The 57671-nt window shown below is 42.8% G+C and carries 60 protein-coding genes (2 of these 60 running past the window's edge); all 60 read left to right on the forward strand.

Features of this window, described 5'->3' with window-relative positions; genetic code table 11:
* Positions 1-328, forward strand: partial view of a ribosome maturation factor RimM gene (rimM, locus tag P9989_RS10300; protein WP_283078662.1) — the 3' portion only. Its footprint begins 200 nt before the window's first position; 328 of the gene's 528 nt are visible here — the last part of the coding sequence; the start codon falls outside the window, past its left edge; it ends in the stop codon at positions 326-328.
* Complete coding sequence (trmD, locus tag P9989_RS10305) at positions 328-1059, forward strand: tRNA (guanosine(37)-N1)-methyltransferase TrmD (RefSeq protein WP_283078663.1); 732 nt, start codon at positions 328-330, stop codon at positions 1057-1059. The genes rimM and trmD overlap by 1 nt, the downstream gene beginning before the upstream one ends.
* A 127-nt stretch (positions 1060-1186) precedes the next feature.
* Positions 1187-1531, forward strand: coding sequence for a 50S ribosomal protein L19 (rplS, locus tag P9989_RS10310; protein WP_079529826.1), 345 nt, complete (start codon positions 1187-1189; stop codon positions 1529-1531).
* Positions 1532-1597: 66 nt separating this feature from the next.
* A complete protein-coding gene (lepB, locus tag P9989_RS10315) occupies positions 1598-2143 on the forward strand; it encodes a signal peptidase I (protein WP_283078664.1) in 546 nt (181 codons plus the stop codon).
* A 16-nt stretch (positions 2144-2159) separates the two neighbouring features.
* Positions 2160-3002, forward strand: coding sequence for a ribosome biogenesis GTPase YlqF (ylqF, locus tag P9989_RS10320; RefSeq protein ID WP_283078665.1), 843 nt, complete (start codon positions 2160-2162; stop codon positions 3000-3002).
* A 136-nt stretch (positions 3003-3138) separates the two neighbouring features.
* The gene (locus tag P9989_RS10325; protein ID WP_283078666.1) at positions 3139-3909 is read left to right on the forward strand and encodes a ribonuclease HII; all 771 of its coding nucleotides are present in this window, start codon (positions 3139-3141) and stop codon (positions 3907-3909) included.
* A 15-nt stretch (positions 3910-3924) separates the two neighbouring features.
* A complete protein-coding gene (locus P9989_RS10330) occupies positions 3925-5799 on the forward strand; it encodes a hypothetical protein (protein WP_283078667.1) in 1875 nt (624 codons plus the stop codon).
* Entirely contained in the window at positions 5796-6068 is a 273-nt protein-coding gene (locus P9989_RS10335) for an EscU/YscU/HrcU family type III secretion system export apparatus switch protein (RefSeq protein ID WP_283078668.1), read from the forward strand. Before P9989_RS10330 ends, P9989_RS10335 begins: the two co-directional genes overlap by 4 nt.
* Before the next feature lie 125 nt (positions 6069-6193).
* Complete coding sequence (gene sucC / locus P9989_RS10340) at positions 6194-7354, forward strand: ADP-forming succinate--CoA ligase subunit beta (RefSeq protein WP_283078669.1); 1161 nt, start codon at positions 6194-6196, stop codon at positions 7352-7354.
* 17 nt (positions 7355-7371) lie between these two features.
* Positions 7372-8274, forward strand: a complete 903-nt coding sequence (gene sucD / locus P9989_RS10345; protein WP_283078670.1) for a succinate--CoA ligase subunit alpha — start codon at positions 7372-7374, stop codon at positions 8272-8274.
* Between the two features lie 77 nt (positions 8275-8351).
* Positions 8352-9233 (forward strand): DNA-processing protein DprA, encoded by an 882-nt coding sequence (dprA, locus tag P9989_RS10350; protein WP_283078671.1) that lies wholly within the window; start codon positions 8352-8354, stop codon positions 9231-9233.
* Positions 9234-9392: 159 nt separating this feature from the next.
* Entirely contained in the window at positions 9393-11468 is a 2076-nt protein-coding gene (topA, locus tag P9989_RS10355) for a type I DNA topoisomerase (protein ID WP_283078672.1), read from the forward strand.
* Positions 11469-11772: 304 nt separating this feature from the next.
* Positions 11773-12678, forward strand: a complete 906-nt coding sequence (gene xerC, locus P9989_RS10360; protein ID WP_283078673.1) for a tyrosine recombinase XerC — start codon at positions 11773-11775, stop codon at positions 12676-12678.
* Between the two features lie 13 nt (positions 12679-12691).
* A complete protein-coding gene (hslV, locus tag P9989_RS10365; RefSeq protein ID WP_283078674.1) occupies positions 12692-13237 on the forward strand; it encodes an ATP-dependent protease subunit HslV in 546 nt (181 codons plus the stop codon).
* Positions 13238-13249: 12 nt separating this feature from the next.
* Positions 13250-14647, forward strand: coding sequence for an ATP-dependent protease ATPase subunit HslU (gene hslU, locus P9989_RS10370; protein WP_283078675.1), 1398 nt, complete (start codon positions 13250-13252; stop codon positions 14645-14647).
* A 25-nt stretch (positions 14648-14672) separates the two neighbouring features.
* Complete coding sequence (codY, locus tag P9989_RS10375; RefSeq protein WP_283078676.1) at positions 14673-15452, forward strand: GTP-sensing pleiotropic transcriptional regulator CodY; 780 nt, start codon at positions 14673-14675, stop codon at positions 15450-15452.
* Positions 15453-15820: 368 nt separating this feature from the next.
* A complete protein-coding gene (gene flgB, locus P9989_RS10380; RefSeq protein WP_283078677.1) occupies positions 15821-16213 on the forward strand; it encodes a flagellar basal body rod protein FlgB in 393 nt (130 codons plus the stop codon).
* Between the two features lie 3 nt (positions 16214-16216).
* Complete coding sequence (gene flgC, locus P9989_RS10385; RefSeq protein ID WP_283078678.1) at positions 16217-16672, forward strand: flagellar basal body rod protein FlgC; 456 nt, start codon at positions 16217-16219, stop codon at positions 16670-16672.
* A 15-nt stretch (positions 16673-16687) separates the two neighbouring features.
* A complete protein-coding gene (fliE, locus tag P9989_RS10390; protein WP_283078679.1) occupies positions 16688-16996 on the forward strand; it encodes a flagellar hook-basal body complex protein FliE in 309 nt (102 codons plus the stop codon).
* A 63-nt stretch (positions 16997-17059) separates the two neighbouring features.
* Positions 17060-18658, forward strand: coding sequence for a flagellar basal-body MS-ring/collar protein FliF (gene fliF, locus P9989_RS10395; protein WP_283078680.1), 1599 nt, complete (start codon positions 17060-17062; stop codon positions 18656-18658).
* Positions 18659-18670: 12 nt separating this feature from the next.
* Positions 18671-19684, forward strand: coding sequence for a flagellar motor switch protein FliG (gene fliG, locus P9989_RS10400; protein WP_283078681.1), 1014 nt, complete (start codon positions 18671-18673; stop codon positions 19682-19684).
* The gene (gene fliH, locus P9989_RS10405; protein WP_283078682.1) at positions 19677-20429 is read left to right on the forward strand and encodes a flagellar assembly protein FliH; all 753 of its coding nucleotides are present in this window, start codon (positions 19677-19679) and stop codon (positions 20427-20429) included. The genes fliG and fliH overlap by 8 nt, the downstream gene beginning before the upstream one ends.
* Positions 20422-21729: a flagellar protein export ATPase FliI gene (fliI, locus tag P9989_RS10410; protein WP_283078887.1), complete on the forward strand. Its 1308-nt coding sequence runs from the start codon at positions 20422-20424 to the stop codon at positions 21727-21729. The genes fliH and fliI overlap by 8 nt, the downstream gene beginning before the upstream one ends.
* A gap of 12 nt (positions 21730-21741) precedes the next feature.
* The gene (gene fliJ, locus P9989_RS10415; protein ID WP_283078683.1) at positions 21742-22191 is read left to right on the forward strand and encodes a flagellar export protein FliJ; all 450 of its coding nucleotides are present in this window, start codon (positions 21742-21744) and stop codon (positions 22189-22191) included.
* Positions 22175-22804 (forward strand): MotE family protein, encoded by a 630-nt coding sequence (locus tag P9989_RS10420; RefSeq protein WP_283078684.1) that lies wholly within the window; start codon positions 22175-22177, stop codon positions 22802-22804. Before fliJ ends, P9989_RS10420 begins: the two co-directional genes overlap by 17 nt.
* 42 nt (positions 22805-22846) lie before the next feature.
* Positions 22847-24241 (forward strand): flagellar hook-length control protein FliK, encoded by a 1395-nt coding sequence (locus tag P9989_RS10425; protein ID WP_283078888.1) that lies wholly within the window; start codon positions 22847-22849, stop codon positions 24239-24241.
* An 8-nt stretch (positions 24242-24249) separates the two neighbouring features.
* Positions 24250-24699: a flagellar hook assembly protein FlgD gene (gene flgD, locus P9989_RS10430; protein ID WP_283078685.1), complete on the forward strand. Its 450-nt coding sequence runs from the start codon at positions 24250-24252 to the stop codon at positions 24697-24699.
* A gap of 15 nt (positions 24700-24714) precedes the next feature.
* Positions 24715-25080: a TIGR02530 family flagellar biosynthesis protein gene (locus P9989_RS10435; RefSeq protein ID WP_283078686.1), complete on the forward strand. Its 366-nt coding sequence runs from the start codon at positions 24715-24717 to the stop codon at positions 25078-25080.
* 88 nt (positions 25081-25168) lie between these two features.
* Positions 25169-26077: a flagellar basal body rod protein FlgG gene (flgG, locus tag P9989_RS10440; RefSeq protein ID WP_283078687.1), complete on the forward strand. Its 909-nt coding sequence runs from the start codon at positions 25169-25171 to the stop codon at positions 26075-26077.
* A gap of 53 nt (positions 26078-26130) precedes the next feature.
* Positions 26131-26352 carry a flagellar FlbD family protein gene (locus P9989_RS10445; RefSeq protein ID WP_283078688.1) on the forward strand — a complete coding sequence of 74 codons (222 nt, stop codon included), beginning with the start codon at positions 26131-26133 and terminating at the stop codon, positions 26350-26352.
* Entirely contained in the window at positions 26333-26761 is a 429-nt protein-coding gene (locus P9989_RS10450; protein ID WP_283078689.1) for a flagellar basal body-associated FliL family protein, read from the forward strand. The genes P9989_RS10445 and P9989_RS10450 overlap by 20 nt, the downstream gene beginning before the upstream one ends.
* A 53-nt stretch (positions 26762-26814) precedes the next feature.
* Positions 26815-27816, forward strand: coding sequence for a flagellar motor switch protein FliM (gene fliM, locus P9989_RS10455; protein ID WP_283078690.1), 1002 nt, complete (start codon positions 26815-26817; stop codon positions 27814-27816).
* Positions 27809-28990 (forward strand): flagellar motor switch phosphatase FliY, encoded by a 1182-nt coding sequence (fliY, locus tag P9989_RS10460; protein ID WP_283078691.1) that lies wholly within the window; start codon positions 27809-27811, stop codon positions 28988-28990. Before fliM ends, fliY begins: the two co-directional genes overlap by 8 nt.
* Before the next feature lie 19 nt (positions 28991-29009).
* On the forward strand, positions 29010-29372 hold the full coding sequence (locus tag P9989_RS10465) for a response regulator (RefSeq protein WP_283078692.1): 363 nt from the start codon (positions 29010-29012) through the stop codon (positions 29370-29372).
* A gap of 15 nt (positions 29373-29387) precedes the next feature.
* The gene (locus P9989_RS10470) at positions 29388-30050 is read left to right on the forward strand and encodes a flagellar biosynthetic protein FliO (RefSeq protein WP_283078693.1); all 663 of its coding nucleotides are present in this window, start codon (positions 29388-29390) and stop codon (positions 30048-30050) included.
* Complete coding sequence (gene fliP / locus P9989_RS10475) at positions 30043-30708, forward strand: flagellar type III secretion system pore protein FliP (protein ID WP_283078694.1); 666 nt, start codon at positions 30043-30045, stop codon at positions 30706-30708. Before P9989_RS10470 ends, fliP begins: the two co-directional genes overlap by 8 nt.
* Before the next feature lie 18 nt (positions 30709-30726).
* Complete coding sequence (gene fliQ, locus P9989_RS10480) at positions 30727-30996, forward strand: flagellar biosynthesis protein FliQ (protein ID WP_283078695.1); 270 nt, start codon at positions 30727-30729, stop codon at positions 30994-30996.
* A gap of 2 nt (positions 30997-30998) precedes the next feature.
* Positions 30999-31778 (forward strand): flagellar biosynthetic protein FliR, encoded by a 780-nt coding sequence (gene fliR / locus P9989_RS10485; protein WP_283078696.1) that lies wholly within the window; start codon positions 30999-31001, stop codon positions 31776-31778.
* Entirely contained in the window at positions 31775-32866 is a 1092-nt protein-coding gene (flhB, locus tag P9989_RS10490; protein WP_283078697.1) for a flagellar biosynthesis protein FlhB, read from the forward strand. The genes fliR and flhB overlap by 4 nt, the downstream gene beginning before the upstream one ends.
* A 65-nt stretch (positions 32867-32931) precedes the next feature.
* A complete protein-coding gene (gene flhA, locus P9989_RS10495; protein ID WP_283078698.1) occupies positions 32932-34965 on the forward strand; it encodes a flagellar biosynthesis protein FlhA in 2034 nt (677 codons plus the stop codon).
* Positions 34962-36059 carry a flagellar biosynthesis GTPase FlhF gene (flhF, locus tag P9989_RS10500; RefSeq protein ID WP_283078699.1) on the forward strand — a complete coding sequence of 366 codons (1098 nt, stop codon included), beginning with the start codon at positions 34962-34964 and terminating at the stop codon, positions 36057-36059. Before flhA ends, flhF begins: the two co-directional genes overlap by 4 nt.
* Entirely contained in the window at positions 36052-36912 is an 861-nt protein-coding gene (locus tag P9989_RS10505) for a MinD/ParA family protein (RefSeq protein ID WP_283078700.1), read from the forward strand. Before flhF ends, P9989_RS10505 begins: the two co-directional genes overlap by 8 nt.
* 95 nt (positions 36913-37007) lie before the next feature.
* The gene (locus P9989_RS10510; RefSeq protein ID WP_283078701.1) at positions 37008-38063 is read left to right on the forward strand and encodes a protein-glutamate methylesterase/protein-glutamine glutaminase; all 1056 of its coding nucleotides are present in this window, start codon (positions 37008-37010) and stop codon (positions 38061-38063) included.
* A 1-nt stretch (position 38064) separates the two neighbouring features.
* Positions 38065-40104, forward strand: a complete 2040-nt coding sequence (locus P9989_RS10515; RefSeq protein ID WP_283078702.1) for a chemotaxis protein CheA — start codon at positions 38065-38067, stop codon at positions 40102-40104.
* A 20-nt stretch (positions 40105-40124) separates the two neighbouring features.
* Positions 40125-40595 (forward strand): chemotaxis protein CheW, encoded by a 471-nt coding sequence (locus P9989_RS10520; protein WP_283078889.1) that lies wholly within the window; start codon positions 40125-40127, stop codon positions 40593-40595.
* Entirely contained in the window at positions 40579-41235 is a 657-nt protein-coding gene (locus tag P9989_RS10525) for a chemotaxis protein CheC (RefSeq protein WP_283078703.1), read from the forward strand. The genes P9989_RS10520 and P9989_RS10525 overlap by 17 nt, the downstream gene beginning before the upstream one ends.
* Entirely contained in the window at positions 41235-41732 is a 498-nt protein-coding gene (locus P9989_RS10530) for a chemotaxis protein CheD (protein ID WP_283078890.1), read from the forward strand. The genes P9989_RS10525 and P9989_RS10530 overlap by 1 nt, the downstream gene beginning before the upstream one ends.
* Positions 41733-41790: 58 nt before the next feature.
* Positions 41791-42564, forward strand: a complete 774-nt coding sequence (locus tag P9989_RS10535; RefSeq protein ID WP_283078704.1) for a FliA/WhiG family RNA polymerase sigma factor — start codon at positions 41791-41793, stop codon at positions 42562-42564.
* Positions 42565-42648: 84 nt separating this feature from the next.
* Entirely contained in the window at positions 42649-43098 is a 450-nt protein-coding gene (locus P9989_RS10540; protein ID WP_283078705.1) for a DUF6115 domain-containing protein, read from the forward strand.
* Between the two features lie 160 nt (positions 43099-43258).
* Positions 43259-43993, forward strand: a complete 735-nt coding sequence (rpsB, locus tag P9989_RS10545; protein WP_283078706.1) for a 30S ribosomal protein S2 — start codon at positions 43259-43261, stop codon at positions 43991-43993.
* 112 nt (positions 43994-44105) lie between these two features.
* Positions 44106-44990, forward strand: coding sequence for a translation elongation factor Ts (tsf, locus tag P9989_RS10550; RefSeq protein ID WP_283078707.1), 885 nt, complete (start codon positions 44106-44108; stop codon positions 44988-44990).
* A gap of 111 nt (positions 44991-45101) precedes the next feature.
* Positions 45102-45824 (forward strand): UMP kinase, encoded by a 723-nt coding sequence (pyrH, locus tag P9989_RS10555; RefSeq protein ID WP_283078708.1) that lies wholly within the window; start codon positions 45102-45104, stop codon positions 45822-45824.
* A 2-nt stretch (positions 45825-45826) separates the two neighbouring features.
* A complete protein-coding gene (frr, locus tag P9989_RS10560; protein ID WP_283078709.1) occupies positions 45827-46384 on the forward strand; it encodes a ribosome recycling factor in 558 nt (185 codons plus the stop codon).
* 246 nt (positions 46385-46630) lie between these two features.
* Complete coding sequence (uppS, locus tag P9989_RS10565) at positions 46631-47398, forward strand: undecaprenyl pyrophosphate synthase (RefSeq protein ID WP_283078710.1); 768 nt, start codon at positions 46631-46633, stop codon at positions 47396-47398.
* A 13-nt stretch (positions 47399-47411) separates the two neighbouring features.
* Positions 47412-48269, forward strand: a complete 858-nt coding sequence (locus tag P9989_RS10570; RefSeq protein WP_283078711.1) for a phosphatidate cytidylyltransferase — start codon at positions 47412-47414, stop codon at positions 48267-48269.
* A 31-nt stretch (positions 48270-48300) separates the two neighbouring features.
* Positions 48301-49446 (forward strand): 1-deoxy-D-xylulose-5-phosphate reductoisomerase, encoded by a 1146-nt coding sequence (dxr, locus tag P9989_RS10575; RefSeq protein WP_283078712.1) that lies wholly within the window; start codon positions 48301-48303, stop codon positions 49444-49446.
* A gap of 60 nt (positions 49447-49506) precedes the next feature.
* Positions 49507-50763, forward strand: a complete 1257-nt coding sequence (rseP, locus tag P9989_RS10580) for an RIP metalloprotease RseP (protein WP_283078713.1) — start codon at positions 49507-49509, stop codon at positions 50761-50763.
* Between the two features lie 84 nt (positions 50764-50847).
* Positions 50848-52551: a proline--tRNA ligase gene (locus P9989_RS10585; RefSeq protein ID WP_283078714.1), complete on the forward strand. Its 1704-nt coding sequence runs from the start codon at positions 50848-50850 to the stop codon at positions 52549-52551.
* A 79-nt stretch (positions 52552-52630) separates the two neighbouring features.
* Complete coding sequence (locus tag P9989_RS10590) at positions 52631-56923, forward strand: PolC-type DNA polymerase III (protein WP_283078715.1); 4293 nt, start codon at positions 52631-52633, stop codon at positions 56921-56923.
* Positions 56924-57521: 598 nt separating this feature from the next.
* Positions 57522-57671: the 5' end (the start) of a ribosome maturation factor RimP gene (gene rimP / locus P9989_RS10595; protein ID WP_283078716.1), read on the forward strand. It continues 324 nt past the right edge of the window; only the first 150 of its 474 coding nucleotides appear in the window; it begins with the start codon at positions 57522-57524; the stop codon falls past the right edge of the window.

Consider the following 57671-nt stretch of genomic DNA (forward strand, 5'->3'; position numbering starts at 1 on the left):
TTTAATTTCATTTGAAGATCATGCTTCCATAAACGAAGTGGAAAAATATCGTGATGGGTTTTTGAAGGTGACTGAAAGCGAACAGCGTCCACTAGCCGACCATGAATTTTATTTCCATGAAATTATTGGATGCAAGGTGTTACTGACTTCAGGTGAAGAACTGGGTGAAGTGAAAGAGATTCTTACGCCGGGAGCGAATGATGTGTGGGTAGTTAAACGTCCACAGCAAAAAGACGTACTGATCCCTTATATTGAAGACATTGTAAAGGATGTTAATGTAGAGGAGCAGTCGGTCATCATTGATCCAATAGAAGGGCTGCTAGACTAATGCATATTGATATTTTAACATTGTTTCCTGAAATGTTTGATGGAGTCCTAAATCATTCGATTATGAAACGGGCTCAGGATAAAGGGGCGTTCAGCTGTCAGACGATTAACTTCAGAGAATATACGACCAATAAACATAACAAAGTCGACGATTATCCATACGGGGGAGGGGCCGGGCTGGTGCTTACCCCACAACCGATTTTCGATGCAATCGAAGCTATCCGTCCGGAGGGGCATGAGAAAACGCGTGTGATTCTTATGTGTCCACAGGGTGAGCCTTATACCCAGGCTAAAGCTGAGGAATTGTCAAAAGAAGATCAGTTGATTTTCATTTGCGGCCATTACGAAGGGTACGACGAACGAATTCGTCAAGAACTCGTGACTGATGAAATATCGATTGGAGATTATGTGCTAACAGGGGGCGAGCTTGGCGCGATGGTCGTCATGGATTCTGTTGTCCGTCTGCTTCCGGATGTGCTAGGGAATGAACAGTCCGCCTCGGAAGACTCCTTTTCCAGCGGTTTGCTAGAACACCCTCATTATACGCGACCGGCAGAGTTTAGGGGCCAGCACGTGCCTGATGTGCTTCTGTCAGGAAATCATGCTAAAATCGCTGAATGGCGTCACTACGAATCTTTAAAAAGGACGTTCATGAGACGCCCGGATCTGCTGGAGCAGCGTGAGTTAACTGACCAGGAACAGAAATGGGTTCACAAGTGGAAAAAAAGCTAAGGACGCCTTGCGGAAATGCCAAGACTATGGTATATTATCAGTTGTGCTTAAACGTTCGGTTTAAGCGAAAACGATGTTCCGCTGTCTCTTAGAAGGCAAGAGCATTAGTTATGAAGGAGTGAAAAAAATGCAACAGCTAATTCAAGACATTACAAAAGAACAGCTTCGTACAGATCACCCTAACTTCCGCGCAGGTGACACAGTTAAAGTGCACGTGAAGGTTGTAGAGGGTAACCGTGAACGTATTCAGGTGTTCGAAGGTGTCGTTATTAAACGTCAAAATGGTGGCATCAGCGAAACATTTACTGTACGTAAGATCTCTTACGGCGTAGGTGTTGAGCGTACATTCCCGATGCACTCTCCACGAATTGCTAAAATAGAGCGTTCCCGTCGCGGTAAAGTTCGTCGCGCGAAACTTTATTATCTACGTAATCTGCGTGGTAAAGCAGCACGTATTAAAGAAATTATTTAATTACAGTGAGAAAGGAGCTTGCATTTGCCAAGCTCCTTTTTTTCTAACGACAAAGGGGACACTAGCATGAAAAAGCAGTGGGTAGAATGGATAAAGGCTTTTGCGATCGCAGCCGTATTAGCGATCGTTGTTCGGGTATTTCTTTTCGCACCTGTAGTTGTGGAAGGGCCATCCATGTTACCAACCTTACATAATGGGGATCATCTAATTGTCAGTAAAATCAACTATACGGTAGGCTCTCCTGAGCGATTTGATATTGTAGTGTTTCATGCAACGGAGAAGAAAGACTATATAAAACGTGTGATCGGCTTGCCAGGGGATAAAGTAGCGGTCAAAGATGACCAGTTGTATATCAATGGTGAGCCTGTTGATGAACCCTTCCTAAATGAGGAAGTTAGTCAGCTGACGGCTAGCGAAAAGCTGACGCAAGATTTTACGATCAGCCAGCTCCCAGGAGGTTTTGAAGAGGTGCCTGAAGGGTACTTGCTTGTCCTGGGAGATAATCGTGACAACTCCACAGACAGCCGCACGATAGGAATGGTGCCTAAAGATGAGCTCGTAGGAGAAGCGGTATTTATTTATTGGCCTTTTGATCGAATCGGCTTCATTTAGTAAGGGAGGATTCAAGATGACGATACAATGGTATCCTGGTCACATGGCGAAAGCGAAAAGGGAAGCGGAACAAAAGCTCAAATTAGTCGATTTTGTAATTGAATTAGTCGACGCAAGAGCTCCGATATCCTCGGAAAATCCAGTCCTCCATGGTTTATTACAAAATAAGCCTAAGATGGTTGTGCTTATGAAGAAGGATTTAGCGGATCCAGCCATTACGAAGGCTTGGCTTGATTACTATAAGGCTGAAGGTATTCATGCTCTGGCCATCGAGGCGAATCAGAAAAAGGATGTCCAACTGGTAGTTCAGATGGCGAAGGATCTTGCTCGAGATAAAATGGACAAGCTCCGTGCAAAGGGAGTCCGCCCCCGAGCTGCCCGTGCCATGATCCTGGGCATCCCAAATGTAGGAAAATCAACGCTTATCAATCGGCTTGCAAATAAAAAAGCAGCTCAAACCGGAGACCGCCCGGGAGTAACCCAGAAACAACAATGGATTAAAGTGAAGAAGGATTTTGAACTGCTTGATACCCCTGGGATTCTCTGGCCAAAATTTGAGGAAGAGGAAGTAGGTTATAAGCTAGCCGCAATTGGTACGATTAAAGATCAAATCCTGCCTAAGGAAGATGTGGCGGCCTACATTTTGGACTTTATGAAGACTAATTATCCAAGTTTCCTTAGAGAGCGTTTTGGATTTGAAGGATATGATGATATTATGGGAGCATTCGAGCAAATTGGTCAGAAGCGAGGCTGTCTCGAAAGTGGCGGCCATGTGAATTTTGATAAAACTTCTGATGTGATTCTGCAAGACTTGCGAAACGGAAAGCTTGGTAGTGTTAGCTTCGATCACCCAGAATAGAGACCCGAGTAGAGCGCAATGAGGAGCTTTTAGCTCCAGGTTGCGTTTTTTTCTTATAGCTGGAAAATGAATAGTTATTAAATTGTACATAATGGCAAGAAACGACCGATATACCAATTACAGAAGGATGTAACTCATGCGCGAATTAACGATAAAAGACATTAAGTATAAATTAGATACGAATCAATTCTCTAACTCTGAACGAGAATTATTAAGAAAAGATCACCGAAAAGGCGTACATAAACTCTTAAAGCAATATGATGTTCGGCAGGAAAGAAAGCTAGAATTAAAGAAACAATACGAACAAATGCTTTCGATAGAAAACGAGGCGCGAACTTCAGGGAAGAAGTGGATCGCCGGGATTGATGAAGCCGGGAGAGGCCCGCTCGCGGGCCCTGTAGTGGCAGCAGCTGTTATTTTACCAGCTTCGTTCTATTTAGAGGGGCTTAATGACTCCAAGCAATTGTCCCCTATCCAGCGAGAAGACTTTTTTGAAGTCATAAAAAAAGAAGCAGATTATGGAGTGGGCACGGTCAGCAATGAAGAAATCGATCAATGGAATATTTACCGCGCCGCAAAAATGGCGATGAAGCAAGCGGTAGAGCAATTACCGATTCCCCCTGATCATCTGTTAATTGATGCGATGACACTTGAAGGGATGACAGGTTCACAGCAATCGCTTGTGAAAGGCGACCAGCGAAGTGTGTCGATCGCAGCTGCAAGTATTATAGCCAAAGTAACGCGTGACCGTGTTATGAAGAGAATTGATGAACAGTACCCTGATTACGATTTTGCCTCTAATCAAGGGTATGGCACGCAGCAGCATTTACGTGCGTTAGCGACATATGGACCCACTCCATATCATCGCAAAAGTTTCGCACCAGTGAAGGATCTTATTCACTCTTAAAAGGAGGGCACCTCTATGAGCCTAAGTCCTTCCCCTTTATTTAAAGCATTTCATCAGACAGCTGCGTTAAAATCAGAGCAGCCGCCTAAAGTTGGACACATTGTAGCGGGAAGGATGGTTAAGCAACTTCCTGAACAGCGAGCGCTGGTGCAGGTGGGAAACCGTCAGTTTGCCGTTCAGCTCGAAGCTCCGTTACATCAGGGGAAAAGGTATTTGTTTCAAGTAACAGCGGTTGGTGATGTATTAACATGGAAAGTGCTTTCTGAACAGGCTGCAGTGATCAAGCCGAATGCGATTGGCAGTCTGTTAAAGCAATTAGGGGTAAGAGCGACGAAACGCAATACGGACTTTCTGCTGCAGCTGATGCAGCAGGGTGTTTCATTTACTAAAAAAGATCTTTCCTTTGCCTTCCATACATTGCAAAAGCATAAAGGCAGCAGCATGGCTACCGAAACATTGCTACACATGTTTCGGAGACAATTACCGATAAAACCAGGAGTATTTTCCGCCCTCATGACAAGGCAGAGTATGTCTTTGACAGATCAGCTTGGGCGAATTTATGAGCAACTCCTTCAATCAAAAGAAGCTTCTCAACAGCGTCTTCCTGACTTAATTGGATTACTTTCAGGAAAACAAACTGCACACAGCTTTAAGGAAGAAGCATTAACAAGACTATTATCTGACATGGAGAAAGGGAATAAGACTACCTTTCTCTTGTTTAAACAAGCCGGTATCGTTGGCAGACAAGTCAGTTTTGAACAATTTCATAAAAGTTTCCAGCGTTTAATTCAACCACACATGAAGGCTGGACAGGTTAGAGAGACGCACGTAAAAAACTTAATAAACTCCGGCATATCGATCCCGTATACAAGTTCCGGTCAACAGGCTGAAGCTGACTTACAAAAGCTGTTTGCCCAGCAGCTGTCATTGTCAACAAAAGAGTTGATGATGGTCAGAGAGTGGAGCAAGCAATTAGGAAGGGCATTTACCAAGGAACAACTAGCAGACAGTTCCGGTCAGAGCAGGTTACAAACACAATTTCAAGCGCTTTCTTTAGCCGGGGTACTAAAGAAACTAGCTCCTTACCTCGGGTCTCAAACGATGGAGGTCCTCTCAGACATCTCGCAAAATCCATCGACAAGTTCTGCTAAGACGTCGCATGCTTTAACAGCCTTAGAGAGTATGTTGTCCAGACAGGTTCCTGATTCAATGAAAGCCGCTTTAGTGGAGTGGATGGTCCGACTGCAAACACTGCAGGCTAATATGGGCGGGAAAGAGACATTTCTTGCCAAAATAAAGCTGATGCATCTGCTTTCCGGAATCAATCATGAATCCCATGTAAAAGCTGGTTTGCAAGGGCAAAATCACTCGACACAAGAGGAAACCGTGAAATCTATGCTGCTGCAGCATGTTCAGGAAAATCTGTCAAAAAGCTATGACACAGCCAGGCAGCTTATCCAGCTCCTGAGTGGTATTCAACTTGTCTCCCAGCAGGAAACTGGGCAAATGCTTCAACTTGCTTTTACTTTTCCGGGGGACTTGCTGAAACTGGACCAGGACATCCAAATGAACATGGAAGGAAAGAAGAATAAGGATGGCGAGATTGACCCAGACTCCTGCCATATTATGTTTTTCTTGCGATTAAAGAATTTAAAGGATACAGTCATTGATTTGTCTATTGTTGAACGTCGGGTAGCGGTTACGATTTATAATCAAATGGAAGCAGCTGAGCCGATTGCCAACGGCCATAAGACAATGGTAAAAGACGGGTTGGAGAAATTAGGTTATGAATTGTCATCGCTTAGAGTAAAGCAATCCAATGAACAGCACGATGTCCAGCAAAGTTCATCTCCACATCATGATTATAAGGGAGTCGATATTCGTATATGAAGTACAAACGTAAAGAAGCGATCGCGCTTGGTTATCAGGAAGTAAGGGATGATGCTCCACAAGTACTGGCCAAGGGGAAAGGTATTGTAGCGGATAACATTTTAGAAAAAGCAAGGAAAAACAATGTGCCCATCCAGGAGGATGCAACATTAGTTGAACTGCTGTCCGAATTAAATATTAACGAACACATTCCTGAAGAATTATATCATGTAGTCGCAGAAGTATTTGCATTTATTTACCGTACGGATCAGGAAATGGAAAAGAACTAAGTCTACATAACCTGATGAGGGTAAACTAATGAACGACTTTCGACATAAAGAGAGGTTACTGTGGACAATTGACAGCGTTTTTTTATACAATGGGAATGCAGTGAAATTTGATGGGAGGATGAAACATGAACATTCACGAGTATCAAGGAAAACAAATTATGCGCGATTTTGGCGTATCAGTGCCAAATGGCCATGTGGCTTATACCGTAGATGAAGCTGTTGATGCAGCTAAGAAGCTGGGGAGCGATGTCACAGTTGTAAAAGCACAGATCCACGCAGGCGGACGCGGAAAAGCCGGCGGTGTTAAGATTGCTAAAAATCTTGATGAAGTGCGTACATACGCAAATGAAATCTTAGGTAAGAATCTAGTAACCCATCAGACCGGACCAGAAGGGAAAGAAGTAAAGCGTTTACTGATCGAAGAAGGCTGCGACATTAAGAGCGAATACTATGTCGGACTTGTATTAGATCGTGCCACGAGTAAAGTAACGATGATGGCTTCTGAAGAAGGCGGAACTGAAATTGAAGAGGTAGCAGAGGAAACACCTGAGAAGATCTTTAAAGAGGTGATCGACCCTGTTACCGGATTGACACCATTCCAGGCGCGTCGTTTGGCGTTTAATATTAATATTCCTAAAGAATCATTAGGCAAAGCTGTGAAGTTTATGCTGGGTCTTTATGATGTTTTTGTGAAAAAAGATTGCTCGATTGCAGAAATTAACCCGCTTGTAACGACTGGCGACGGAGACGTATTGGCACTTGACTCTAAGCTGAACTTTGATGATAATGCCTTGTTCCGTCAGAAAGACGTTGCGGAACTACGCGACCTTGAAGAAGAAGATCCAAAAGAAGTAGAAGCGTCTAAATATGACCTCAGCTACATTGCTTTAGATGGTAATATCGGCTGTATGGTTAATGGTGCCGGACTTGCTATGGCGACAATGGATACGATTAAGCATTATAGTGGCGATCCTGCCAACTTCCTAGATGTAGGCGGCGGAGCTACTACTGAAAAAGTAACCGAAGCATTTAAGATTATTTTATCTGATGACAATGTGAAAGGTATTTTCGTTAACATTTTCGGTGGCATTATGAAGTGTGACATTATCGCTGAAGGTGTTGTCGAAGCCACGAAACAGATTGGATTAACACTTCCGCTTGTCGTGCGTCTTGAAGGCACGAACGTTGAAGCTGGTAAGAAGATCCTTGAAGAGTCTGGATTAAATATTACGTCTGCTGACTCCATGGCAGATGGCGCTCAAAAAATCGTAGAACTAGTTAAGTAGGAAAGGCGGGGAATCTGATGAGTGTATATATTAATAAAGATACAAAAGTTATTGTGCAAGGAATTACAGGCTCTACAGCTTTATTCCATACAAAACAGATGGTTGAATACGGTACACAAATCGTTGGTGGAGTAACGCCTGGTAAAGGCGGTACCGAAGTGGAAGGAATTCCAGTATTTAATACGGTTTCTGAAGCAGTTGAAAAAACAGGTGCCAATGCATCTGTCATTTACGTGCCTGCTCCATTTGCTGCTGACGCTATAATGGAAGCAACAGATGCAGACATGGATTTGGCGATTTGCATCACTGAACATATTCCAGTTATGGATATGGTAAAAGTTAAACGTTATATGGAAGGGAAGAGAACTCGCCTAGTTGGGCCAAACTGCCCAGGAGTGATTACCCCTGATGAATGTAAAATTGGTATTATGCCTGGATATATCCATAAAAAAGGTCATGTAGGAGTAGTCTCTCGTTCTGGTACCCTTACGTATGAAGCAGTTCATCAATTGTCTGAAGCCGGAGTAGGACAATCTACTGCTGTAGGAATCGGCGGAGACCCTGTAAATGGGACAGACTTCATTGACGTGCTAAAAGCCTTTAATGAAGATGCAGATACAGAAGCAGTGATTATGATTGGTGAAATCGGCGGTACAGCTGAAGAAGAAGCTGCAGAATGGGTGAAAGAAAACATGGATAAGCCGGTTGTCGGCTTTATCGGCGGACGTACAGCTCCTCCAGGAAAACGCATGGGCCACGCTGGTGCGATTATTTCCGGTGGTAAAGGGACTGCCGATGAAAAGATCCGGGTTATGAATGAGTGCGGAATCGAAGTTGCAGAAACACCATCTGTGATGGGTGAAACGCTGATCAATGTTTTGAAAAAAGAAAACTTGTATGAAAAATGTAAAACACATTAATCATTCAATGTAAGGGAGAACTGCGCTTATCCGGCGCAGTTCTCTTTATCCTATTAACAAAAGAAAGAGGCTGATAGATGAACACGTTCAGGCAACATTTAATCCGTTTACATGACTGTCCGTATGTGACACGTAAGTTACTAAGAACTTGGTTAAAGGAAGACCCCAGCTTATCTGATCTCCTGATAATTTCCCCTAAAGAGATAGCTTCTATCCTTCAAATAACACAAGAAAAAGCCCGGTCGATTTACATCTACCTTCATGATTCAACTATAATGAAGAAACTCGACATAAATGAACATAAATACAAATGTGTGACTTATTTTGACGAAGAGTATCCTGCTTTATTGAAAATCATTCCTGACCCTCCTCTCGTCCTTTATACACTTGGCGACATAGAGCTGTTGCAACATCCTTTAACACTTAGTGTAGTCGGAACACGGACACCATCGAAATATGCCTTTCCCGCTATGAAGCAAATTCTCCTCCCTCTCATTCAATCTAATTTCTGTCTTGTAAGCGGTATGGCTGTCGGGGTTGATCAGCACGCCCATCAATTAGCTGTGCAGCATAAAGGTACTACTATAGCTGTGATGGGATCAGGCTTTGAACAGCTTTATCCGAGAAACAATCTGCCATTATTTACACATTTGTGCGAACATCACCTGGTTATTAGCGAATATCCCCCTGACCGGCCGCCAAGAAAGTTTCATTTCCCGGAACGAAATCGGATTATCTCCGGACTATCTGAGGCTACACTTGTGATTGAGGCAAGACTAAAAAGTGGTTCACTCATTACTGTAGATCAGGCTCTTGAACAAGGACGGGAAGTTTTGTCATTGCCAGGATCGATTGGAAGCAGTACAAGTGAAGGATGCCATGCCATTATTCAGGAAGGAGCACGGCTGGTTCAGAGCCATCAGGATGTTCTGTCAGCCTATAGGGAAAAAATTAATTAATCTTCCTGAAAATTGCATTTTGACAAAGGTTCATTCCCCTTGAAAACGAAAAAAATAAACCGGTGAAGTTTGACAAACGGTTTCATTGTATTTAATAATAGGGAAGATTTATAAAACGAAAAGGCAAAACTGAAATACACCTCTATGGGAGGAACCTAAATGGCAGACTATCTTGTAATTGTTGAATCACCAGCAAAAGCAAAAACAATTGAACGTTATCTCGGAAAAAAATATAAAGTAAAGGCTTCACTTGGACACGTACGTGACCTTCCCAGAAGTCAGATGGGTGTAAATGTAGAAGAGGAATTTGAACCAAAGTATATTACGATTCGCGGAAAAGGGCCTGTTTTAAAAGAACTAAAGGCCGCAGCTAAGAAAGCGAAACGCGTTTATCTGGCAGCTGACCCCGATCGTGAAGGGGAAGCCATTGCCTGGCACTTGGCACATAGCTTAGACATTGATGATCAGTCAAAGTGCCGTGTCGTGTTTAATGAGATCACCAAAGAAGCGATTAAAGATTCGTTTAAACAACCGCGCTCGATTGATTCTCATTTAGTAGATGCCCAGCAGGCAAGACGGATTTTAGACCGGCTCGTTGGGTACAACATCAGTCCGATTCTGTGGAAAAAGGTTAAAAAAGGACTGAGTGCAGGCCGTGTTCAATCCGTGGCTGTAAAAATTATCATCGATCGTGAAAATGAAATTAAAAATTTCAAGCCTGAAGAATACTGGACGATCGAAGCGGATTTTTTCAAAGGCAAAGAAACCTTTGAAGGAGCTTTTTACGGAATAGATGGAAAAAAGAAAGAATTAAAAACGAAAGAGGATGTAGAAGCCGTTCAAAAGAAGCTTAAAGGTGATGAGTACTCGATTGATAAGGTAAATAAGCGGGAACGTAAACGAAACCCATCTTTACCTTTCACCACCTCTTCTCTACAACAGGAAGCAGCGAGAAAGCTCAACTTTAGAGCCAAAAAGACAATGATGCTTGCCCAGCAGCTTTATGAAGGGATTGATCTTGGGGGTAAACAGGGTACAGCAGGTTTAATCACTTATATGCGTACAGATTCCACTAGACTTTCCAACACGGCTAAGGAAGAAGCAAAGAATTACATTGAGTCCACTTTTGGCAAAGAATTTTTAGGAAAAGGAAAAGCCTCTAAAAAACAAGAAGGGGCACAGGACGCACACGAAGCGATCCGGCCGACAAGTGCTTCCCGTGATCCGAAATCGATGAAGAGTGCGTTATCAAGAGATCAGCATCGTCTCTATAAGCTCATTTGGGAGCGGTTTATCTCAAGTCAAATGGCACCAGCTGTCCTTGACACGATGACTGTTCACTTGTTGAATCAAGGGGTAGAATTCAGAGCAACCGGCTCAAAAGTTAAATTCAAAGGATTTATGAAGGTTTATATCGAAGGCAATGATGATAATAAAAAAGAGAAAGATAAAATGCTTCCTAAGCTTGAAGAAGGAATGACGGTGAAGGCGAAGGACATTAAACCGAATCAACACTTTACCCAGCCGCCGCCGCGATATACGGAAGCACGTTTAGTAAAAACGCTGGAGGAGCTCGGCATTGGCCGGCCTTCCACTTATGCTCCGACGCTTGATGTTATCCAGCGGCGAGGCTATGTTGCCCTTGATAATAAACGATTCGTTCCAACTGAGCTTGGGGAAATTGTTCTGGAAGCACTCAAAGAGTACTTTCCGGAAATCATCGATGCCGGCTTTACGAAAGAAATGGAAGATGACCTCGACTCCATTGAAGAAGGAAAAAGTAATTGGGTATCGGTTATTTCCGAATTTTATCAGGAATTCGAACCAAGACTGGAAAAGGCAGAAAAAGAAATGGAAGAGGTCGAAATTAAAGACGAACCTGCGGGAATTGATTGTGAAAAATGCGGACATGAAATGGTTTATAAAATGGGTCGATACGGAAAGTTTTTAGCCTGCTCGAACTTTCCGGATTGTCGAAATACGAAGCCGATTCTTAAAACGGTTGGCGTTACCTGTCCTAAATGTAACGAAGGAGAGGTCGTAGAAAGAAAGAGCAAGAAGAATCGTAAATTCTATGGATGTGATCGGTATCCTGAGTGCGACTTTATTTCCTGGGATAAGCCGATTTCAAGACCTTGTCCACGATGTGAATCACTGCTGGTTGAAAAACGCTCCAAGAAAGGAACGCAAATCCAATGTACGGAGTGTGACTACAAAGAGCAGCCGCAATCTTAACTTAATGACCCGCATTTCGCTTTAATAAGGGCCAGCAGCTGGAATTTCAGCTGCTGGCCCTGCTTTTTTTATAAATGAATTGACACAAGTCTTAGAGACGGCTATAATTACGGTTTGGTAAGTATGTTTACTTGACAGCTAAATAGGTTATTCTAATAAGTAGCCTTACATAAAATGACTCCTGTGCGGTTGTTCAAGATAAAAGTGTTGGAAACAATTCAGAATTTTGTTACAGTTTTATTAAAGCCATTGTGATTCATAGGATAGTTGTGGTAAAATTTAAGCGCCTTTGCGGGGGTGAACTATGGCAAAACTGACTGAATATAAACGATTATTTTTAGAATATCTCCAAATCGAAAAGAATGCGTCTCCATTAACAGTAAGACATTATGGTGATGATATCACAGCGTTTTTTGCTTTTCTGGAGTCAGAATCAATTAAGTCGTTAGAGGATGTTGACTACTCGGTGATCCGAGTATATCTCACGAAGCTTTATGAGGAAAACATGGCCCGTAAAAGTATGGCCAGGAAGATTTCTTCGTTGCGGAGCTTTTACCGGTTTTTAGAACGTGAAGAATTTGTGAAACATAATCCATTTGTAAACGTAAAACTACCTAAGAAAGATCAGCTGATTCCGGAGTTTTTTTATGAAGAAGAACTGAACCTGTTGTTTTCTGTCAGTGACTGCTCTACAGCTCTGGGACAGAGAAACCAAGCTATTCTTGAGCTGCTGTATGGTACAGGGATACGGGTGAGTGAATGTGTGCAGCTAGAAGAATCTCACATCGATTTTTCGCTTTCGACTTTACTCGTGTATGGAAAAGGCAGAAAAGAAAGGTATGTTCCATTCGGCCAATTTGCGGGGGAAGCACTGCGAAACTATCTCAGCCATGCCCGGCCCCTATTAGTTAAAAAAGCCCGGCCTGTGGAGAAGTTGTTCGTAAACGCAAAAGGCGGACCACTTACAGCACGAGGGGTGCGCTTGATCCTGGATAAGATGGTAAAGGAAGCAGCGTTAACTGTAGATATCCACCCCCATAAATTAAGACACTCTTTTGCGACTCATTTATTGAATGCAGGGGCAGATTTACGTTCAGTTCAGGAGTTACTCGGGCATGAGCATTTATCGTCGACACAAATTTACACTCATGTAACGAAAGACAGGCTTCAGCAGGTGTATATGAATAGCCATCCGCGAGCCAATAAGTAACGAGGTGATGTTAGTGGATCAACAATTTCATGCGACGACAATTTTTGCTGTACAGCACAACGGAACAAGTGCTATGAGTGGCGACGGCCAGGTGACGCTCGGGAATCAGGTTGTGATGAAACATAAAGCTGTGAAAGTCCGCAAGCTTTTTAATGACCAGGTACTGGCAGGGTTTGCAGGTTCTGTTGCCGATGCCTTTACTTTATTTGAAAAATTCGAAGCGAAGCTCGAAGCCTATGATGGAAATCTTGCCAGGGCATCTGTTGAATTAGCGAAGGAATGGCGCAGTGACAAAGTGTTAAGAAAGCTTGAAGCCATGTTAATTGTGATGGATAAGAGCAAAATGTTTCTCGTATCGGGCACCGGAGAAGTAATAGAACCTGATGACGGCATTTTAGCGATCGGCTCAGGAGGTAATTTTGCTTTAAGTGCCGGCCGTGCTTTAAAAAGGTACTCACCAGATCAATCTGCCAGGCAAATTGCACAGGCAGCTCTTGAAATCGCTGGTGAAATCTGTGTGTTTACGAACGACCAGATAACTCTTGAAGTTCTGGAATAGGAGGCTGATGAAATGTCATTAGATTTAACGCCTAAACAAATTGTGGAGCGTCTCGATCAATATATCATCGGACAGACGAATGCGAAAAAGTCTGTGGCTGTTGCCCTAAGGAACCGCTACAGAAGGATGAAACTAACCGATGACATTAAAGAAGAAGTCGTACCTAAAAACATCCTTATGATGGGCCCTACCGGGGTAGGTAAAACAGAGGTAGCCCGCCGCCTGGCTAAGCTCGTCGGAGCCCCGTTTGTAAAAGTTGAAGCAACGAAGTTTACGGAAGTAGGCTACGTAGGCCGTGATGTAGAATCTATGGTTCGTGACTTAGTTGAAATGGCTGTTCGGATGGTGAAAGAGGAAAAAATTGAAGCAGTCCGGGAAACAGCTAAAGAACAGGCGAATAAGCGGTTGATCAAACTGCTGGTCCCGTCTAAGGAAAAACAGTCTTCCAATTTTAAAAACCCGTTAGAGATGTTGTTTCAGCAAGGCAATCAGCAGCAAACCGAATCAACTTCTGACCAGGAAGAAACAGAAATCAAGAACAAACGACAGCGAATCAAGCACCAACTGGAATTAGGCGAACTTGAAGATCATATGGTGACGATTGAAGTCGAAGAATCTCAATCATCTATGTTTGACATGCTGCAAGGTTCGGGAATGGAACAAATGGGCATGAACATGCAGGATGCCTTCAGTCAGTTCATGCCAAAGAAGAAGAAGAAACGGAAACTTCCTGTAAGTGAAGCGCGAAAAGTACTTACTCAAGAAGAAGCACAAAAACTCGTTGATATGGATGAAGTCGGCCAGCAGGCTGTGGAAAAAGTCGAGCAGTCAGGCATCATTTTTATTGACGAAATTGATAAAGTAGCTGCTAAGGGCGATAACCAGGCTAATGTATCAAGAGAAGGCGTACAGCGGGATATCCTTCCCATTGTAGAGGGTTCTACTATTGTCACGAAGTACGGCCCCGTGTCTACAGACCATATTTTGTTTGTGGCAGCCGGTGCCTTTCATATGGCAAAGCCTTCTGATTTAATCCCGGAATTACAAGGTCGTTTTCCGATTCGGGTAGAATTAAATAAACTGACAGTGGAAGATTTCCGCAGTATCTTAGTGGAACCTTCTAATGCTCTATTAAAGCAATATAAGGCACTTTTAGAAACTGAAGGTATAAAGGTCGAATTTTCTGACGATGCTATTACTAGAATTGCTGAAATTGCTTATGAAGTGAATCAGGAGACAGATAATATCGGGGCCAGACGTCTGCATACCATTTTAGAAAAGTTACTAGAAGATTTATCATTTGAAGCGCCGGATGTGACATTGGAAACGATAGACATAACCCCTCAATATGTAGACAGTAAACTATCTACTATTGTTAAAAATAAAGATTTAAGCAGGTTCATACTGTAGTGAATTTACTCAAGGAGGAACAATAATGGAATTATTAAATCGAGCAAGAAGAATTAATGCAATGCTACAAAAAACAACGGGAAAATCGGTGGACTTTAATGATATGTCTGCTACATTAAGAGATGTCATCTCAGCAAACACTTTTGTTGTCAGCCGTCGAGGAAAATTACTTGGATTTGCTATCAAACAGGAAATTGAAAATGAACGAATGCAGGCGATGTTAACTGAACGTCAGTTCCCGCAAGAATACACTCAAAATCTTTTTAACATCCAGGAAACAACTCCTAACCTTGATATGAATAGTGAATACACAGCTTTTCCGGTAGAAAATAGGGAGTTATTTGAAGATGGCCTTACTACCATTGTCCCGATCATTGGCGGTGGTCAACGTCTGGGTACATTGATCTTAAGCCGGCTCAATAGCAGTTTTGAGGAAGATGATCTCTTATTAGCCGAATACGGGGCAACTGTAGTTGGAATGGAAATCCTTCACGAGAAAACAGAAGAAATTGAGCAGGAAGCGCGCAGTAAAGCCGTGGTACAAATGGCGATCAGTTCATTGTCCTACAGTGAACTAGAAGCGATCGAGCATATTTTCGAAGAATTAGAAGGTAATGAAGGGTTGCTCGTTGCCAGTAAGATTGCAGATCGCGTTGGAATCACCCGTTCTGTTATCGTGAATGCTTTGCGTAAACTGGAAAGTGCCGGAGTTATTGAATCACGTTCGTTAGGAATGAAAGGTACGTACATTAAAGTTCTTAATAATAATTTCTTAGTAGAACTTCAAAAACTTCGTTCAAATTAATAGAAAATTAGAGAAAGCCGCTGCCATTAAATTGGCAGCGGCTTTTTTTGTGTAGGAACGAGGGCCTGTAATTATTACAATTTATAACAAAATGTATACACAAAAGTTATAGAAAATACTCCTTTCGTAGGCTTTTTTAAAGGAGTTATAAACTGTAATTTATTTTATGAATTAAATGTGTAATAATGTTCATTATAGTAGATTTTTCGACAGGTGGTAACAATTACCGCAGAACTCAAACATATGTAGTGATAAATAAGGACTATTTATGGTGATGGTGAAAAGGGCTCGGGTTTAATATGTACTAATGATTCTATCGAAAATAGAATACACCTGTGACAATAGTAATTGATAGGAGGTCATAAGGCATGAAACTGTTTAGTGAGACTTTTACCCTGCTTGAAAACTCTTTAAACTACACAACTGCAAAAAATAGATCGATTTCTAATAATATTGCAAATGTGGACACACCTGGTTATAAAGTAAAGGATGTCGTCTTTAAACAGGTGTTAGATGGTGAAATGAACAATTTAGAGGCAAAACGGACAAATTCCCGTCACTTCCCATTTACTAATGAGGCGAACAGCCCATATACTACGGTTACGAAGCAGGGTACTACATATAATCACAACGGAAACAATGTCGATATTGATAAGGAAATGAATGAACTTGCGAAAAATCAAATTCTCTATCAGGCCCTTGTTGACCGGATGGGTGGAAAGTTTAGAAGTCTTGAAAATGTGCTTAAAGGAGGAAACTAAACCATGAGTATTTTCCATGCAATAAACACAAGTGCGAGTGCTTTAACAGCTCAGCGGCTAAGAATGGATATTGCCTCTTCGAATATTGCCAATGCGAATTCGACAAGGGCGACCATCAACGAAAATGGCGAATGGGAACCTTACAGAAGGAAAATGGTTGTATTTGAACCAAAAGATAATTCGTTCCAGTCCTTTCTAAATACGGCAGCTAATCGTCCAAGCACACCCGGTCAGGGTGTCGAAGTATCAGCGATCGTTGAGGATGAGGAACCATTTAAACAAATGTATAATCCGGCACATCCGGATGCAAATGATAACGGCTATGTGCTGCTTCCGAATGTGAATCCTCTACAGGAAATGGTTGATCTTATGAGCGCAACACGTTCACACGAAGCTAACGTGACAGCAATCAATGCCACAAAAGGCATGTTAATGAAAGCACTGGAAATTGGTAAATAACTAGGAGGAATACATATGGTAAGTGGATTACCCGTTACAAGTGATGCATTCATTAAACCGATACAGTCCCAATCCCTAAAACCAGTCTCTGCTGGTGAAGCGCATGGGGCCTTCGCTAGCAGCCTGAAACAAGCTATTAATGCAGTGAATGATGCTCAAATTGCTTCAGACGCTAAAACGAAGGCGCTGGCACGTGGGGAGGTAGACGATCTGCACGACGTCATGATCGCTTCACAAAAGGCCAGTATTACAATGCAGACAACTATAGAAATTCGCAATAAAGTAATTGATGCTTATAAAGAAATGATGCGAATGCAGGTCTGATTGTTTTCTAATTATTCGTTATCATACATATTCTCTTAACTTGTTCGTTTTATGGGGGCAATTATGAAAGAAAAATTAATATTTTTTAAGAATCGAATAACTGCCTATTGGAAGGAGAGATCTTCGAAGCAGAAAGGGTTGTTTATTGGATCAGCAGCAGGAATTGTTCTGTTGCTGAGCATAGCCAGCTTTTTAGCGACGCAGACCAATATGGTACCACTCTATCGGGATTTATCACTTCAGGAAGTAGGCCAAGTAAAAGCGGAACTTGATACACGCGGCGTTCCTTATGAATTGACTCAAGGAGGGACGACGATCTCCGTCCCCGCAGAGCAGGCTGAATCATTGCTGGTGGATCTGGCAGCTGCAGGTTTGCCTGACAGCGGTAATATTGACTACAGTTTTTTTAGCGGGAATGTTTCGTGGGGAATGACAGATAATGAATTTGATGTCATCAAACTTGATGCGATGCAAACGGAGCTAGCCAACTTGATGACAGAGATCACGGGAATTGAAAATGCCAAAGTCATGATTAATATACCAGAGGAGCAAGTGTTTTTGTCTGAAACAACTCAGGATGCCTCGGCATCGGTTGTACTCAATGTTCAGCCAGGCTATGAACTTCAGCCGAACCAAGTTGAAGCCCTGTATAATTTGGCATCAAAATCAGTTCCCAATCTTTCTAAAGAAAATATCGTCATAATGGATCAGAATTTTAATTATTTTGACTTAAATAAAACTCAAATGGCCAGTGGTGCTGATACTTATACATATCAACAATCGATAAAAGAGGATATTGAGCGGGATATCCAGCAGCGCGTGCAAAAAATGCTCGGCATGATGATCGGGCAAGACAAAGTTGTAGCGACGGTAACCGCCGATATTGATTTTACAAAAGAAAATCGAGTGGAAGAGTTAGTAGAGCCGGTTGATCCTGAAAGTATGGAAGGCCTGCCAGTGAGTGTGGAACGTATCGAAGAGACCTACACAGGGGGCGCTCCTGCAGGCGGTGTAGCTGGAGCTGGTGAAGGGGAGGTCCCTAATTATCCAGCCGAGGGCGAAGAAGATAGCGGCGACTACGAAATGACGAAAGAAACGATTAACAATGAGTTTAATCGGATTAAAAAGGAAATCGTAGAAAGTCCATACAAAGTTCGTGATTTAGGTATCCAGGTCGCTATCGATAATACGAAGGGTGTCAACGGAGACGGTGAAGTACAACAGCTTAGTCAGCAGGAGCAGCAAACTGTAGAAGAGAGTGTTCAGTCGATTTTGAGTTCGATGATTACTACGTCTATAAACGGAAGTTATGGTGAAGTCAATCCGGAGGAAAAAGTATCGATAGTCTTCCAGGAGTTTAGTGGTGAACCAGAATTCCCTGCAGAAACTACAGGTATTCCTCTCTGGATGTATCTCGTGGGTGTGGGTCTCATCCTAGTGATTCTTGTGCTTATCTGGATGCTGTTCCGCCGTAAGCGTAAAGTAGTGGTAGAAGAAGAAGAGGTACTTGAAGAACCAGCTGTACGACAGCCGGTCACGATACCAGACATAGAAGAAAAAGAAACGGAGTCGTCGGTCAGACGCAAACAGCTTGAACGGATGGCTAAAGATAAACCTGAGGAGTTTGCTAAGCTGCTACGTTCATGGATTGCTGAAGATTAAGGAGGTCCTACTATGGCCCAACAAGCATCAAGATTAACGGGAAAGCAAAAAGCAGCCGTGCTGTTAATCTCTCTCGGTCCAGATGTTGCTGCACAAATCTATAAACATTTAACAGAAGAAGAAATGGAAAAACTAACGTTGGAGATTTCTTCCGTTCAGAAAGTAGATTCTGCTCAAAAGGAAGAGGTCCTGGATCAATTCCACCAGATCGCCCTTGCACAGGATTATATTTCACAGGGCGGGATTGGCTACGCCAAAACGGTTCTTGAGAAGGCGCTTGGTGAACAAGAGGCATCAAATATTATCAGTCGGTTAACTTCTTCATTGCAAGTTAAACCGTTTGATTTTGCTAGACGAGCGGATCCTAATCAAATTTTGAATTTTATCCAAAATGAACATCCGCAGACCATCGCGCTTATCTTATCTTACCTGGATGCAGCCCAGTCAGGGCAAATACTTTCTGAGCTGCCTCAGGAATTACAAGCTGATGTGGCGCGAAGAATAGCAACGATGGATTCGACTTCGCCGGAAATCATTAACCAAATCGAAAGTATTCTTGAGAAAAAGCTTTCCACGACCGTGACACAGGACTATACGGAGACTGGCGGGGTCCAGGCGGTAGTAGAAGTGTTAAATGGTGTAGATCGAAGTACTGAACGTACAATCCTGGATGCGCTGGAAATTCAAGATCCTGAACTCGCAGAAGAAATCAAGAAGCGAATGTTTGTCTTTGAGGATATCGTCACATTGGACAACCGTGCTATTCAGCGTGTCATACGTGAAGTGGACAACGATGATCTGCGCCTGTCATTGAAAGTATCCAGCGATGAGGTAAAAGAACTCGTGTTTACAAACATGTCTGAACGAATGGCTGAATCTTTCAAAGAAGAAATGGAAATTATGGGCCCTGTACGGCTACGTGATGTAGAAGAGGCGCAAACTCGTGTAGTCGGAACCATCAGGCGTCTTGAAGAAGTTGGAGAGATCGTGGTGGCACGCGGTGGGGGAGATGACATTATTGTCTGATCAATATTCATTGCAAAAGCGTGTCATTGGGTTAAAACCTGTGACGATCCAAAAACGAAAGCATGAAAGAGAAGCAGCCGAACAACAGAGTAATGAGAAAGCAAATCAGCTTTTGGAAGAGGCAGAACAAGAGCTGGTTCAGGCCAGGCAGGAGGCTCAAAGAAATCTCGAAGCAGTTGAACTGGAGATTTCAGCACAGCGTAATGCCTGGCAGAAGGAAAAAGAATCTTTGGTTCACGAAGCGTACCAGGAAGGTTTTGATAAGGGGATTCGCGACGGACAAGCACAAGGTTACCAGGAGTATTCAGAACAGCTTGCCCAGATTAATCATATTCTGTCTCTAGCGCAAAAGGACTATGCGAGCACGGTGTCGGCTAGTGAGGAAATGATTCTTGAGTTAGCTGTCACCAGTGCAGAGAAAATTATCAATGCCCAACTTGTCGAGAAGCCAGAATACTTTTTGTCTGTCGTCAAGAAGGTGATTGAAGAAGTTCGGGAGCATCCGGAAATTGTCGTCTATGTGCATCCGGATGATTATGAGCTCATACAGTCCCAAAAAGGTGAATTAGAGTCGATAACTAGCTTTAAGGCCACCTTGACGATTTACATAAATGATTCACAAGAACGCTTCGGCTGTATGATTGAGTCCCCGTTTGGCCGTGTGGAAGCTGGGATTGACCATCAGCTCACACAGCTTCGGGAAAAGCTTCATCAGCTTGTGCAAGAGGAGAAAAATGATGAATAAACAGGTTTACCTGGATGCTATTAAACGGATGGACACATATAAACGATATGGAAAAGTTCACAGGGTCATCGGGTTGATGATTGAATCGAAAGGCCCCGAAGCTTCAATTGGCGATCTTTGTTATATCCATACTTCTTCCTATGAGTCTAAAAAAATAGCAGCTGAAGTAGTAGGGTTCCACCATGAAAAAGTATTACTGATGCCATTTCGGGAAATTCGTGAAATCGGTCCAGGAAGTTTAGTAGAAGCGACAGGAGACCCTCTTCAAATTAAGGCGGGGCTTGGACTAATCGGAAACGTTCTGGATGCGATGGGGCATCCGTTAGATCAGTCGATGTTACCTAAAGGGTTGAAAACCTATCCCACCGAACAACCCCCGCCAAATCCGATGTTGCGACCGACGATCACTGAACCGATTCAAGTTGGTGTAAGGGCGATCGATTCTCTCCTCGCTGTAGGAAAAGGTCAGAGGGTTGGTATTTTTGCTGGCAGTGGTGTAGGGAAAAGTACGCTGCTCGGAATGATATCGAGGAATAGTGCTGCTGATATTAATGTCATCGCCTTGATTGGCGAACGCGGCCGGGAAGTTCGTGAGTTTATCGAGAATGATCTCGGAAAAGAAGGCTTAAAGCGTTCGGTCGTCATTGTGGCTACGTCTGATCAGCCAGCCCTAATGCGAGTGAAAGGGGCCTACACGGCAACGGCAATTAGTGAATACTTCCGGGACCAAGGGTATAACGTCAACTTAATGATGGATTCCGTTACACGTTTTGCTATGGCGCAAAGGGAAATCGGTTTAGCCACTGGTGAGCCGCCGACAACGAAAGGGTACACACCTTCTGTTTTCGCCATACTACCAAAGCTTCTGGAGCGGACAGGGACAAGCAGCCTGGGAACAATTACCGCTTTTTACACAGTGCTTGTTGATGGGGATGACCTCAACGAACCAATATCGGATACGGTACGAGGGATTCTGGATGGTCATTTTGTGCTGGACAGGAAGCTAGCAGAACAGGGTCAGTTTCCGGCAATTAATATACTAAAGTCCATTAGCCGGGTAATGAACCAAATTGCGTCTCCTGCCCATAAACAGGCGGCCGAGCGAATGCGGGCATTGCTGGCCACGTACGAGGAAAATAACGAGTTAATACAAATAGGTGCTTATAAAAAAGGAAGCAGCCGTGAAGTCGATGAAGCCATCCATTACCATCCCTCTCTTATCCGTTTCTTAAAGCAAGGGGTTCACGAGCAGTCGAGTTTTGAGCATTCCGTTGAGTCACTAGAGAAGCTGTTTACATAGGGGTGTTGATGGATGACAAGCGTTCAAGCCTTTCATAAGATTAAGGAATTACGCGAGCAAGATAAAAAGAAAAAGCAGAAAATGTATCAAGAGCAAGTAGATGCATTTGAATCTGTTGCCACCAGGCTTTATGAAAAATTGAAGAAAAGAGAGTCTGTTGAGCAAAGCTTTCATGAAAGTATTACTCTTTCTAAGGTTAAGGCTCATTCCTTCATACACCATCGACGTTATATTGACCAGCTTGACAGTGAAATTATGCAGCTTCAACCGCAAGTACAGCACGCAAGATTGCAAATGGAGAACGCTCAGAACAATCTTTCCTCAGCCCACATGGAAGTGAAAAAGTTTGAGAAGCTTATCGATAACAAGTTGGCACGTCATAGACAGTGGCTGAAAGAAGAAGAAAAGAAGCAAATGGATGAATTATCAACAACGCAATATTTAAATGAGAAAAACAGGTGATTACATGGCAAAAAAAATGAAGCATGATCAGGAGAAAAGCGGTAAACTCCAATGGTTTTTCTTCGTTATCGTTGTCCCTGCATTATTCGCATTAACCCTTACTGTCGTTGTGTTAACTATTATGGGTACGAATGTATTTGAAAAAGCAGAAAGCTATGCCAATCAAATCCCAGGCCTGTCCGCTATCGTCTCCACATCAGACGAAAGCCAGAATGGAAGGCAAACGCATCAGCTTGAAGCAGCAATCGCTGATCAAAACGAGAAAATCGACCAACTTCAGCAGCAGGTAGAAGACAAGCAGCTAACGATTGATGAATTAAATCAGCAAATTGAACAACTGGAGACAGATCTTGAGGCAGCGTTAGCGACCTCAGCTGAGCAAAAGACAGAAGAACCCCCCGCTGCTTCGAATCCAATGAAGGAAATGGCAGTTTCCTTTGAAGAAATGGATGAGGAGGAAGCGGCTCCTATTATTGAAAATATGGATCAGGACTTAGCTGTGCAGATTCTGGCAGAGGTTGCTAGCAGCCAGCGAGGAGCAATTTTAGGAGCGATGACACCGGAAGCCGCTGCTGAGATCGCGGGTTTAATAGCTGGACCAGCGGCCAGCTAACGAACGACCGTATTTGCAAGGAGGTGAAATGATTTGAATAGTATGGCGCTGCTTTCTTCCCTATCTAAACCATTAGCTCAGCAAACAGGGGTACCCGTTAACCATCCCAGTAAGAACAATGATTTGTTGCAAAACTTTCAATTAGTGCTTACAGGTGCTGTCAACCAGCAATCTGCAAGTAACGTGCCCAAACTGCAACAGCTTATTACGGAGCTAAAACAGCTGTTACAGCAAATTGGAATGCCTTCAAGTTCAGTAGCATCCGGCACAGGCCCTATACGTGTGGAACAAGTTATAGCAGCCATAGAAAAAATAAGTGACGGCCAGATGAAAGAAATTTTGCCTGAAGAAATCAAGGAATTGCTGCATGCTACGAGGGATGACTTACGTCAACTCTCGAATCATGAACAAAACAATCTTATCGAAAAGTTGAAAGAATTACTTGAGCGCGACGATTCCGCTGACCATCCAGCTGTCACGATGATTCATGCTCAAGCCATTCCCATGTTAGAAGCTGTCGAGCAAACGGGGCAGAAAGACAATGTTTCGCTTCATGCAGCCCAGTCCAAGCAGCTCACAGACCTATGGAATCGTTTTGAACAGATCAGGAATAAGCTAAACAGTCAAATACCGTTAAGCCAATCTGTTAAACCAGAACAGCTTGATCCATCTCTGATGATCAAATTGAAGCAAGTGCTTCAACAATTAGCTGCATTAGAAGCAGGCTCAAGTCAAAAGGATGTTTTTCATCGGACACTGAACCGTCTGAGCGACCAAAGTACTGGGCAGCAGCAATTGCTTACAAATTTGCTGAACAATTTTACTCGTAAGCAGTCAATTCCAGCACCTTATCAACAACAGACTTCCGTAACCAGTAAAGATGTGGCCAGATGGCTGACTCCGTTACTTCATAAGCAGCAAACGGCTGAGTCGGTACAAGGACAAGGTTTTACACAAATGATGTCCAAAGTGGAACAGTATGTGATTCACGTGAATCCAAACCAATCAAGTCAAGGAATGCAGAAGCAGCTTTTGAATCAGTTTGAACAATTGATGCAGTCAAATCGCGTATTTTTAAATAATGCAGGCAATATGGAAATGAATATACGACTAAAACCGCAGCAACTAGGAGATATGACAGTACGGCTTCTTCAACTTAATGGTGAAATGACAGTTAAGATTTTGGTCAGTACTGTGGCAGCTAAAGAGATGCTCGACGGTAACATTCAGCAGCTCAGACATATGTTCTCCCCTCAGCAAGTGGTTATTGAAAAGCATGATCCGTCAGCCGCAGGCCCACTACCGGGCGATGAGGAACAGCAATCAAGCGAGTCTAATGAACGGGATAGTTCTGATCAGTCACAAGATCAGCAGCAGAATGAGCGTTCAGAGGAAGAAGTATCGTTTCATGAATTGTTAATGAATGAAAAGGTATAGGTGGTATTATGACAAAAATTGACTCATCTTTTTACCTGAGCAATCAACAACAAACAGCAGGATCTGGGAGTAATACTCTTGGAAAAGATGCCTTTTTAAAAATATTAATGGCTCAAATTAAAAATCAAAGTCCTATGGATCCAATGAAAGACAAAGAATTTATCGCTCAGATGACACAGTTTTCAAGTTTGGAGCAAATGACGAACTTATCGCAGTCCATGCAAGAGTTTATGAGTTCTCAAAGTATGACACCTGTTGTGAAATACAGTGGTTTGATAGGAAGGGAAGTCAGCTACCCTGTACGTAATGAGGAGACTGGCTTCGCCACGGAGTATCAAACAGGCACTGTAAAGGCAGTGAGCCAAAAAGCCGGTGATACAAAACTAGTACTTGAAAATGGCCAGTCCGTGCATGTACATGACATTATGAAAGTTAGTAAGAAAACGACAGAAGAATAGAAGGTAGGAACGGTTATGGAACCTCGAATTCATCAGATGCATCAGCCGCTGCCTTTACCGAAGACCAAAAAGGTGCAGCACGAGCCAACACAGTCATTTCGAGATGTATTTCAGGACACTAAAGATCTTCAAGTTAGTAAACATGCTCAACAACGATTACAGGAGCGTAATATCTCAATAGATGATAGCAAATGGCAGATGATTTCTCGTAAAATGACCGAAGCTAGATCTAAAGGAATTACAGATTCTTTGGTCGTGATGAAAGAGGCAGCTCTAGTAGTCAGTACGAAAAATCATACCGTTGTCACAGCAATGGGACGTGAAGAGTCACGCTCACATATTTTCACCAATATTAATGGAACCATCATAATGGATGAATAAGGCTGGACCCACTAGAACAGGGAAGCCGAACTAAGCTTACGGACTGACAGAAGTAAGCACACAATTAAATGGAAGGAATGGTAGCGATATGCTTCGTTCAATGTATGCAGGAATTTCTGGTATGAAAGGTTTTCAGGCAAAGCTAGATACAATCGGGAACAATATTGCCAATGTGAATACGTACGGATTTAAGAAAGGACGGGTCACTTTCCAGGACATGATGAGTCAGACTGTTACAAGTGCTCAAGGTCCGATTCAGGGTGCAAATGGAGACAATGTTCGCGGCGGTGTGAACCCTTCTCAAGTTGGGCTTGGCTCGCAAATTGGCTCAATTGATACGATTCATACTCAGGGGAACCGCCAAACGACTAACCGGCCACTGGATTTAGCGATTGAAGGAGACGGTATGTTTGTTCTGGCTGAAGGAACACCAGCAGCAGGAATCGATACAACTGCTAAAAACGTTGCTCTCCAGGATGTAAACTTAAGTTTTACGAGAGCGGGAAACTTCTATTTAGATGATGACGGTGCCATCGTGAATGCGGAAGGGAAATATGTAATCGGGGAAACGGATACGGGGACTGCTGGAGTGATTACAATTCCTGAAGATGCCCAAAGCTTCAGTATTCAGTCAGATGGAACCGTAAACTATGTAAACAATCAAGGGGAACTTGCTGTAGCGGGACAAATCAGACTTGCTCAGTTTTCTAACCCGAGCGGTCTCCAGAAAATCGGCGGCAATAGCTTCCAGCTAACAGAGAATGCCGGAGTGTTTACCACAGGTGCTGAAGGTCAGCTGGACAACCTAAATGATCTACTCGTAGCTGGTCAAGGCGGAACCGGTCAAATGGTCTCAGGGGCACTGGAAATGTCAAACGTAGATTTAGCCGAATCATTTACGGAAATGATTGTAGCTCAGCGAGGATTTCAAGCCAACACACGAATTATTACAACTTCAGATGAAATCTTACAAGAATTAGTAAACTTAAAACGTTAGTAAAGGGGGGAGGAGAGTTTCCTCTGCACTAGGAGAAACTCTCACTCATTCAGATGATTTCATTAACGAGGTTGAATGGAGAAGGATTTTGGTTTAACGCGATATACATAGAGAGGATCCAATCAAATCCGGATACAACGATCACAACGACACATGGTAAACGTTTTGTTGTAAAAGAGCAAGAAGAAATCGTTATAAAAAAAATGAAACACTTTTACCGGGAGATTGGGCTGTTACGCGCAGTGAATAAGGCAGGTGACAGCATTGAAGAGTAATTTGTTTAAAACCGTCATGGTTATTTTGAGTACTCTCACGGTCGCAGGTGTGGCTGCTCTCATTGTCGTTTTTAATTTAGATCGCAGTGAAGCAAGTGGAGAACGGTCTATAGAGGAGATAAGAGAAGCATCGCTGCTGACCGAGGATATAACTACTGATACTGTAGAGGGTCATTTTGTCAGGATCAGCTTTCGGATTGTTACAGATGGTGAAAAAGCATTGGAAGAATTGAAGAAACGAGATTTCCAAATGAAGAACATTTTAATAAAAGAACTGGCGACGATGGAAGCCGAATCATTTCAGGGAGGGCTCAGTGGCCTCGAAGAAAAAGTGAAATTACGGCTCAATGAGTTGATGCAGAATGGAATCATTACGGATGTCTATACCGTGGAGAAAGTGCTTCAATAATTTGACAGGCAGTTTTCTATTTAAAATAACAAGGTAGATTGGGGGTGGTGTTTTTGGCAGATGAGGTACTTTCACAAAATGAGATCGACTCACTTCTCTCAGCATTATCGACAGGGGAAATGGATGCTGAAGAGCTCAAATCTGAGGAAAAAGAAAAAAAGGTTCGTGTCTATGACTTTAAGCGGGCATTGCGTTTCTCTAAAGATCAAGTCAGAAGTCTTTCCCGCATTCATGAGAACTTCGCAAGGTTATTGACGACCTATTTTTCAGCACAGTTAAGAACATATGTCGATATTAGTGTGGCATCAGTAGATCAACTTCCATATGAAGAGTTTATCCGTTCGATCCCAAGAATGACGATTTTAAATATTTTCAGCGTCCCTCCGCTTGACGGTCGGATTCTGCTTGAAACCAATCCGAACATAGCATATGCGATGCTGGATCGAGTCCTCGGCGGAAAAGGGACGAGCAGCAATAAAGTGGACAATTTAACTGAAATCGAAACGATGATTATGTCACAGTTATTTGAGCATTCCCTGGAGAACTACCAGGAAGCCTGGGGGTCAGTTGTTGAAATTGAACCCGTGTTAGAAGAACTAGAAGTGAATCCACAATTTTTGCAAATGGTTTCTCCAAATGAAACTGTTGTGGTCGTGTCCTTTAATACGTCTATTGGGGAAGCAAGCGGGATGATCAATATTTGTATTCCGCACGTTGTGCTTGAGCCGATCATTCCGAAGCTGTCTGTTCACTACTGGATGCAGAACCAGCAGGAAAAGGAAAATGATCCTGAAGAATTCGCAGCTCTGGCAAAAACGATTCAAAGTGCTCAAGTTGATGTACGAGCGATTTTGGGAGAAGCGGATATGTCTATTGAGGAATTTTTGAAGCTTAGTAAAAATGATGTGATTCGACTAGATCAACTCGTCGAGGAGCCAATGAAACTTAAAGTGGACGAGGAAGAGAAATTCTTTATCCAGCCAGGCAAAAGAAAGAATAAATTAGCCGTGCAAGTGTTAGATGAATACCGGAGGGGGGCCAATCAGTATGAATGACGATATGCTGTCACAAGATGAAATCGATGCACTCTTGAATGGGACTGTCGATGAGGAGGGGGACGAAAGGAAAAGCCAGAAAGCACAGGAATCTACAAAAGTAGAGGATTTTCTTTCCAGTCTTGAGCAGGATGCTCTTGGAGAAATAGGAAACATTTCGTTTGGAAGTTCTGCCACAGCTCTATCTTCTCTGCTCAACCAAAAGGTGGATATTACGACTCCTTCGCTTTCTATAGTGAAGAGGTCGTCGTTGTCAGAGGAATTTCCTAAGCCACACGTCGCTATAAATGTTACCTATACAGATGGATTCTCGGGAGAAAATTTATTAGTGATTAGGGAGCCAGATGCAGCAGTCATCGCCGACCTGATGCTGGGCGGAGATGGGACGAACCCGTCTGAGGATTTAAATGAGATCCATTTGAGTGCCGTTCAGGAAGCTATGAACCAGATGATGGGCTCAGCAGCGACAAGCATGTCCACCGTTTTTAATAAAAAAGTGGATATTTCACCACCGGTCATCAATGTATTAAACCTTGAAGAAAACCAAGGTACAGATCAAATTCCAGCTGATGAAGCACTCATGAAGGTGTCCTTTAATCTTAAAGTTGGCAACTTAATTGATTCGGCTATAATGCAACTGCTTCCGGTCTCGTTTGCTCGTGAATTAGTGGATCAGCTGTTAGATCCTCCAGTGGAAAACGGTGATGCAAGTGAACAGAAGACAGCTAGTGAGCGGGCGGACGAGCAACTGTCCCGCCAAACTGCCACAACTTCACAAACTCAACACCCATCTGCTGAGAAAGACCCGGAACCGCAACTAGTCGGGGGCGCAAGTGGTCAGCAGCTTCATAATTCAACGATTCAAACAGCGGAATTTTCTGATATGGAGCCTGTGCAGTTAAGTAATAATGAGCAGCGTAACCTCGACATGTTAATGGATATTCCTTTGAAAGTAACGGTTGAATTAGGAAGAACTAAACGTACGATAAAAGAAATTCTTGAACTTTCCGCAGGCTCGGTCGTTGAACTCGATCGATTAGCGGGAGAACCCGTTGATATTCATGTGAATGACAAACTGATGGCTAAAGGCGAGGTTGTAGTTATTGATGAAAGCTTTGGAGTAAGGGTAACAGATATCCTGAGTCCAAAAGACCGCTTAAAAAAATTAAAATAAAGACAGGGGAGAATGAGAAATGGCGGAACGTATTTTAATTGTAGATGATGCAGCATTTATGAGAATGATGGTTAAAGATATTTTGACGAAAAATGGGTTTGAAATTGCCGGCGAGGCTGAAGATGGCCAAAAAGCTATAGAACTCTACAAGGAACATCAGCCTGATTTAGTGACAATGGACATTACGATGCCAGAGATGGACGGGATTACGGCATTAAAAGAAATTAAACAGCACAACCCCAACGCCAAAGTGATTATGTGTTCAGCAATGGGTCAGCAAGCGATGGTAGTTGACGCGATTCAAGCAGGAGCAAAGGACTTTATAGTAAAGCCGTTTCAAGCTGACCGAGTGATTGAAGCGATACAAAAAGCACTTAACTAAAGAGTAGGGATTTAAATGATTACAGGAATAAGAAGGACTTGTGCAATTGTTATAGTGATGTTTCTCTCCCTATCTTTAGGGTACCAAGTACATGCTCTGGGGCCTTCTGTAAGCGAGTGTGCCAAGAATCCAGAATTAGAGGGCTGCACGCCAGCAGACCCAGATAGCGAAAATGATCAAAACACTGATGGTGCTGCCGTTACTGATTCTGGTTCTGACACCTCTATTGTGTGGAACATTATTAAACTAGTATTTGCATTATTACTCGTTTTAGCCTTAATTTACGGGCTGTTGAAATTTTTTAATAAGCGAAGTAAAAGTTTTACTAAAAATCGCACAATGGAAAATTTAGGCGGACTGACACTCGCTCCCAATAAATCGCTGCAGGCGGTACGAATTGGGGAGCAGATCTTTATAGTTGGTGTAGGAGACAGTGTAGAGGTCATAACCGAAATTACCGAGCAGTCTACGAGAGAAAGCTTTCTGCATCAAGAGAATCATGACCTGGTGAATAAAGGGATTAGTCATTTACTCAAGCAAAACAAAGGCCGGACAGACGACGCAGCTCAATCAGCCGTTTCGCCATTTAAGCAGCTGTTTGAACAACAGCTTAATGAAATGAAGAACAAACGAAAAAATGTGACGGACAAGCGTAAGGGAGTGGATCCTGATGAATGAATTTATTAATATCTTCTCAGGTTCAGATCCGGAGAACATCGCTACATCGGTGAAGCTTCTTTTACTTCTAACGGTGCTATCACTTGCGCCGGGGATTTTAATATTAATGACAAGCTTCACGAGAATTCTAATCGTCCTGTCATTTGTTAGAACATCGCTTGCTACTCAATCGATGCCTCCGAATCAGGTACTTGTAGGAATCGCATTATTTTTAACATTTTTTATTATGGCTCCTACTTTTCAGGAGGTAAATGAACAAGCTCTCACTCCGTTATTTAACGAAGAAATTTCATTAAATGAAGCGTATGAAGAGGCGAGCATACCGATGAAAGAATTTATGGCGAAGCACACGAGACAGAAGGATTTGGCTCTATTTATGGATTATTCAGGGATGGAGCGTCCGGAGTCCATACAGGAGATCCCATTAACTACACTAGTTCCCGCTTTTGCGATCAGCGAGCTGAAGACAGCCTTTCAAATGGGATTTATGATATTTATTCCGTTCTTAGTGATTGATATGGCCGTAGCCAGTGTGCTGATGTCGATGGGGATGATGATGCTGCCTCCTGTGATGATTTCGTTACCGTTTAAAATTCTATTATTTGTTCTTGTTGATGGGTGGTATTTAATTTCGAAGTCATTACTGGAAGGATTTTAAGAAAAGGAGGTAGCAAGCATGAATAGTGAAATGGTGATTGCTTTTGCCAAAGAAGGAATTTACACAGTATTGCTCGTGTCAGGCCCGTTATTAATATTGGCCCTTGCGATCGGGCTCTTTGTCAGTATCTTTCAAGCGACAACGCAAATTCAAGAACAAACACTCGCTTTTATTCCTAAAATCGTAGCTGTTCTCATCGGTTTAATTTTTTTCGGACCATGGATGCTGACAAATATGGTGCGGTTTACAGCCAGTATATTTGAAAACTTGAACATGCTGGTTGGGTAAATATGCTTGAGGTTTTAAGTTTTCTTAATCTGCCTGCTTTTCTATTAATCTTTGTCAGGGTTACTTCTTTTTTCGTTACCTTGCCGATTTTTTCTTATCGAAATGTACCAACCCAGCATAAAGTAGGCTTTAGCTTCTTTCTGGCGCTGCTCATGTATTTCACTATTGATATTCCTCCGATCGAGGTCAATGAAACTTATTTTCTGCTTTTGTTTAAGGAAGCGGCTGTAGGACTCGCAATTGGACTGTTAGCTTATATTATTTTGACGGCGATTCAAATTGCCGGGGGCTTCATAGATTTTCAAATGGGATTTGCCATTGCTAATGTCATTGATCCGCGAACAGGGGCCCAAAGTCCGTTAATCGGCCAATATCTATATATGATTACCCTGCTGTTTATCCTGGCCGTGAACGGTCACCATCTGATGCTGGACGGAGTGTTTTACAGTTATCATTTAATTCCTATCGATCATTTCCTTCCGCTAGAGGATGAAGGCTGGATTATGTATATTATCGATGCTTTTAATCAGATGTTTGTCATTGCATTTCTTATGGCGGTACCCGTTGTCGGTTGTTTGTTTCTAGTTGATGTAGCGCTTGGGATTGTGGCCCGGACAGTGCCGCAGCTGAATGTGTTTGTAGTCGGTCTGCCTTTGAAAATTTTTATTGCTTTAGCCGTATTAATCATTGCGATGACTTTCTATATTATGCTGATCCGTACATTGTTTGAAACGATGCTAGAAACAATGCGCGGACTCATGCAAATTTTCGGAGGTGCATGAAGGTGAGTTACCTCAAGCTTGACTTACAATACTTTGCTGCTGATGAAAAAACGGAAGAGGCCACTCCTAAAAAGCGTGAAGATACACGGAAGAAAGGGCAGGTTCCGAAGAGTCAGGATGTGAACACAGGATTCTTGTTAATCCTGGTATTCGGAGCCTTGCACTTGTTCGGGGGCCAAATGAAAGAGGCCATGACGAGCATGTTAAGTAAATCATTCAATGAATATATTCATTGGACAGTGTCAGAGGAACATGTATTTACACTGTTTCTAGAAATGACCATTGAAATCACTAAAGTACTAGCGCCGGTTATGGGGATCGCCATGGTCGCAGGGATCTTTTCAAATTTCATTCAGGTGGGTGTGATGTTCACAGGGGAGCCATTGAAGTTTGATTTAAAGAAATTGGACCCTATTCAGGGAGCTAAGAAAATCTTTTCAGCCAGAGCTCTTGTAGAGTTAGTAAAATCCTTGCTGAAAATCTCAATGATTAGTGTTATAACCTTCGCCATTATCTGGATTAATAAAGGTCCATTAATGATGACTTCGCAAAAGTCTGTGGAGGCTGCGCTCGCCTTTTTCGGAAGAATAACTATCCTAATGGGACTTGCTTCAGGGCTAGCTCTTCTATGCTTGTCCGTCCTTGATTACGTCTACCAGCGCTATGACCACGAGAAAAACATTCGTATGTCAAAAAAGGACGTGAAGGATGAGCATAAAAATATGGAAGGTGATCCTTTAATTAAGTCAAAGATTAAAGAAAAGCAAAGACAGATGTCAGCCTCCCGAATGATGAGTGAAGTACCAGGAGCGGATGTAGTTATTACTAACCCGACCCACTATGCGATTGCCATCAAATACGATGAGGCTAAATCAGATGCGCCCATTGTTGTTGCTAAGGGAGTCGATTTCGTTGCTCAGAAAATAAAAGAAGTAGCTAAGGCAAATGAGATTGTCATGGTAGAAAATCGATCATTAGCAAGGGCACTGTATCAGCAGTCTGACATTGAACAGCCGATTGATGAACAGTTTTATAAAGCTGTAGCGGAAGTTCTTGCCTATGTCTATCGATTAGAAAAAAAAGCGTGACGCGGTGTCCATGCAGCAATCTCTATCAAGTTTTCAACATGTATTATGCTAAGGAGTGACCCTGAATGTCAGCAAGAGACCTATCCGTCTTATTAGGCGTTATATTAATTATCATTATGCTCGTCATACCATTGCCTGGGTGGCTTCTAAGTTTTTTAATATTAATTAATATTGCATTGGCTTTGATCGTTATCTTAGTCTCCATGAATATGGATCAAGCCTTAAAGTTTGCTGTTTTCCCAACGTTGCTATTGCTGTTAACCCTTTTCCGCCTGGCGTTGAATGTATCGACGACACGTTCGATTTTGTCAGAGGCGGATGCCGGAGCAGTTGTCGCTACATTCGGAACTTTTGTAACCGGAGGAAATCCGCTAGTAGGTTTCGTTGTTTTTATTATTTTAGTGATTATCCAATTTCTGGTTATTACAAAGGGGGCAGAACGTGTCTCAGAAGTAGCAGCTCGTTTTACATTGGATGCCATGCCAGGGAAACAGATGAGTATCGATGCTGACTTGAATGCAGGGCTGATTAATGAACAGCAGGCGAAAGATCGAAGAGAGACAATAGAGAACGAATCAGACTTCTATGGAGCCATGGATGGCGCAAGTAAATTCGTTAAAGGAGATGCTATTGCTGGTATTATTATTGTCCTGATTAATATTGTTTTCGGGTTTATTATCGGGATGGTTCAAATGGGAATGCCGTTTGGAGAAGCGATTGATGTTTATATGCGTTTAACGGTAGGAGATGGCCTTGTCAGTCAAATTCCGGCCTTGCTTATCTCAACAGCGACAGGGATTGTAGTGACACGAGTCGCCTCAGAAGGAAACTTGGGAACTGATGTGACGAATCAGCTGTTGCGATACCCGAAACTGCTTTATATTGCTGGCGGAACGATCTTGCTTCTAGGGTTAACCCCCATTCCTTTCTTTTTAACTGCGGTAATCGGGTCGGTTTTAATCTTTGGAGGTTACTGGCTGTCTCGTGTCAGCGAGGAAACTGAAGGGGTGGAAGATGAGCAGCTGGATGAAGCAGAAAGTGATCAAATGAAATCACCTGAGAATGTAGTGAGCTTGATTAGTATGGACCCTGTAGAATTTGAGTTTGGTTATGCCCTGATTCCTATTGCCGATACGAATCAAGGTGGTGACCTGCTGGATCGAATTGTCATGATTCGCAGGCAGCTTGCGATAGAACTAGGTATTGTGATTCCTGTCGTTAGAATCCGGGATAACATCCAGCTGGGCCCGAATGAATACCGATTAAAGATAAAAGGAAACCAGGTGGCTCAGGGAGAATTGCTGCTCGATCACTTTTTAGCAATGAGCCCCGGTGGTGGTGATGAGTCGATCGAAGGAATTGACACAATGGAACCTGCTTTTGGGTTGCCGGCAAAATGGATAACGGAGGAACTAAAAGATGAAGCTGAATTGTCTGGATATACAGTAGTAGATCCGCCTTCAGTGGTATCTACACATATTACAGAAGTAATTAAGCAAAATGCTCATGCATTGCTGGGACGCCAGGAGGCACAACAGCTTATTTCCCACTTAAAAGAGTCGTATCCGATTCTGGTGGAAGAAGTGACCCCGGATCCGTTATCAATCGGTGATGTACAAAAGGTATTAGCTAAGCTTCTACGAGAAAATGTCTCTGTTAAAAATTTGCCCGTTATTTTTGAAACGCTGGCTGATTTTGGCAAAATGACGAATGACAGTGAATTGCTCGCCGAATACGCAAGACAAGCTTTAGCAGCTCAAATTACGACTCAGTACCGTAAGGGGGATAACACCATTCGTGTGATTACGGTGTCGGGAAGTGTTGAGAAGCTTATTGCAGATCATATCCAGCAAACGGAACACGGCAGCTTTCTGTCGCTGGATCCTGAATCACAGTCGACGATCGTTCAGTCCGTGGGGGCACAGGTCGAACAAGTTTCGCTTCAAGAAGAAACGGCGATCTTGCTTTGTTCACCAGCGGTCAGAATGTATATTAAACAATTGCTCGATCGATTTCTGCCACAGGTTGTTGTTTTATCTTATAACGAACTCGATCCTAATGTGGAAGTCCAGAGTGTGGGAGTGGTGAATGTCGCATGAAGGTAAAGAAATTTCAGGCTGGAACGATGCCGGAAGTGATGGAGAAGGTCAAACAAGGTTTAGGGACAGACGCCGTTATTCTAAATTCCAAACCCATCCAGACAGGGGGGGTTCTCGGGTTTTTTAAAAAGACTGAAGTTGAAGTGATCGCTGCGATTGATCCTGTTTCGAGGCCTGTGGCAAAGAAGGTACCAAAAGGTGAAGTCATGGCCTCTTCGTTAAAAGAGGAATCGAATGATGAAGTGTTGAAAGAATTGAAGTCATTAAAGGTAATGCTTCAAGAGCAAACCAATCAGTCTGTTTACTCAGAAACCATTGACAAGATTTATCAGCTGCTAATTGAGCAGGAAATTGAACCTGGGCTTGCCAGGACAGTTACTGACCAGCTTCTCGATGTATCAGAGGAGGAAGAAAAACTCGACGGACAATGGGAGGCCCTGACGAATGAAATTCTGAAGCAGAAAATATCTCATCTGTCATTTGGGCCGCCGTCATTTAAGAAGAAGTTTATTCATTTGGTTGGACCGACGGGGGTAGGCAAGACAACGACCGTGGCCAAGATGGCTGCCGATGCCGTTTTAGATCGGAAATTAAGTGTTGCTTTTATTACAACTGATACCTACAGAATTGCAGCGATTGATCAGTTGAAAACATATGCCAAGATTTTAGATGTTCCGCTCGAGGTAGCCTATAATTTAGATGATTATATGCAGGCGAGAGAAAAGTTGAATGACTATGATTTAGTTTTTATCGATACCGCTGGACGTAACTTTCGAGATGAACAATATGTGAGGGAACTGAACCAATTGATCCACTTCTCAGAGGATAGTGAAACATATTTAGTTTTATCTCTTACGTCAAAATATCGAGATATGACAGAAATTTATGAACAGTTCACCGAGATTCCGATTGAGAAGCTCATCTTTACGAAGAAGGATGAAGCTTCACGCGTGGGGAGTGCCGTAAGCATGGCACTGAATCATGACATTGGAATTGCTTATGTTACACATGGTCAAAACGTACCTGATGATATTAAGCCGGCGAGCCGCGAAGCACTTATTCATTCAGTCATGGAGGGCACGATCCATGGCTGATCAGGCGGAACAGCTTCGTTCCCGCCTTCTTCATAAAATGAAGCCATCCAGAGCTTCCATTATTGCCATCGCCAGTGGCAAGGGGGGAGTAGGAAAAACCAATTTTACAATAAATTTCGCTTTAAAACTAATAGAAGAAGGAAAAAAAGTCTTAATCTTTGATCTGGATATTGGCATGGGAAATGTAGACATTTTGCTTGGAGTGACACCTAGGTACTCGGTTGTAGATCTGCTTCAGTACCAGGCTTCCTTGGACAATATAGTCGAGTTTGGACCGAAAAACCTTGCTTATATTGCTGGGGGTTCAGGGTTATCAACTCTCTATCAAATGAGTGAAAGTGGTTTTCATTACTTTCAGCAGGCCTTTGAACAGCTTGCCGACGAGTATGACATGATTTTGTTTGACATGGGGGTTGGAGCGACAGAGGATAGTTTAAACTTTATAAGTTCAGCTGATGAGGCAGTGATTGTTACGACACCTGAGCCGACGTCGATTACAGATGCTTATGCGATGATCAAACATCTGAAGAAACGAAACCATGCTTTACCTGTTCATTTATTGGTCAATCGAACATTAAGTGAACGGTCAGGCTTGGAGACATTCCTAAGGCTTGAAGCGACTGTCAAGAAATTTATAGGGATGGAACTGTTACATTTAGGTTCGATTCCTGACGACCGTTCTGTAGTAAAGGCTGTCATTAATCAGCTTCCTTTCGTTCTGGAAGAGCCAAGATGTCAGGCAAGCAGAGCGGTTGGAAAGATTACGGAACAGTATTTGGCAGCTAAAGGTTTATTAAACGAAAGGAAGACAGAGAACTTCCTGTCAAAACTCAAGCGACTTGTTGTGAAATAGTCCAGCCACCTGGGTACCTTTCACTTTCCTTACATAGTCCTTGTCTTTCAAGCCCTCTCATCATCAGCTCGCGCGAAGTAGAAAGGTTGATTGTAATGAAACTTATTAAAGTATTAGTGGTTGATGACTCAGCCTTTATGCGAAAAATGATCACAGATCTATTAGAAAAAGACAAACGTATAAAGGTAGTAGGGACTGCACGAAACGGCAAAGAAAGTTTGATAAAAGCGAAGGATCTGCTGCCAGACGTCATTACGATGGATATCGAAATGCCTGTAATGGATGGTCTGACTGCTTTAGCGCATATGATGAAAGAGAAGCCGAAGCCTGTCGTGATGCTATCCAGCTTAACGAGTGAAGGGGCTGATAGCACACTGAAAGCTATGAGTCTTGGGGCTGTGGATTTTGTTCTAAAACCATCAGGATCGATCTCTCTGGACATAGAAAAAGTAGAGAAAGAGCTTCATAGTAAAGTAATAACGGCAAGTAAAGCTAGCTTACCTAAGCGTTTTTCAACAAAGAAACTATCTCCCCTCCAAATTCCATTGAAGGTCAACAACAACCAACATTCAATCGTCGCCATCGGAACTTCTACGGGAGGGCCAAGAGCTCTACAGGAAGTCATCACACACTTGCCAGCTGATTTTCCTGCTCCGATTCTGATCGTACAGCATATGCCTAAAGGGTTTACACTGTCTTTAGCCAATCGGTTGGACCAGTTGGCTGCCATACACGTTAAGGAAGCCGAAGAGGGAGAAAAACTGCGAAATGGTGTGGCTTACATCGCACCAGGGGATTTTCATATGGGAGTAATACTGAACCACCGTGAACCTGTAATTGCTCTTAGTCAAGATCCCCCCCACCTTGGACATCGCCCTGCTGTGAACCATCTTTACAAGTCACTCGCTAATTTGGACGGTTATAAGACGGTTGCTGTTGTTATGACAGGGATGGGTTCAGACGGAATGGACGGGTTATTAGAGTTGAAGAGGCAGTGTCCACAAACTTACTGTATTGCGGAGTCAGCGGACACCTGTATTGTATACGGCATGCCAAAAGCAGTTATTCTAGCAAAATTAGCTAATGAAATTGTTCCACTTGACGATATTAATCACAGGATAGGACAGGTCATTTCAGGCAGGGGGAATTGAATTGGATACAAACCAGTATTTAGAACTATTTATTGATGAAAGTAAAGAACACTTACAGTCGATTAATGATCGATTATTAGAATTGGAGAGTAGTCCTCAAGATCTGGCTATAGTCGGCGAAGTTTTTCGATCGGCTCATACCTTAAAAGGAATGGCCGCGACCATGGGGTTTCAAGATCTCGCTAACTTAACACATAAAATGGAAAATGTGCTGGATGGAGTCCGCAATCAGAAAATACAGGTTGACTCTGCTATACTCGACGTTGTCTTTGACTCCGTCGATGATTTAGAAGCGATGGTTATGGACATTGCAGATGGACGCACAGGGGAGCGGGATGTAGACAGGGTTGTTACTCTTTTACATGCGATCGAAAGCCAGGAAGCCGCAGAGGAACAGGATGGGGCAACCCAATCAATCCTACAGTCAAACGCTGCACAGGAATTTGAAATTGACGAATTCGCCGCAACCGTTCTTGAACAGTCCCATGAACAAGGGTTGAACAATTATGTAGTCAGCGTGTCCATAAGGGATGACTGCCTATTGAAGGCAGCACGTGTGTACATGGTATTTGAAGTATTTGAAGCAGCTGGAGAAGTTGTTCAGTCCTCTCCAGCTGTAGAAGAACTCGAAAATGAACAATTTGATACGACCTTTCAAGTGTTGCTCGTTACGAGTGAAGAATCGGACGATGTAAAAAATAAAATCCTCAACATATCTGAAATTGATGACGTCAGCATAGCTATGTTTGATATCCGAGATTACACACAGTCCCAATCGGCCAATGAAACTGCTTCAACTATAGAACGAGAAGAAACACCAGCAGCGCTGTCTCAGGGGAATAGCAAGCCACAGCTTCCCATGGAAAAACAAGATAAAAAAGGCAAGCAAGTTGCCAACAAAACCATTCGCGTTAATATTGACCGCCTTGATGTACTTATGAATCTATTTGAAGAACTTGTTATTGATCGAGGACGCTTAGAGCAAATCTCAAACGAGCTGGATCACAATGATTTAAAAGATACCGTTGAAAGAATGGCCCGGGTATCAGGAGATTTACAAAGTATTATTTTAACAATGCGGATGGTCCCGATCGAGCAAGTATTCAACCGCTTTCCGCGAATGGTCAGACAGCTTTCTCGTGATCTGGATAAAGAGATCGACCTCCAGATCCTGGGGGCTGACACAGAGCTTGATCGCACAGTAATCGATGAAATTGGTGATCCGCTTGTTCATCTTATTCGTAACGCGCTGGATCATGGAATCGAAAGTCCTGGAAAGCGTGCGGAGAAGGGCAAGCCCACGCGGGGGACATTGCAGTTAAAGGCCTATCATAGCGGGAATTCAGTGTTTATCGAGATTTCCGATGATGGAGCCGGTATCCATCGTGAACGAGTCATCCAAAAGGCTATCTCAAATCGTGTGATTTCCGAGGAACAAGCCGCGAACTTATCAGACAAACAAGTTTACGAGTTAATTATGGAAAGCGGGTTTTCAACAGCTGAAACGATTTCAGATGTGTCAGGCCGTGGCGTAGGCCTCGATGTAGTTAAAAATACCATCGAATCATTGGGTGGAAGAATCGGAATTGATTCTGATCTGAATCGAGGCAGTGTGTTTTCGATTCAGCTCCCGCTCACTTTATCAATCATTTCTGTCATGCTGGTTGAAGTGCAGGACGAGAAGTATGCCATCCCGCTTTCTTCTATCATAGAAACAGCTAGTGTGAAAAAAGAAGATGTCATGCATGCCCATAATAAGAAAGTCATTGATTTTAGAGGGAAGGTAGTCCCATTGGTGTTTTTAAAAGAGGTGTTTGAAACACCGCAAACATTAGAAGAGCCTCCCTATTATTCAGTGGTGATTGCTCGTAGAGGGGAAAAGATGGCAGGGTTTGTTGTTGACTCCTTTATAGGACAGCAGGAAGTGGTGCTGAAGTCATTAGGTGATTATCTGTCAGGTGTCTTTGCGATATCAGGTGCCACGATTTTAGGCGACGGCCAAGTAGCCTTAATCGTAGATGCAAACACACTAATCAAGTAAAGGGGGAAGATGTGACAATGATGATAGAAGATTCTGGGACACATGTGAAGGTTATCGTATTTCAAATAAAAGATGAGGAGTATGCGGTGCCTGTTCACCAGGCGGGCTCTATTGAACGGGTCATGCCTATTACTCGTGTACCTAAAACAGCCTCATTTGTAGAAGGTGTAATAAACTTAAGGGGTGTAGTGACTCCCATTATCGATTTACGAAAACGATTTGGTCTAGAAGGATCTAAACTGGACGACACGACCAGAATTATTATTGTATCCATGGAGGAAATGGATGTGGGACTGATCGTTGACGGAGCCAATGATGTGCTTGATATTGCAGAAGAGGACATTCAGCCTCCACCGGAAGTGGTCGGCATGGTAAAAGAGGAATACATCCGCGGAGTTATCAATAGTAATCAACGATTGCTTATCCTCCTTAACTTAGAGAATGTGTTATCACAGGATGAAGTAAAGGAATTGCATGAAGTTGAACGGTAATCAGATCGATTTTAGCGATGATTTTTCTCCATTTTATTTGGATGTGTTAAAGGAAATAGGCAATATCGGTGCAGAACATGCAGCCACATCATTATCGAAGCTGCTTGGAAATAAAATTGATATGTACGTTTCATCCGTTAAACTAGCAGGATTTAATGAGGTCATGGAACTTGCGGGAGGGGCAGAGACAGAGGTGGTTAGTCTAATGTTTCGGCTTGGAGGAGCAGCTGCTGGATCGATGTTCTTTATTCTGTCCCCCCAGCAAGCGGCACAATTTGTAAGCAGGATGACCCGGCGGACTGGCTTGGTCCAGTGTCAATGCCAACGCGATGAACTTGAATATTCGGCTTTGAGGGAACTAGGAAATATAGTAGCCGGTTCCTATTTATCTGCCTTATCTGACCTTACTTATTTGAATGTTCAGCTGTCAGTTCCGGCACTGACAGTAGATATGGCAGGAGCCATCTTAAGTTCAGCCCTGGTTGAGCACGCATGCACTAGTGATCGTGCGCTCGTGATCGAGACATCATTAACAGAAGCCGGGGATTCGAACTCATCCATTGATGGGTATTTCTTTCTTTTACCTGACCCTGACTCCTCCGATACATTACTCAAGTCTCTTGGAGTATCAGGAACGTGATGAATAAGGCAGCAGAGATTGTTAAAGTCGGAATCGCGGATTTAAGTATCGTCAATAGCGAAACCGTCATTCGTACTTCAGGGTTAGGTTCTTGTGTTGGGGTCGTCCTATATGAATCAACTAGTAAAATTGCAGGAATGATTCATATTATGCTTCCTGATTCCTCGCTTGGTAAACAAGGGGTGGTGAATCGGAGAAAGTATGCAGACACAGCCATCGATGAGTTAGTGAATCGATTAGTTCAACACGGGGCGAGGAAATCACTGTTGCGGGCTAAGATAGCTGGCGGCGCCCAGATGTTTCAGTTTTCAAAGGCTAATGATATGATGAGAATAGGTCCACGAAACGTAGAAGCGGTTAAGAAAAAGCTGCGAGAGCATGATATTCCTATTTGCTCAGAAGATGTAGGTGGAACCAATGGACGTACGATCGAATTTCATCCGGCTACTGGCCAATTACATATACGCACAGTGAACAAGGGAGAATCGGTGATTTAAATACATGACGTTGCGCCGATGGATCATTATTTTTGACCAAGACTGAGGAGGGATGATCATGACCAGCTCTATATCTCCTCAAGAACAAGAGCTGTGGGATCTTTGGATAAATGAACAAGACATGGAAGCAGCCAACCAATTGGTTCAACAGTATTCACACTTAGTTAATTTCCATGTGCAGCGAATTTCAGCCCACCTGCCGAAAAGTGTTAGTAAAGATGATGTGCATAGCCTGGGGCTTCTCGGGTTGTATGACGCCTTGAAAAAATTTGACACGTCACGCGACTTGAAATTTGATACATACGCTTCCTTTCGCATCCGGGGAACGATTATGGATGGTCTTCGTAAAGAAGATTGGCTGCCCCGGTCTGTTCGTGACAAAGTAAAAAAGATAGAACAAGCGGCGGAGCACATCGAACAGAAGTATCAGCGAATTGCTACATCCTACGAAATTGCTGCCGAACTTAATTTGCCAAAAACAGATGTCGAAGAAATTATGAAGGATTCTCTGTTTGCCCATGTTCTGTCGATGGAAGAAAAAACGAAAGACGGCACGGATGAGCATAAGGAGGGTATTGGCTACTCTATCCCTGATAAGGACACACTGTCGCCGACAGAATCCCTTATTAAGGAAGAAAACTATGAAGAGCTGGCGCATCAGATTAAACAGTTGAACGAAAAGGAACAACTAGTCGTCAGTTTATTTTATACCGAAGAGTTAACGTTAACAGAAATAGGAGAAGTTATGGAACTTACGACCTCCAGAATTTCGCAAATTCATGCAAAGGCTATTTTTAAATTACGCCAATCATTAATGGAGATTGTTGGCTAACGTTCTCTACTATAAAAGTTGTTGTCACTGTGCCATATGTTGATGGGCGGGGATGGCAGCACCTGAGCAGGTGAGTGAAGCAGAATGGTTTATTTTCTATTAACAATAAGTTTTATTTTACATGGTATCTTGATCCTTATCATTATGGTTTTGTTTAAAAAAGTAAAGCAGGCAGAAGAACTAGAATTGCGTCAGAAACAAGTGGCTAGTGAGATTGAGGAGGTATTTAATCAATACCTTATGGAAATAAAAGAAGAGAATGAAAAAATGGATACGTGGCTGAATCACACCTCTACTAGCGAAGCAGATCACCGCCCGCAAGAGCCCACCAAGACAGAGAAGCCAGAGGAACAAAATGATGAAGACTACAGCCCGCCGTTACCTGTGCAGGAGGAAGCTGAGTATGTACCATCACTTCCATCTCGTGTTATGACGATGTATAACAGTGGTATGGACATGGAGGAAATCGCCCGCGAGTTAAATCTAGGAAAAACAGAGGTTGAGTTGCTCGTTAAGTTTCAGCATACAAAATAATCAAATATACTTGAATGAACAGAACCGTTATGGTATATTTACTGTCGGTGTCAATACACACGTCTTTTAATTTCATGGCTGGTTGCTCTTCAAAGAAGAGTTAGTGATGAGAAATGATGAAGACGGAGGATACTAAAAAAACCAAACAGGAGGAATTAACATGTCTGTTATTTCTATGAAACAGTTGCTAGAAGCTGGTGTTCATTTTGGACACCAAACCCGTCGCTGGAACCCGAAGATGAAGAAATACATCTTTACAGAGCGTAACGGAATTTATATCATCGACCTGCAAAAAACAGTTAAGAAGGTGGATGAAGCATTTAACTACGTAAGACAAGTTGCGGAAGACGGAGGCAACATTCTTTTCGTAGGTACGAAAAAACAAGCACAAGACACAGTGCGCGATGAAGCGACACGCTGTGGCATGTACTACATCAACCAACGCTGGTTAGGTGGTACACTAACAAACTTCCAAACCATTCGTAAGCGTATTAACCGTCTAATTGATATCGAGCGTATGGAAGAGGATGGTACATTTGACGTACTTCCGAAAAAAGAAGTCGTTGATATGCTTAAAGAAAAAGATCGCCTTGTTAAATTCTTAGGCGGAATTAAAGAAATGACTTCAATTCCGGATGCAATGTTTGTCATTGACCCTCGTAAAGAGCGCATTGCTATCGCGGAAGCTCATAAATTAAATATCCCGGTAATCGGTATTGTAGATACAAACTGTGACCCGGATGAAATTGATTATGTCATCCCAGCGAACGATGACGCAATTCGTGCCGTTAAATTGCTTACTTCAAAAATGGCGGATGCTGTTCTTGAAGCCAAGCAAGGTGAAGAAACTGAAGTGACAGAAGAAGCAGAAGAAGCGGAAACTGTAGAAGAGTAGGTTACGGTTCAATAGGTGATAAGGGGGCAGACCTTTTATCACCTTTTTTAAGAGTGAAAATGATAAACACTTTCATAATGGTAGAGGTCCAGATTACAAAGGAGGCTAACTCATGGCGATTAATGCTAAGATGGTAAAAGAACTTCGTGAAAAAACAGGTGCTGGAATGATGGATTGTAAGAAAGCACTAACCGAAAATGATGGCGATATGGAAAAAGCAATGGAATGGCTTCGCGAAAAAGGGATTTCTAAAGCCCAGAAGAAAGCGGACCGCATTGCTGCAGAAGGTGCTGCTCACGTAGTAGTAGATGGTAATACCGCAGCGCTTTTCGAAGTAAACTGTGAAACAGACTTCGTTACGAAGAATGATCAATTTAAAACTCTTTTGCAAGAGCTTGGTAAACACCTTGTAAGTCAGAAGCCAGAAACAGTAGAAGAAGCTCTTGAGCAGAAGCTTCATGGTGACGGCGATAAAATCAATGACTATATTACAGATATGGTTGCTAAAATTGGTGAGAAGATCTCCCTGCGCCGCTTTGTTATCAAAGAAAAAACTGATAACGATGCTTTTGGTGCTTATATGCATATGGGTGGTAACATCGGTGTGTTGACTGTCCTTGAAGGTTCAACTGATGAAACTGTGGCTAAAGATGTCGCGATGCACGTTGCGGCAGTAAACCCTCGTTACGTTTCTCGTGATGAGATTTCTGAAGAAGAAGTGGACAGTGAACGCGATGTATTGAAAACACAGGCTTTAAACGAAGGTAAGCCTGAGAAAATCGTGGAGAAAATGGTGGAAGGCCGTCTGAACAAATTCTTTGAAGAAATTTGCTTGCTTGAGCAGAGCTTCGTTAAAGATCCAGACCAGAAAGTGAAGAAATATGTAGCTTCCTCCGGTGGCGAAATCAAAGGCTTTACTCGTTTCGAAGTTGGAGAAGGCATGGAAAAACGTGAAGAAAACTTCGCTGACGAAGTAATGAGTCAAGTTAAAAAATAAGCCAGACTTTATGGATAGGGGACACATAGTGTTCCCTATTTTAAAACACGTTACATAAGTATAGACACATCATGATCAACAGAAAAAGATCAGGAATAAATGGAGGTTGCTATGACTACAGCTCGCTATCGTCGTATCGTACTAAAACTAAGTGGGGAAGCTCTAAGCGGTAAAGAAGGTTTCGGTCTTGAACCAACTATTATACAATCTATCTCCAAACAAGTTAAAGAGGTCGCTGAATTAGGTGTAGAAGTCGCTGTTGTTGTGGGCGGGGGAAACATTTGGCGGGGCAAGGTCGGAAGTGAGATGGGCATGGACCGCGCAAATGCTGATTACATGGGCATGCTTGCGACAGTTATGAACTCGCTCGCCCTTCAGGACAGCTTGGAGAATATAGGGATTCAAACGCGTGTGCAAACCTCGATCGAAATGAGACAGGTAGCTGAACCTTATATACGTAGGAAAGCAATCCGTCATCTTGAGAAAAAAAGAGTAGTTATTTTTGCTGCAGGGACAGGTAATCCTTACTTTTCCACAGATACTACAGCAGCATTACGTGCAGCGGAAATAGAAGCTGACGTGATCTTAATGGCGAAAAATAATGTCGATGGCGTGTATTCTGATGACCCTAAAGTAAATGTTGACGCGAAGAAATACGATCAAATATCCTATTTGGACGTTCTGAATGAAGGATTAGGGGTAATGGATTCTACAGCTTCTTCTTTATGTATGGACAACGATATCGATTTACTGGTATTCTCTATTACAGAAGAGGGTAATATTAAGAAAGCCGTAACAGGCGAAAATATTGGAACGATTGTAAGGGGGAAATAATCATGTCAGATGCCGTGATTAAGGAAACAAAACAACAAATGGAACAGGCGGTACAGGCCTACTCACGCCAATTGGCTACCGTCAGAGCAGGAAGAGCTAACCCTTCTATATTAGATAGTGTTTATGTTGATTATTATGGTGCTGCTACTCCATTGAACCAGTTGGCCCAGGTAGGTGCACCTGAACCACGTTTACTTGTGATCACACCTTATGATAAATCTGCTATCTCAGAAATCGAAAAGTCGATCCAGAAAGCTGACCTTGGCTTATCACCTTCCAGTGATGGTAATGTAGTCCGCATTAATATCCCGGCACTTACAGAGGAACGCCGAAAGGATTTAGCAAAAGTGGTCGGTAAATACTCAGAAGAAGCTAAAGTTCAAGTTCGTAATATACGTCGTGATTCCAATGATCGTTTGAAGAAAATGGAAAAAGATGGTGACCTGACTGAAGATGACCTTCGTGAATATCAAGATGATGTTCAGAAAGTAACCGACGAAAATATTGCCTCCATTGATAAACTAGCTAAGTCTAAAGAAGACGAAATTATGGAAGTTTGATCTATTGAGCCAATAGGTGTATAAAACCGCACTGTCGCTGTTTGGCAGTGCGGTTTTTATTTTGCATTAGTAAGCATGTAGTCTGTCAATCACTAAAAAATCATGTCAAATGATGAAACTAAACTACATTTGCTGTAAACTGGTTATGACCTAAATTTCCAGGGGCTCTTTATGTGAAGAGCGGCATAATGTAGGATAATAGTATATAATAGAAAGAGTGGAACCAACGGACTGGGGGATGATGGCATGCCAATCAAGATTCCATTTACCAAAAATAAGAAACAAAATACACGGCAACCTCAAAGTCTTGATGCTGGCCATATTCCAAAGCATGTAGCAATTATTATGGATGGAAATGGTCGATGGGCTAAGAAGCGAGGCTTGCCGAGGGTAGCAGGCCACAAAGAAGGAATGAGTGTGGTCAAGAAAATTGTACGCCGTGCATCTGATTTAGACGTCAGTGTACTTACACTCTATGCGTTTTCAACAGAAAATTGGAAACGACCGAAAAATGAAGTAGATTTCCTAATGAAATTACCTATTGATTTTTTAAATACATATTTGCCGGAACTTATTGAAAGAGACGTGCAGGTACAAACAATTGGGGATACGGAATTTCTCCCAGATCATACTCGAAAGGCTGTGGAGGAGGCCATTGAACGCACATCAGACAACAGTGGACTTATTTTAAATTTTGCTCTTAATTATGGAAGTCGTTTTGAAATGGTTCAGGCCGTCAAGCAAATTTCCACACGAGTAGAAAGCGGGGAGCTCTCAACTTCCGATATAAATGAACAATTGTTCTCTTCTCATTTATATACATCTGATTTATTTGAACCTGATTTACTCATTCGTACGAGTGGAGAGCAGCGTCTGAGTAACTTTCTATTATGGCAGCTTGCTTATGCAGAGTTCTGGTTTACAGAAGTATTATGGCCAGATTTTGATGAACAATTATTTGAACAAGCCTTACACGACTACCAAAATCGTAAACGTCGTTATGGCGGGATATAAGGTGTGATCTACTATGAAACAACGAACAATTACAGCAGTAGTTGCTGCATTAATCTTTCTGCCAATCGTTATGCTTGGTGATGTCATATTTCAAGCTTTCGTCTATCTCATAGCAAGCATAGCTATATATGAACTTATGCGAATGAAAAAAATAGCTAGGTACTCACTTGCTTCCGTTATCACCTTATTGCTCATGTGGACGCTGATGTATAAGCAGGGGATGTTTTGGGGCTACGATTTACCGGTAACGAAGTCCGAATTGACCTTGTTAGCCGTACTAATCCTATTGAGTTATACCGTACTCGTAAAAAACCGATTCACGTTTGATGATGTTGGATTCCTGTTACTGTCAGCCATTTATATAGGCATGGGTTTTTATTATTTGATCGTAACGAGAGAAGAAGGCCTGCAGTTCATTTTTTATGCTTTGTTTGTAGTTTGGGCAACAGATACAGGTGCTTACATTTTTGGACGATTGTTCGGGAAACACAAATTGTGGCCGCAGATTAGCCCTAAGAAAACAATTGAGGGGTCAGTTGGCGGGGTTATCCTAGCATGTGTGGTGGCCTATATCTTTCATATGATCGAGCCATTCTCTCATTCACTGCTTATTGTTTTGCTCGTGACCATTCTCATCTCTATCGCGGGTCAGATCGGTGACTTAGTGGAATCTGCCTTAAAACGACATTATGCTGTAAAGGATTCAGGTAAGATCCTGCCGGGTCACGGTGGTGTATTGGATCGTTTTGACAGTCTTATTTTCATGCTTCCCATCCTCCATTTGATTGGGTTTATTCCTGAAGAGGGGACGGCGCTGGCTAACCTGCAAACCGTGGAATGGGTACTATCTATAGTATTTTATATGGGCTGAATAATTTTAGTAGTGAAAGGGGAATTCCCTGGTGAAACAAATTGCATTACTTGGGGCGACAGGTTCTATCGGAATCCAAACATTAGAAGTGCTGCGCCTGCATAAAGAAGAGTTTTCTTTATATGCTATGGCATTTGGTAAAAATATAGGTAAGGCGCTACCGCTTATTAAAGAATTCCAACCTTCTTTGGTTGTAGTTCAGGATGAGGGAACGAAGCTCGAATTGGAAAAACAATGGCAAGGCTGTCCGGTTTTATTTGGCAACGATGGACTTGTGGAAGCAAGCGTTGCGGATGCAGTAGATGTAGTCGTTAATGCAGTCATGGGCAGTATCGGTCTGCAAGCTACACTTCAAGCTATTGAAGCCAGAAAAACGATCGCGATTGCTAACAAAGAAACATTGGTCACAGCTGGCCATTTAGTCATGGAAGCCGCACGAAAAAATAATGTGGCACTGTTACCTGTAGATAGTGAACACTCAGCGATCTACCAATCACTAAATGGTGAACAGCAGAGAGATATTCATAAACTAATTATCACAGCCTCAGGTGGAAGTTTTCGCGACAAAAAAAGAGAAGAACTTGTCGGTGTGACGGTTGAAGATGCCCTCAACCATCCAAACTGGAGTATGGGAGCGAAAATCACGATTGATTCGGCTTCTATGATGAATAAAGGGTTAGAGGTGATTGAAGCGCATTGGCTTTTTGATGTGCCTTATGAGCAAATTCATGTTATTCTTCATAGAGAAAGTGTCATCCATTCAATGGTTGAGTATGTAGATAGAAGTGTTATGGCACAGTTGGGCACACCAGATATGAAAGTACCAATCCAATATGCTCTAACCTATCCGCAGCGTTATCCGTTAGAGCATACGAAACAACTCAACCTGGAAGAAATCGCTACATTGCACTTTGAAAAAATGGATATGGAACGTTTTCCTTGCTTAAAGATGGCCTTTGAAGCGGGGCGTGAAGGCGGATCGATGACAACCGTATTAAACGCCGCCAATGAGGAAGCTGTTCAGTTATTTCTAGAAGGACGAATTTCCTTCCTTGATATCGAGCAATTAATACAACAACAACTGACTCAGCACGAAACGATTCATAAGCCAGACTTGTCTACCATATTATCTATCGATGAGGAAACGAGAAAACGAGTCCGTTTACAATTAAAATAACGTACGCGATTTAGATGCTCGATCATTTTTTGAACAACCTCAAAAAGGAAGGTGCTTCATTTGACAACAGTAATTGCGTTTATACTCATGTTTGGCCTGCTGGTGTTTGTACATGAGTGGGGGCATCTCATTTTTGCAAAGCGAGCCGGAATGCTGGCTCGTGAATTCGCAATCGGATTCGGTCCGAAAATATTTGCATTTACGAGAAACGAAACGCTGTATACCATTCGATTGCTGCCCATTGGCGGTTACGTAAGGGTAGCTGGTGAGGATCCTGAAATTGTAGAACTAAAAGCGGGTCACCATATTGGGCTTGAGTTCAATCATGAGGGTAAAGTAAGCAGCATTATCGTAAATAATAAATCTAAACATCCACATGCACGAGTGATCGAAGTAGAGCGAGCTGACCTTGATCATCGTCTCATCATTGAAGGGTACGAAGTGGACGAAGATGAGAAGCTGACCTTTGAAGTCGATCCAAAAGCAATGTTTGTGATGGATGAAAAGGAAACGCAAATTGCTCCATATGACCGGCAATTTGCCTCAAAGTCTGTTCCTAAGCGTGCGATGCAGCTTTTTGCAGGGCCGATGATGAACTTTGTCCTTGCGATCATTTTATTTATGATTTTAGGGTTTGTTCAGGGAGTGCCAGCAAACAATGCACTTATTGGTGATATTCAACCTGATTCACCAGCTGAAGAAGCAGGTTTGCAGGCAGGTGATGAAGTTGTTGGCATTGATGGCGAGCCTCTCGATACTTGGGAAGAGTTTACTCAAATTGTGAGGAATCATCCGGAAGAGCAAGTCACATTAACTGTCGAACGTGATGGACAAACTGTACAAATCGATGTAACTCCAGCGGAAATCCAACAAGGTGAATTAACGATTGGCCAAGTAGGTGTGGCCCGCGCATTTGAAGATTCCTTTACGAAAAAGCTGACCTACGGGTTCAGCCAGACGTATGAATGGGGAACGTTAATTTTAACAAACCTTGGGAAACTTGTTACCGGGCAGTTCTCCTTGGATATGCTGTCAGGGCCTGTGGGAATCTATGATGCTACAGACCGTGTAGTACAAACGGGCTTTATGAATTTTATCATGTGGACTGCGATCCTTAGTGTCAACCTTGGTATTGTAAACCTGCTCCCGCTTCCCGCACTAGACGGCGGACGTTTACTGTTTGTAGGGCTTGAAGGGGTACGGGGTAAACCAATTGACCCGCAAAAAGAAGGAATTGTTCACTTTATTGGATTTGCCTTGTTAATGTTATTGATGTTAGTAGTTACATGGAATGATATCCAACGTCTATTCTTGTAAATGACCAGCTGGAAGCAGAGAGGGTAAAGATCTCTCTTTCGCTTCCAGCTTCTATTTTTAAATGAAAAAGAAGAGGTGGAATGTATGAAACAAAGTCAAATGTTAATTCCTACATTAAAAGAAGTTCCAGCAGATGCTGAAATTAAGAGCCATCAGCTTCTCGTACGCGCTGGTTACATACGTCAGATAGCATCAGGTATTTATAGTTTCCTGCCCATCGGCCGTCGCGTATTACGTAAAGTAGAGGATATCGTTCGTGAAGAAATGGAGAAAATCGGTGCCCATGAAATGATGATGGCGGCCCTGCAGCCTTCAGAATTGTGGAAGGAAAGCGGACGCTGGTCTACTTACGGACCAGAGCTCATGCGTCTTCATGATCGTCATGAACGAGAATTTGCTTTAGGGGCAACCCATGAGGAAGTGATCACGAGTATCGTTCGCGATGAAGTAAAGAGCTATAAGCGCTTGCCGTTGAAAGTGTTTCAAATTCAGAATAAATTCCGTGATGAAAAGCGTCCCCGGTTTGGATTGCTGCGCGGACGTGAATTCTTAATGAAAGACGCTTATTCATTTAACGAGTCTTTTGAGAGTCTAGATGAAAGCTACAACCAAATGTTCCAGGCTTATTCAGCTATTTTCAAGCGTCTTGGACTAAACTTTCGCGCGGTCATTGCAGATTCCGGCCAGATGGGTGGAAAGGATACCCATGAATTTATGGTACTTTCAGACGTAGGGGAAGATGTGATTGCTTATTCAGATACATCTGACTATGCAGCAAATATCGAAATGGCAGAGGTCGTTATGACATATGAAAAATCCCAAGATGCTCCGAAGCAGATGGAAAAAGTCTCTACACCGGACCAGAAAACGATGCAGGATGTTGCTGATTACCTAGGTCATGGATTAGAAGCTGGCTTAAAATCGATTATGTTTAAGGTGGATGATCGTTATGTAATGGTCATCACGCGCGGAGACCATGAAGTGAATGATATTAAATTGAAGAACCTTTACTCAGCAGATATAGTGGAACTCGCCAGTGAAGAACGTACGAAAGAATTGCTCGGAACCGGTTTTGGCTCCCTGGGCCCTGTTGGCGTTGGGGAAGAAATTGAAGTAGTAGCTGACCATGCTGTAGAAGCTTTAGTAAATGTGTCCTGTGGTGCAAATGAAGCGGGATACCATTTTGTCAATGTCACTCCTGAAAAAGACTTCAAAGTAAATCAGTATGCTGATCTCCGTTTTATTAAAGAAGGTGATCCGTCACCGGATGGACAGGGCCACATTCAATTTGCCCGCGGAATTGAAGTGGGACATGTATTCAAACTGGGTACTTTTTATGCTGAGAATATGAATGCGAATTATTTGGACGACCAGGGCAAAGCGCAAACGATGGTTATGGGGTCCTATGGAATTGGTGTCTCAAGAACAGTAGCTGCGATTGTCGAACAGTACAATGACGAGCGTGGCATTACATGGCCAGCCCATATTGCGCCATTCCAAGTGCATCTGCTATCCTTAAACCCTAAAAAAGAAGAGCAAAAACAGCTGGCAGACCAATTATATGATCAGCTTAAATCGGCAGGCATCGAAGTTCTTTATGATGATCGTAAAGAGAGAGCCGGCGTAAAATTTGCTGATAGCGATCTATTTGGAATTCCACTGCGATTAACGGTAGGAAAACGAGCGGGGGAAGGAATTGTAGAAATGAAAGAGCGTGCAAGTGGAGAACAGTCCGAAGTTGATCAATCCGAAGTGCTCTCTACTGTAAGCGAGTGGTTTAGACAGTAGAATTTTGGATCCTCTTTTCATACATGCTTATGCAGCCGAGATAATATCCATGAATACCCGCCAATAGGGAGGAATCATATTGGGTGTAACCAACCAGGAGAAAATGCAATATTTATTGGAGCAAATCCAGTTTCCACAGGATCTGATTGAGCCCCACTTTACAGACAGTTCACTTGAAAAGCTGGTTGTATTTAAGGCCGAGAAGAAATGGCATTTTTATTTTTCGCTTCCACGCGTACTGCCTGCTTCTGTGTACCAACTTTTTATAGGTAAGCTTCAAGCAGCGTTCCGGTCCATTGCTGCGATCGATTGGACGATTAATACGTCAAACTCGTCACTCCCGCCTGAAGCAATAAGTGAATACTGGCGTGGGTTTATTCAATCGGTGCCGAATCTGTCTCCAGGGTACAAAGATTTACTTATGGAACAGGACCCTGAAATTAACGGGAATAAGGTTATGTTAACTTGCAGAAACTTGGCGGAGAGTCATGCAGTAAAAAAGAAACTCGAAACTTCCTTGCAAAGTTTTTGCGGGCAATCCGGCTTACCAGCGCTCATGCTGTCTACACGGGTAAAGGAAGAACACGAAGAATTGAAAAAGTTCCAGGAAGAACGTCAGAAAGAAGATAAACAACTTGTTCAAAAGGCCGTTAAGGAACAAGAAGAACGTGCCAAGGATAAGGAAGATACCAAACCAAAAGGTCCAATCGAAATTGGCTATAAAATTCAGGAAGTCTCAGAGCCTATGGAGAACATTGAAGAGGAAGAGCGGCGAAAAATTATCGAAGGATACGTTTTCGACGCTGAAATAAAAGAGTTGCGATCCGGACGTCATTTATTGCTTATCAAAGCAACGGATTATACCGATTCATTTTCAATTAAAATGTTCTCACGCGGTGATGATCATGCTGAAATGTTTAAACAAGTAGATAAAGGAATGTGGATTAAAGCAAGAGGAAGCATCCAGACAGATAACTTCACAAGCGAATTAACGATGATGGCCAATGACATTAACGAGATTGCCCCAAAGCTGCGGAAGGATGAAGGTGCTGAGGGCGCAAAGCGGATCGAGTTGCATGCCCATACAACGATGAGTCAAATGGATGCGCCAGTCTCCGCTTCTCGGCTGATTGCACAGGCTGCTAACTGGGGTCATGAAGCGATAGCCATTACTGATCATGCCGTTGCCCAAGCATATCCAGAAGCACATGCTTCCGGAGAGAAGCACGGTGTGAAAGTTATTTATGGGATGGAAGCAAATTTAGTTGATGATGGGGTGCCGATCGCATATGAGGAGCAGGACCGCGATCTTGAAACAGATACGTATGTCGTTTTTGACGTAGAAACAACAGGACTGTCCGCTGTCTATGACAAAATTATTGAACTTGCTGCTGTGAAGGTGAAAAGCGGAGAAATCATCGACCGTTTCGAATCGTTCGCCAATCCGCATCATCCGCTTTCTCAAACGACAATTGATCTAACTGGTATTACCGATGATATGGTTAAAGATGCCCCGGAAATCGGTGACGTGTTAAAAGATTTTCATCAGTGGATGGCCGATGACATTTTAGTTGCTCATAACGCTAGCTTTGACATGGGGTTTCTTAATGCCGGATTTCAGCTGATCGAATATCCTAAATCTTCAAACCCTGTCATTGATACGCTTGAGCTTGCCAGATTTCTTGTGCCAGAGTTGAAGAATCATAGATTAAATACACTTTGTAAGCATTTCGATATCGAATTGACCCAGCACCATAGAGCCATTTATGATGCCGAGGCAACTGGTTATTTACTGTGGAAGCTTGTGAAGAAAGCGATCGAACGTGATATAACCAATCATAGTAATCTCAATGATTACATGGGTGAAGGAAAGGCCTATCAACGTTCCCGCCCTTCCCACGTCACTTTGCTCGCTGTCAATAGCACAGGATTAAAAAATATGTACCGCATCGTTTCAGAAGCCCATGTGAATTATTATTATCGTGTCCCGCGTGTCCCAAGGTCCCGTCTAGCCAAGCTCCGCGAAGGGCTGCTCATAGGATCAGGCTGTGATAAAGGGGAAGTCTTCGAGACGATGATGCAGAAATCGGAAGAAGAAGCAGAGAAAGTGGCGGAGTTCTATGATTTTCTGGAAATCCAGCCGCCTGGAAACTATGCTCATTTGATCGAAAAGGACCTTGTGCAGAACAAAGCGCAAATCTATGATATTTTGAAAAAAATCGTCCATATGGGAGAGCGGTTGGGCAAGACGGTTGCGGCTACAGGCAACACACATTATCTGGAACCCCATGATAAAATGTACCGGCAAATTCTCATTTCCTCTCAAAGTGGAAATCCTCTCAATCGCCAAACATTGCCTGACGTTCATTTTAAAACGACCAATGAGATGATAGAGGAGTTCTCCTTTTTGGGGAATGAAGAAGCAGAAAAAGTCGTTGTCACCAACACACACGCCATCAATGATCGCATTGAAGTGATTAATCCGGTTAAAGATGATTTGTACACACCTAACATTGAAGGTGCTGATCAGGAAATCAGGGACATGTCCTACAACAAAGCCAGAAGTCTTTACGGTGATCCCATTCCAGAACTCGTTGAAAAAAGATTAGAAAAAGAGCTTGAGAGTATTATAGGCAATGGTTTTGCGGTTATTTACTTAATCTCTCAGAAACTGGTGACTAAGTCACTTGAAGATGGATATTTAGTAGGGTCACGTGGCTCAGTCGGTTCTTCACTCGTTGCCACGATGACGGATATTTCTGAAGTTAATCCGCTGCCACCTCATTATGTGTGTCCAAATTGCCAGCATCATGAATTTTTTACAGACGGTTCGATCGGAAGTGGTTTTGACCTCCCTGAAAAAGATTGCCCTGAATGCGGGACAGCTTATAAAAAAGATGGACAGGATATTCCGTTTGAAACGTTCTTAGGCTTTAAAGGTGATAAAGTTCCCGATATTGACTTGAACTTTTCCGGTGAATATCAGCCCCATGCCCACAACTATACAAAAGTGTTGTTTGGTGAGGATAATGTGTATCGTGCCGGTACGATCGGTACAATTGCTGAGAAGACGGCATATGGGTATGTGAAAGGTTATGCAGGCGACCATCAACTGCAGTATAAAAATGCTGAAATCGACAGGCTTGTCCAAGGATGTACAGGCGTAAAACGAACAACTGGCCAGCACCCAGGGGGAATCATTGTCGTACCGGATGATATGGACATCTTTGATTTTTCGCCGATTCAATTTCCAGCCGATGATACTAAATCGGAATGGAAGACCACACATTTTGACTTCCATTCGATTCACGATAACTTGCTTAAGCTTGATATTCTTGGCCACGATGATCCGACAGTAATTCGTATGCTTCAAGACTTAAGCGGGATTGATCAGAAAGAAATTCCCGTCGATGATCCGGAAGTGATGAAAATCTTCAGTGGTCCAGAGGCATTAGGAGTAACGGCTGAACAAATCATGTGTAAAACAGGAACGCTCGGGGTTCCTGAATTTGGTACTCGGTTTGTTAGACAGATGCTTGAGGATACCAAGCCTAAGACATTCGCTGAACTTGTCATTATTTCCGGTCTTTCTCACGGGACGGATGTGTGGCTTGGAAATGCTGAGCAGCTCATCAACGATGGTATCTGTACTCTGCCTGAGGTAATTGGCTGCCGTGATGATATTATGGTATATCTTATGCACAAAGGACTCGAGCCATCGCTAGCCTTTAAGATTATGGAATTTGTGCGGAAAGGCCGTGGTCTACAGGACGATTGGATCGAGGAAATGAAAAAGCACGGAGTTCCTGATTGGTATATTGATTCCTGTAAGAAAATAAAGTACATGTTCCCTAAAGCTCACGCTGCAGCTTATGTGCTGATGGCTGTTCGTATTGCTTACTTTAAAGTCCACTATCCGATTTACTTTTATGCTGCATACTTCACCGTTAGAGCTGGCGACTTTGAATTGGAGACGATGATTAAAGGCTCCGATGCTATTCGCAAAAGGATTGAAGAAATCCAAGCGAAAGGTTTAGATGCAACACCTAAAGAGAAAAGTTTAATGACTGTGCTCGAATTGGCACTGGAGATGTGTGAGCGAGGCTATGGCTTTAAGAGTGTTGACTTGTATGAATCAAGTGCGACTGATTTCCTTGTTGAGGATAACCAGTTAATCCCTCCATTTAATGCCGTGGATGGTTTAGGTACAAATGCTGCAATTAATATTGTTAACGCGAGGAAAGAAGGAGAATTTCTCTCCAAGCAAGATTTACGTGAACGAAGTCGTATTTCGAAGACGGTCCTGGAGTATTTAGATCAGCAAGGCTGTTTAGCTGGCATGCCAGAAGAGAATCAGCTGTCGTTGTTTTAACAGACACTCAACTGCATTTATTCAATAGACTGCGGAAATTCCTGCTTTTCTCTGTTGTCTAGCTGCAAGGGGCAAACCCTCGCGACATAAGTCATTCCAATTCTGTGGCAAAAATCAGTCACTCCATGGTTTGACTTATGCTTGTCGGGTCCGAACGCCCCTTTCCGCTTTTCGTGTGGTTAGCTGCAACTCCCAGACACTCGAGACATAAGCGATTCACCTACGTGAAGAATAAGCACTTCACTTCGGCCCGCAGGATGCGGGTCAGTTCGACGTTGGCATAGGATTTGCCGTTCTTAGTCGAACTTCCTTTAACGTGTCTACCCGGGAGCTTTCGCTTTTCGTTGTTTGCATAAATGTAGTATCTATGGTATATTTTTAACGGTGATAAGAACGATAGAGTCGAGCGAAAGAGTGGGGAAACCCACTCTTTCGTTTATATTTACGGCTCTCTTTACTTAGAAGACACGTATTTTTGAGCAAGAAAGCCGCTATGAACTCATTCATAGCGGTTTCCTTTCGAACGATAATTAGGAAGGTAAAAAGTATAGAATGTCAACGAATCGTCAATAAACAGGAGTAAAAGGAGGGATTCCATATGAGTAAAAATGTAACCGAGATTACTGAAGAACTAGTTATTCCCATTGCTGAAGAAATGAATCTTGAACTTGTAGATATCGAATTTAAAAAAGAAGGAAAGAATTGGTTTCTGCGTGTCTTTCTTGATAAACCTGAAGGCATTGATATT

The organism is Halobacillus naozhouensis (genome assembly GCF_029714185.1).
GTDB classification, from domain to species: domain Bacteria; phylum Bacillota; class Bacilli; order Bacillales; family Halobacillaceae; genus Halobacillus_A; species Halobacillus_A naozhouensis.

Bases quoted from the DNA above. Each gene is read 5' to 3' on its own strand.
- rplS (WP_079529826.1), top strand. From the start codon at position 1,187: ATGCAACAGCTAATTCAAGACATTACAAAAGAACAGCTTCGTACAGAT.
- trmD (WP_283078663.1), top strand. From the start codon at position 328: ATGCATATTGATATTTTAACATTGTTTCCTGAAATGTTTGATGGAGTC.
- xerC (WP_283078673.1), top strand. From the start codon at position 11,773: ATGGCAAAACTGACTGAATATAAACGATTATTTTTAGAATATCTCCAA.
- P9989_RS10585 (WP_283078714.1), top strand. From the start codon at position 50,848: ATGAAACAAAGTCAAATGTTAATTCCTACATTAAAAGAAGTTCCAGCA.
- flgB (WP_283078677.1), top strand. From the start codon at position 15,821: ATGAAACTGTTTAGTGAGACTTTTACCCTGCTTGAAAACTCTTTAAAC.
- flgC (WP_283078678.1), top strand. From the start codon at position 16,217: ATGAGTATTTTCCATGCAATAAACACAAGTGCGAGTGCTTTAACAGCT.
- pyrH (WP_283078708.1), top strand. From the start codon at position 45,102: ATGACTACAGCTCGCTATCGTCGTATCGTACTAAAACTAAGTGGGGAA.
- dprA (WP_283078671.1), top strand. From the start codon at position 8,352: ATGAACACGTTCAGGCAACATTTAATCCGTTTACATGACTGTCCGTAT.
- P9989_RS10505 (WP_283078700.1), top strand. From the start codon at position 36,052: ATGGCTGATCAGGCGGAACAGCTTCGTTCCCGCCTTCTTCATAAAATG.
- ylqF (WP_283078665.1), top strand. From the start codon at position 2,160: ATGACGATACAATGGTATCCTGGTCACATGGCGAAAGCGAAAAGGGAA.
- hslU (WP_283078675.1), top strand. From the start codon at position 13,250: ATGTCATTAGATTTAACGCCTAAACAAATTGTGGAGCGTCTCGATCAA.
- fliF (WP_283078680.1), top strand. From the start codon at position 17,060: ATGAAAGAAAAATTAATATTTTTTAAGAATCGAATAACTGCCTATTGG.
- flgG (WP_283078687.1), top strand. From the start codon at position 25,169: ATGCTTCGTTCAATGTATGCAGGAATTTCTGGTATGAAAGGTTTTCAG.
- fliG (WP_283078681.1), top strand. From the start codon at position 18,671: ATGGCCCAACAAGCATCAAGATTAACGGGAAAGCAAAAAGCAGCCGTG.
- lepB (WP_283078664.1), top strand. From the start codon at position 1,598: ATGAAAAAGCAGTGGGTAGAATGGATAAAGGCTTTTGCGATCGCAGCC.
- P9989_RS10335 (WP_283078668.1), top strand. From the start codon at position 5,796: ATGAAGTACAAACGTAAAGAAGCGATCGCGCTTGGTTATCAGGAAGTA.
- sucD (WP_283078670.1), top strand. From the start codon at position 7,372: ATGAGTGTATATATTAATAAAGATACAAAAGTTATTGTGCAAGGAATT.
- fliE (WP_283078679.1), top strand. From the start codon at position 16,688: ATGGTAAGTGGATTACCCGTTACAAGTGATGCATTCATTAAACCGATA.
- P9989_RS10525 (WP_283078703.1), top strand. From the start codon at position 40,579: ATGAAGTTGAACGGTAATCAGATCGATTTTAGCGATGATTTTTCTCCA.
- fliI (WP_283078887.1), top strand. From the start codon at position 20,422: ATGAATAAACAGGTTTACCTGGATGCTATTAAACGGATGGACACATAT.
- rpsB (WP_283078706.1), top strand. From the start codon at position 43,259: ATGTCTGTTATTTCTATGAAACAGTTGCTAGAAGCTGGTGTTCATTTT.
- uppS (WP_283078710.1), top strand. From the start codon at position 46,631: ATGCCAATCAAGATTCCATTTACCAAAAATAAGAAACAAAATACACGG.
- fliJ (WP_283078683.1), top strand. From the start codon at position 21,742: ATGACAAGCGTTCAAGCCTTTCATAAGATTAAGGAATTACGCGAGCAA.
- P9989_RS10530 (WP_283078890.1), top strand. From the start codon at position 41,235: ATGAATAAGGCAGCAGAGATTGTTAAAGTCGGAATCGCGGATTTAAGT.
- fliR (WP_283078696.1), top strand. From the start codon at position 30,999: ATGCTTGAGGTTTTAAGTTTTCTTAATCTGCCTGCTTTTCTATTAATC.
- P9989_RS10420 (WP_283078684.1), top strand. From the start codon at position 22,175: ATGAGAAAAACAGGTGATTACATGGCAAAAAAAATGAAGCATGATCAG.
- topA (WP_283078672.1), top strand. From the start codon at position 9,393: ATGGCAGACTATCTTGTAATTGTTGAATCACCAGCAAAAGCAAAAACA.
- P9989_RS10570 (WP_283078711.1), top strand. From the start codon at position 47,412: ATGAAACAACGAACAATTACAGCAGTAGTTGCTGCATTAATCTTTCTG.
- P9989_RS10425 (WP_283078888.1), top strand. From the start codon at position 22,847: ATGGCGCTGCTTTCTTCCCTATCTAAACCATTAGCTCAGCAAACAGGG.
- P9989_RS10470 (WP_283078693.1), top strand. From the start codon at position 29,388: ATGATTACAGGAATAAGAAGGACTTGTGCAATTGTTATAGTGATGTTT.
- P9989_RS10540 (WP_283078705.1), top strand. From the start codon at position 42,649: ATGGTTTATTTTCTATTAACAATAAGTTTTATTTTACATGGTATCTTG.
- P9989_RS10510 (WP_283078701.1), top strand. From the start codon at position 37,008: ATGAAACTTATTAAAGTATTAGTGGTTGATGACTCAGCCTTTATGCGA.
- P9989_RS10535 (WP_283078704.1), top strand. From the start codon at position 41,791: ATGACCAGCTCTATATCTCCTCAAGAACAAGAGCTGTGGGATCTTTGG.
- P9989_RS10325 (WP_283078666.1), top strand. From the start codon at position 3,139: ATGCGCGAATTAACGATAAAAGACATTAAGTATAAATTAGATACGAAT.
- P9989_RS10465 (WP_283078692.1), top strand. From the start codon at position 29,010: ATGGCGGAACGTATTTTAATTGTAGATGATGCAGCATTTATGAGAATG.
- flhA (WP_283078698.1), top strand. From the start codon at position 32,932: ATGTCAGCAAGAGACCTATCCGTCTTATTAGGCGTTATATTAATTATC.
- fliQ (WP_283078695.1), top strand. From the start codon at position 30,727: ATGAATAGTGAAATGGTGATTGCTTTTGCCAAAGAAGGAATTTACACA.
- P9989_RS10330 (WP_283078667.1), top strand. From the start codon at position 3,925: ATGAGCCTAAGTCCTTCCCCTTTATTTAAAGCATTTCATCAGACAGCT.
- frr (WP_283078709.1), top strand. From the start codon at position 45,827: ATGTCAGATGCCGTGATTAAGGAAACAAAACAACAAATGGAACAGGCG.
- flhB (WP_283078697.1), top strand. From the start codon at position 31,775: ATGAAGGTGAGTTACCTCAAGCTTGACTTACAATACTTTGCTGCTGAT.
- P9989_RS10435 (WP_283078686.1), top strand. From the start codon at position 24,715: ATGGAACCTCGAATTCATCAGATGCATCAGCCGCTGCCTTTACCGAAG.
- fliP (WP_283078694.1), top strand. From the start codon at position 30,043: ATGAATGAATTTATTAATATCTTCTCAGGTTCAGATCCGGAGAACATC.
- flgD (WP_283078685.1), top strand. From the start codon at position 24,250: ATGACAAAAATTGACTCATCTTTTTACCTGAGCAATCAACAACAAACA.
- flhF (WP_283078699.1), top strand. From the start codon at position 34,962: ATGAAGGTAAAGAAATTTCAGGCTGGAACGATGCCGGAAGTGATGGAG.
- P9989_RS10520 (WP_283078889.1), top strand. From the start codon at position 40,125: ATGATAGAAGATTCTGGGACACATGTGAAGGTTATCGTATTTCAAATA.
- fliY (WP_283078691.1), top strand. From the start codon at position 27,809: ATGAATGACGATATGCTGTCACAAGATGAAATCGATGCACTCTTGAAT.
- codY (WP_283078676.1), top strand. From the start codon at position 14,673: ATGGAATTATTAAATCGAGCAAGAAGAATTAATGCAATGCTACAAAAA.
- sucC (WP_283078669.1), top strand. From the start codon at position 6,194: ATGAACATTCACGAGTATCAAGGAAAACAAATTATGCGCGATTTTGGC.
- P9989_RS10445 (WP_283078688.1), top strand. From the start codon at position 26,131: ATGATTTCATTAACGAGGTTGAATGGAGAAGGATTTTGGTTTAACGCG.
- tsf (WP_283078707.1), top strand. From the start codon at position 44,106: ATGGCGATTAATGCTAAGATGGTAAAAGAACTTCGTGAAAAAACAGGT.